At 32.6% G+C, this 57,671-nt stretch carries 56 protein-coding genes (1 of these 56 running past the window's edge); 17 read left to right on the top strand and 39 right to left on the bottom strand.

Features of this window, described 5'->3' with window-relative positions; translation table 11 throughout:
• The 4 genes in view from AAEO58_RS12580 to AAEO58_RS12565 are tightly spaced (at most 19 nt apart) and all read right to left on the bottom strand, a layout consistent with a single transcriptional unit that may run on beyond the window.
• A protein-coding gene (locus tag AAEO58_RS12580; protein WP_290820005.1) for a hypothetical protein crosses the window boundary here: on the bottom strand, positions 1–329 show its 5' portion. The gene continues 1 nt to the left of window position 1, outside the view; 329 of the gene's 330 nt are visible here — the first part of the coding sequence; it begins with the start codon at positions 327–329; its stop codon straddles the left edge of the window (only 2 of its three bases are visible, at positions 1–2).
• Positions 330–331: 2 nt separating this feature from the next.
• Positions 332–715, bottom strand: coding sequence for a hypothetical protein (locus AAEO58_RS12575; protein WP_341683751.1), 384 nt, complete (start codon positions 713–715; stop codon positions 332–334).
• Positions 716–724: 9 nt separating this feature from the next.
• Positions 725–994: a YtxH domain-containing protein gene (locus AAEO58_RS12570; RefSeq protein WP_341683750.1), complete on the bottom strand. Its 270-nt coding sequence runs from the start codon at positions 992–994 to the stop codon at positions 725–727.
• A 19-nt stretch (positions 995–1,013) separates the two neighbouring features.
• Positions 1,014–1,166 carry a lmo0937 family membrane protein gene (locus tag AAEO58_RS12565; protein ID WP_133606109.1) on the bottom strand — a complete coding sequence of 51 codons (153 nt, stop codon included), beginning with the start codon at positions 1,164–1,166 and terminating at the stop codon, positions 1,014–1,016.
• Between the two features lie 212 nt (positions 1,167–1,378).
• On the opposite strand from AAEO58_RS12565, the gene pyrF reads away from it, so the two are divergent.
• The 3 genes from pyrF to AAEO58_RS12550 are packed head-to-tail and all read left to right on the top strand — an operon-like array spanning position 1,379 to position 3,837.
• Positions 1,379–2,191, top strand: a complete 813-nt coding sequence (gene pyrF / locus AAEO58_RS12560) for an orotidine-5'-phosphate decarboxylase (RefSeq protein ID WP_341683749.1) — start codon at positions 1,379–1,381, stop codon at positions 2,189–2,191.
• An 11-nt stretch (positions 2,192–2,202) separates the two neighbouring features.
• Positions 2,203–2,997: an ABC transporter substrate-binding protein gene (locus AAEO58_RS12555; RefSeq protein WP_341683747.1), complete on the top strand. Its 795-nt coding sequence runs from the start codon at positions 2,203–2,205 to the stop codon at positions 2,995–2,997.
• A gap of 57 nt (positions 2,998–3,054) precedes the next feature.
• Positions 3,055–3,837: an alpha/beta fold hydrolase gene (locus tag AAEO58_RS12550; protein WP_341683777.1), complete on the top strand. Its 783-nt coding sequence runs from the start codon at positions 3,055–3,057 to the stop codon at positions 3,835–3,837.
• Positions 3,838–3,931: 94 nt separating this feature from the next.
• Here the strand turns inward: AAEO58_RS12550 and AAEO58_RS12545 are convergent, their stop codons facing one another.
• From AAEO58_RS12545 to AAEO58_RS12510, 8 genes are all read right to left on the bottom strand, one after another.
• The gene (locus tag AAEO58_RS12545) at positions 3,932–4,522 is read right to left on the bottom strand and encodes a hypothetical protein (RefSeq protein ID WP_341683746.1); all 591 of its coding nucleotides are present in this window, start codon (positions 4,520–4,522) and stop codon (positions 3,932–3,934) included.
• 158 nt (positions 4,523–4,680) lie between these two features.
• A complete protein-coding gene (locus AAEO58_RS12540) occupies positions 4,681–5,253 on the bottom strand; it encodes a hypothetical protein (protein WP_341683745.1) in 573 nt (190 codons plus the stop codon).
• Positions 5,254–5,471: 218 nt separating this feature from the next.
• Positions 5,472–5,906 (bottom strand): response regulator, encoded by a 435-nt coding sequence (locus AAEO58_RS12535; RefSeq protein WP_341683744.1) that lies wholly within the window; start codon positions 5,904–5,906, stop codon positions 5,472–5,474.
• A gap of 7 nt (positions 5,907–5,913) precedes the next feature.
• Positions 5,914–8,520 (bottom strand): PAS domain S-box protein, encoded by a 2,607-nt coding sequence (locus tag AAEO58_RS12530; RefSeq protein ID WP_341683743.1) that lies wholly within the window; start codon positions 8,518–8,520, stop codon positions 5,914–5,916.
• Between the two features lie 844 nt (positions 8,521–9,364).
• A complete protein-coding gene (locus AAEO58_RS12525; protein ID WP_341683742.1) occupies positions 9,365–9,832 on the bottom strand; it encodes a hypothetical protein in 468 nt (155 codons plus the stop codon).
• Between the two features lie 48 nt (positions 9,833–9,880).
• Positions 9,881–10,243, bottom strand: coding sequence for a hypothetical protein (locus AAEO58_RS12520; RefSeq protein WP_341683741.1), 363 nt, complete (start codon positions 10,241–10,243; stop codon positions 9,881–9,883).
• Positions 10,244–10,264: 21 nt separating this feature from the next.
• Positions 10,265–10,753: a hypothetical protein gene (locus AAEO58_RS12515; RefSeq protein ID WP_341683740.1), complete on the bottom strand. Its 489-nt coding sequence runs from the start codon at positions 10,751–10,753 to the stop codon at positions 10,265–10,267.
• A gap of 116 nt (positions 10,754–10,869) precedes the next feature.
• On the bottom strand, positions 10,870–11,319 hold the full coding sequence (locus tag AAEO58_RS12510) for a DUF1456 family protein (RefSeq protein WP_341683739.1): 450 nt from the start codon (positions 11,317–11,319) through the stop codon (positions 10,870–10,872).
• Positions 11,320–11,391: 72 nt separating this feature from the next.
• On the opposite strand from AAEO58_RS12510, the gene AAEO58_RS12505 reads away from it, so the two are divergent.
• Complete coding sequence (locus AAEO58_RS12505) at positions 11,392–11,793, top strand: excinuclease ABC subunit B (protein ID WP_341683738.1); 402 nt, start codon at positions 11,392–11,394, stop codon at positions 11,791–11,793.
• Here the strand turns inward: AAEO58_RS12505 and AAEO58_RS12500 are convergent.
• Both AAEO58_RS12500 and uvrB read right to left on the bottom strand, forming a co-directional pair.
• Complete coding sequence (locus AAEO58_RS12500) at positions 11,790–12,263, bottom strand: DMP19 family protein (RefSeq protein WP_341683736.1); 474 nt, start codon at positions 12,261–12,263, stop codon at positions 11,790–11,792. The two genes, AAEO58_RS12505 and AAEO58_RS12500, sit on opposite strands and share 4 nt — an antisense overlap.
• Positions 12,264–12,382: 119 nt before the next feature.
• The gene (gene uvrB, locus AAEO58_RS12495; RefSeq protein WP_341683734.1) at positions 12,383–14,371 is read right to left on the bottom strand and encodes an excinuclease ABC subunit UvrB; all 1,989 of its coding nucleotides are present in this window, start codon (positions 14,369–14,371) and stop codon (positions 12,383–12,385) included.
• Between the two features lie 124 nt (positions 14,372–14,495).
• On the opposite strand from uvrB, the gene AAEO58_RS12490 reads away from it, so the two are divergent.
• Both AAEO58_RS12490 and AAEO58_RS12485 read left to right on the top strand, forming a co-directional pair.
• Positions 14,496–15,671, top strand: a complete 1,176-nt coding sequence (locus AAEO58_RS12490; RefSeq protein WP_341683733.1) for a M28 family peptidase — start codon at positions 14,496–14,498, stop codon at positions 15,669–15,671.
• 81 nt (positions 15,672–15,752) lie between these two features.
• Positions 15,753–16,142 (top strand): hypothetical protein, encoded by a 390-nt coding sequence (locus AAEO58_RS12485; RefSeq protein ID WP_341683731.1) that lies wholly within the window; start codon positions 15,753–15,755, stop codon positions 16,140–16,142.
• Here the strand turns inward: AAEO58_RS12485 and AAEO58_RS12480 are convergent.
• The 3 genes from AAEO58_RS12480 to AAEO58_RS12470 form a co-directional block, all read right to left on the bottom strand.
• Positions 16,139–16,801: a thiamine diphosphokinase gene (locus AAEO58_RS12480; RefSeq protein ID WP_133606134.1), complete on the bottom strand. Its 663-nt coding sequence runs from the start codon at positions 16,799–16,801 to the stop codon at positions 16,139–16,141. The genes AAEO58_RS12485 and AAEO58_RS12480 overlap by 4 nt on opposite strands.
• A gap of 113 nt (positions 16,802–16,914) precedes the next feature.
• Positions 16,915–17,742: a DUF4249 domain-containing protein gene (locus tag AAEO58_RS12475; RefSeq protein ID WP_341683729.1), complete on the bottom strand. Its 828-nt coding sequence runs from the start codon at positions 17,740–17,742 to the stop codon at positions 16,915–16,917.
• 4 nt (positions 17,743–17,746) lie between these two features.
• Complete coding sequence (locus AAEO58_RS12470) at positions 17,747–20,116, bottom strand: TonB-dependent receptor (protein ID WP_341683728.1); 2,370 nt, start codon at positions 20,114–20,116, stop codon at positions 17,747–17,749.
• A 124-nt stretch (positions 20,117–20,240) separates the two neighbouring features.
• Between AAEO58_RS12470 and AAEO58_RS12465 the strand changes: the two genes are divergently transcribed.
• On the top strand, positions 20,241–20,912 hold the full coding sequence (locus AAEO58_RS12465) for a hypothetical protein (protein ID WP_341683726.1): 672 nt from the start codon (positions 20,241–20,243) through the stop codon (positions 20,910–20,912).
• Between the two features lie 48 nt (positions 20,913–20,960).
• Here AAEO58_RS12465 and AAEO58_RS12460 read toward each other — a convergent pair whose 3' ends face one another.
• The 4 genes from AAEO58_RS12460 to AAEO58_RS12445 all read right to left on the bottom strand — a co-directional run bounded on the left by AAEO58_RS12460 (position 20,961) and on the right by AAEO58_RS12445 (position 25,326).
• Positions 20,961–23,183, bottom strand: a complete 2,223-nt coding sequence (locus tag AAEO58_RS12460) for an NADP-dependent isocitrate dehydrogenase (RefSeq protein WP_341683725.1) — start codon at positions 23,181–23,183, stop codon at positions 20,961–20,963.
• Positions 23,184–23,338: 155 nt separating this feature from the next.
• A complete protein-coding gene (gene rplS / locus AAEO58_RS12455; protein WP_133606146.1) occupies positions 23,339–23,695 on the bottom strand; it encodes a 50S ribosomal protein L19 in 357 nt (118 codons plus the stop codon).
• A 138-nt stretch (positions 23,696–23,833) separates the two neighbouring features.
• Positions 23,834–24,511: a tRNA (guanosine(37)-N1)-methyltransferase TrmD gene (gene trmD / locus AAEO58_RS12450; protein WP_341683723.1), complete on the bottom strand. Its 678-nt coding sequence runs from the start codon at positions 24,509–24,511 to the stop codon at positions 23,834–23,836.
• Between the two features lie 17 nt (positions 24,512–24,528).
• The gene (locus tag AAEO58_RS12445; protein ID WP_341683722.1) at positions 24,529–25,326 is read right to left on the bottom strand and encodes a class I SAM-dependent methyltransferase; all 798 of its coding nucleotides are present in this window, start codon (positions 25,324–25,326) and stop codon (positions 24,529–24,531) included.
• 72 nt (positions 25,327–25,398) lie between these two features.
• Here AAEO58_RS12445 and AAEO58_RS12440 point away from each other — a divergent pair, with 72 nt between their 5' ends.
• From AAEO58_RS12440 to AAEO58_RS12430, 3 genes are all read left to right on the top strand, one after another.
• Positions 25,399–26,331: a peptidylprolyl isomerase gene (locus AAEO58_RS12440; protein WP_341683721.1), complete on the top strand. Its 933-nt coding sequence runs from the start codon at positions 25,399–25,401 to the stop codon at positions 26,329–26,331.
• An 85-nt stretch (positions 26,332–26,416) separates the two neighbouring features.
• Positions 26,417–26,719 (top strand): cytochrome c, encoded by a 303-nt coding sequence (locus AAEO58_RS12435; RefSeq protein ID WP_341683720.1) that lies wholly within the window; start codon positions 26,417–26,419, stop codon positions 26,717–26,719.
• A 72-nt stretch (positions 26,720–26,791) separates the two neighbouring features.
• Positions 26,792–27,295: a hypothetical protein gene (locus AAEO58_RS12430; protein ID WP_341683718.1), complete on the top strand. Its 504-nt coding sequence runs from the start codon at positions 26,792–26,794 to the stop codon at positions 27,293–27,295.
• A gap of 33 nt (positions 27,296–27,328) precedes the next feature.
• Here AAEO58_RS12430 and AAEO58_RS12425 read toward each other — a convergent pair whose 3' ends face one another.
• The 3 genes from AAEO58_RS12425 to AAEO58_RS12415 form a co-directional block, all read right to left on the bottom strand.
• On the bottom strand, positions 27,329–27,712 hold the full coding sequence (locus tag AAEO58_RS12425; RefSeq protein ID WP_341683717.1) for a GreA/GreB family elongation factor: 384 nt from the start codon (positions 27,710–27,712) through the stop codon (positions 27,329–27,331).
• 6 nt (positions 27,713–27,718) lie between these two features.
• Entirely contained in the window at positions 27,719–29,284 is a 1,566-nt protein-coding gene (locus AAEO58_RS12420; RefSeq protein WP_341683716.1) for an FMN-binding glutamate synthase family protein, read from the bottom strand.
• A 261-nt stretch (positions 29,285–29,545) separates the two neighbouring features.
• Positions 29,546–30,100: a thioredoxin family protein gene (locus tag AAEO58_RS12415; protein ID WP_341683715.1), complete on the bottom strand. Its 555-nt coding sequence runs from the start codon at positions 30,098–30,100 to the stop codon at positions 29,546–29,548.
• A 170-nt stretch (positions 30,101–30,270) separates the two neighbouring features.
• On the opposite strand from AAEO58_RS12415, the gene AAEO58_RS12410 reads away from it, so the two are divergent.
• Together AAEO58_RS12410 and AAEO58_RS12405 are read left to right on the top strand one after the other, a co-directional pair.
• Positions 30,271–31,290 (top strand): quinone-dependent dihydroorotate dehydrogenase, encoded by a 1,020-nt coding sequence (locus tag AAEO58_RS12410; RefSeq protein ID WP_341683714.1) that lies wholly within the window; start codon positions 30,271–30,273, stop codon positions 31,288–31,290.
• Positions 31,291–31,309: 19 nt separating this feature from the next.
• Complete coding sequence (locus AAEO58_RS12405) at positions 31,310–32,173, top strand: hydroxymethylglutaryl-CoA lyase (RefSeq protein ID WP_262317514.1); 864 nt, start codon at positions 31,310–31,312, stop codon at positions 32,171–32,173.
• On the opposite strand, the gene AAEO58_RS12400 is transcribed toward AAEO58_RS12405, so the two are convergent.
• Positions 32,170–34,671, bottom strand: coding sequence for a cation-translocating P-type ATPase (locus tag AAEO58_RS12400; RefSeq protein ID WP_341683712.1), 2,502 nt, complete (start codon positions 34,669–34,671; stop codon positions 32,170–32,172). The two genes, AAEO58_RS12405 and AAEO58_RS12400, sit on opposite strands and share 4 nt — an antisense overlap.
• A 114-nt stretch (positions 34,672–34,785) precedes the next feature.
• Here AAEO58_RS12400 and guaB point away from each other — a divergent pair, with 114 nt between their 5' ends.
• Complete coding sequence (guaB, locus tag AAEO58_RS12395; RefSeq protein ID WP_341683711.1) at positions 34,786–36,258, top strand: IMP dehydrogenase; 1,473 nt, start codon at positions 34,786–34,788, stop codon at positions 36,256–36,258.
• Between the two features lie 74 nt (positions 36,259–36,332).
• Here guaB and AAEO58_RS12390 read toward each other — a convergent pair whose 3' ends face one another.
• The 9 genes from AAEO58_RS12390 to AAEO58_RS12350 all read right to left on the bottom strand — a co-directional run bounded on the left by AAEO58_RS12390 (position 36,333) and on the right by AAEO58_RS12350 (position 45,061).
• The gene (locus AAEO58_RS12390) at positions 36,333–36,842 is read right to left on the bottom strand and encodes a CAP domain-containing protein (protein ID WP_341683710.1); all 510 of its coding nucleotides are present in this window, start codon (positions 36,840–36,842) and stop codon (positions 36,333–36,335) included.
• A 1-nt stretch (position 36,843) separates the two neighbouring features.
• Positions 36,844–37,992, bottom strand: a complete 1,149-nt coding sequence (locus AAEO58_RS12385) for a hypothetical protein (RefSeq protein WP_341683709.1) — start codon at positions 37,990–37,992, stop codon at positions 36,844–36,846.
• Positions 37,993–38,099: 107 nt separating this feature from the next.
• A complete protein-coding gene (locus AAEO58_RS12380) occupies positions 38,100–38,405 on the bottom strand; it encodes a GIY-YIG nuclease family protein (RefSeq protein WP_341683708.1) in 306 nt (101 codons plus the stop codon).
• A gap of 80 nt (positions 38,406–38,485) precedes the next feature.
• Positions 38,486–40,723, bottom strand: a complete 2,238-nt coding sequence (locus AAEO58_RS12375) for a monovalent cation:proton antiporter family protein (protein ID WP_341683707.1) — start codon at positions 40,721–40,723, stop codon at positions 38,486–38,488.
• Positions 40,724–40,794: 71 nt separating this feature from the next.
• A complete protein-coding gene (locus AAEO58_RS12370) occupies positions 40,795–41,574 on the bottom strand; it encodes a polysaccharide deacetylase family protein (protein WP_341683705.1) in 780 nt (259 codons plus the stop codon).
• Between the two features lie 13 nt (positions 41,575–41,587).
• Positions 41,588–42,931 carry an adenylosuccinate lyase gene (purB, locus tag AAEO58_RS12365; RefSeq protein ID WP_341683704.1) on the bottom strand — a complete coding sequence of 448 codons (1,344 nt, stop codon included), beginning with the start codon at positions 42,929–42,931 and terminating at the stop codon, positions 41,588–41,590.
• A gap of 74 nt (positions 42,932–43,005) precedes the next feature.
• Positions 43,006–43,695, bottom strand: a complete 690-nt coding sequence (locus AAEO58_RS12360) for an SIR2 family NAD-dependent protein deacylase (protein WP_341683703.1) — start codon at positions 43,693–43,695, stop codon at positions 43,006–43,008.
• Positions 43,696–43,752: 57 nt separating this feature from the next.
• Positions 43,753–44,538: an anti-sigma factor gene (locus AAEO58_RS12355; RefSeq protein ID WP_341683701.1), complete on the bottom strand. Its 786-nt coding sequence runs from the start codon at positions 44,536–44,538 to the stop codon at positions 43,753–43,755.
• Positions 44,531–45,061 carry an RNA polymerase sigma factor gene (locus AAEO58_RS12350; protein WP_133606187.1) on the bottom strand — a complete coding sequence of 177 codons (531 nt, stop codon included), beginning with the start codon at positions 45,059–45,061 and terminating at the stop codon, positions 44,531–44,533. Before AAEO58_RS12350 ends, AAEO58_RS12355 begins: the two co-directional genes overlap by 8 nt.
• 56 nt (positions 45,062–45,117) lie before the next feature.
• Between AAEO58_RS12350 and AAEO58_RS12345 the strand changes: the two genes are divergently transcribed.
• Positions 45,118–45,789 carry a TrmH family RNA methyltransferase gene (locus AAEO58_RS12345; RefSeq protein ID WP_341683698.1) on the top strand — a complete coding sequence of 224 codons (672 nt, stop codon included), beginning with the start codon at positions 45,118–45,120 and terminating at the stop codon, positions 45,787–45,789.
• A gap of 1 nt (position 45,790) precedes the next feature.
• Here AAEO58_RS12345 and nhaA read toward each other — a convergent pair whose 3' ends face one another.
• The 3 genes from nhaA to AAEO58_RS12330 form a co-directional block, all read right to left on the bottom strand.
• Positions 45,791–46,939, bottom strand: coding sequence for a Na+/H+ antiporter NhaA (nhaA, locus tag AAEO58_RS12340; RefSeq protein ID WP_341683697.1), 1,149 nt, complete (start codon positions 46,937–46,939; stop codon positions 45,791–45,793).
• A 67-nt stretch (positions 46,940–47,006) separates the two neighbouring features.
• Positions 47,007–47,780 carry a carboxypeptidase-like regulatory domain-containing protein gene (locus AAEO58_RS12335; protein ID WP_341683696.1) on the bottom strand — a complete coding sequence of 258 codons (774 nt, stop codon included), beginning with the start codon at positions 47,778–47,780 and terminating at the stop codon, positions 47,007–47,009.
• 85 nt (positions 47,781–47,865) lie between these two features.
• Positions 47,866–49,767: a DEAD/DEAH box helicase gene (locus tag AAEO58_RS12330; protein WP_341683695.1), complete on the bottom strand. Its 1,902-nt coding sequence runs from the start codon at positions 49,765–49,767 to the stop codon at positions 47,866–47,868.
• Positions 49,768–49,949: 182 nt separating this feature from the next.
• On the opposite strand from AAEO58_RS12330, the gene AAEO58_RS12325 reads away from it, so the two are divergent.
• Positions 49,950–50,564 (top strand): trimeric intracellular cation channel family protein, encoded by a 615-nt coding sequence (locus AAEO58_RS12325; RefSeq protein ID WP_341683694.1) that lies wholly within the window; start codon positions 49,950–49,952, stop codon positions 50,562–50,564.
• On the opposite strand, the gene AAEO58_RS12320 is transcribed toward AAEO58_RS12325, so the two are convergent.
• Complete coding sequence (locus AAEO58_RS12320; protein ID WP_341683693.1) at positions 50,533–51,114, bottom strand: non-canonical purine NTP diphosphatase; 582 nt, start codon at positions 51,112–51,114, stop codon at positions 50,533–50,535. The genes AAEO58_RS12325 and AAEO58_RS12320 overlap by 32 nt on opposite strands.
• A 75-nt stretch (positions 51,115–51,189) precedes the next feature.
• Here AAEO58_RS12320 and AAEO58_RS12315 point away from each other — a divergent pair, with 75 nt between their 5' ends.
• A complete protein-coding gene (locus tag AAEO58_RS12315) occupies positions 51,190–51,798 on the top strand; it encodes a response regulator (RefSeq protein WP_341683692.1) in 609 nt (202 codons plus the stop codon).
• Here AAEO58_RS12315 and AAEO58_RS12310 read toward each other — a convergent pair.
• Positions 51,788–54,790 carry a sensor histidine kinase gene (locus AAEO58_RS12310; RefSeq protein WP_341683690.1) on the bottom strand — a complete coding sequence of 1,001 codons (3,003 nt, stop codon included), beginning with the start codon at positions 54,788–54,790 and terminating at the stop codon, positions 51,788–51,790. The genes AAEO58_RS12315 and AAEO58_RS12310 overlap by 11 nt on opposite strands.
• Before the next feature lie 196 nt (positions 54,791–54,986).
• Here AAEO58_RS12310 and AAEO58_RS12305 point away from each other — a divergent pair.
• A partial coding sequence (locus tag AAEO58_RS12305) for a beta strand repeat-containing protein (RefSeq protein WP_341683688.1) occupies positions 54,987–57,671 on the top strand: 2,685 nt, incomplete at its 3' end.

Below are 57,671 nucleotides of genomic sequence, written 5' to 3'. Positions count from 1 at the left end.
TATTTGTTAGAAATTTTTGAAATTAGTTTGGTTACTGCAAATTGAACTCCGTAACCTAAAATTTGTTTAAATGGATTTTTGGATTCGCCAACTACCATTCTTTTAGATAAATAACCGCCTAATACGCTGGTAATGGTTGAAAATAGATTGTCTTTGTTGGTAGCGGTTTTGTAAAATTCGGAAATACCTTGATTAACAATATTGGAAACAGTAAATGAATTATGAACAGTAAAATATTGTTCTTTTAATTCGACGAATTCATTAGCTCGTTTTATTTTTAATGCTGCAATTTTGTTGTCAAGAATATCGGTTTGTTTGAGCGCTTTCATCCTTATAAATGGTTTGGATTACTTTCATCTTCAGAGATAATCTTATCTTTTAATAGCTTAGAAACAATTAAATTATCAATTGGTATTTTAATTAGTGTTTTTCTAAAAATGAATACAATAATGGCAACTATAAAATAAAATCCAGAAACTAGGAAAAATCCCATGGCATAATCATTTAAGAGTTTGCCTATAAAAAGACTAATTCCAATGTTAATAAACAAGGTAAACATAGCCACAATAATAGAGATGGAAATAACAACCGATAAAGATGAGATTACATCTGATGTTTTATCTATGGTATTTAATTGTAGTAATTCAAAACTGGTTTTGGAATACTGTTCTGCTTTTTTGTAAAGTAGCTCTATATCGGTGGCTATATTTTCCATTGCTATTTCTTATCTGGTAATGTCGTTACTCATTCGTTCTAATTTCGATTTTCCATCTTCAATAACTTCTTCTGCATTAGAAGTAAAGTTTGAATATTGATCTTCAACCGAAGCAATAAAATCAGTAAAACTTCCTTTTAAGTTATCTTTTAAATCGGTTCCTTTTTGTGCAATTTTTCTTCTGGTGTTGCTTCCTTTATCTGGAGCAAACAATACGCCTAATAAGGCACCAACTGCTAATCCACCTAACACTCCTACAATAACGTCTGTATTTTTCATACTATTATTTTTTAATGATTTATATTTCTCTTCCTTTGATTAATCTGAATAAAATCGCAATTACAGCGATTACCAACAAAATGTGAATAATATTACCCGCACTGTAAACAAAAAATCCTAATGCCCAAAGAATAACAAGCACTATGGCAATGGTGTATAATAAATTTGACATATCTTTATGTTTTAAAGTTTATAATTGACTAAGACAAGCTTTTGACTTATCTTTTTGAACTCTAACAAAGGTGTAACTTATTGAATCAATTTGTGTTACATACCAAAGGCTAAATGTTACAGATTTCCCACATTTATTGAATTCTCGTTACTTTGAGTTTCCAAAACTTTGAACTAACTTTGCCAAACAACTAACATAAACACCACAACGTTTTGACAACACAACAACTTCAAGACCAAATCCAAGCTAAGAAATCTTTTCTATGTATTGGTTTGGATGTCGATTTGAATAAAATTCCCGAGCATTTACTACAAACCGAAGATCCTATTTTCGAATTCAACAAAGCGATTATTGATGCAACTCACGATTTGTGTGTTTCTTATAAACCAAACACCGCTTTTTATGAAGCTTACGGAATAAAAGGTTGGCAATCGTTAGAAAAAACCATCAATTATATCAACGAAAAGTATCCTGAAATTTTCACCATTGCCGATGCAAAACGTGGCGATATTGGCAACACGTCATCCATGTATGCTAGAGCCTTTTTCAACGACTTAGATTTCGATTCGGTAACTGTGGCTCCTTATATGGGAAAAGATTCAGTAGAACCTTTCTTAGCATTTGAAGACAAACACACGATTATGTTGGCATTAACTTCAAACGAAGGCGCTTTTGATTTTCAAACGAAAAATGTAGAAGGAACAGAATTGTACAAAGTAGTTTTGGAAACCTCAAAATCATGGAAAAATGCTCATAATTTGATGTATGTAGTAGGCGCAACTAAAGCTGAATATTTCACTGAAATCAGAAAAATTGTTCCTGATAGTTTCTTACTAGTTCCAGGTGTTGGCGCTCAAGGCGGAAGTTTAGCTGAGGTTTGTAAATACGGAATGAGCAAGAATGTAGGTTTGTTAATCAATTCTTCAAGAGGAATTATTTACGCTTCAAACGGAACTGATTTCGCTGAAAAGGCTAGGGAAGAAGCGTTGAAATTGCAACAAGAGATGAAAGAGATTTTGGGATAAATTTTGAACAAATGCAATTCACAGACCAATTAGGAACCCAACACACTTTTGCTTCAACTCCATTGCGAATTGTTTCATTAGTGCCTTCGCAAACCGAATTACTTTACGATTTAGGTTTGGAAGATAACATCGTTGGAATAACTAAATTCTGTGTGCATCCTGTTCATTTTAAAGCAACGAAAACGATTGTTGGCGGAACAAAAAACATCAAATTCGATAAAATAAAAGCACTTCAGCCTGATATTATCATTTGTAATAAAGAGGAAAATACCAAAGAAATTGTCGAAGAATTAAGTGCTATTTGTCCAGTTTGGGTAACCGATATTCTCACGATTGAAGATAATTTACAAATGATTCACGATTTTGGTCAACTTTTCAATAAACGAACTGATGCTCAAAAATGGATAGACAAAATTAACTTTGCTTACCAAGACTTTCAGCAATTCATCAAAGATAAACCTATTAAAAAAGCAGCTTATTTTATTTGGGCAAAACCTCATATGGTAGCTGGAAATCATACGTTTATCAATGAATTATTGAAATTAAATCATTTCGAGAATATTTACGAAGTAAAAGAAGGTCGTTATCCAGAAGTCGAATTAAAGAAAATTCGTTTAGAAGGCGATCCTGATTATGTTTTTTTGTCTTCCGAACCTTTTCCATTTACCGATGAACATGCTTTTGAAATAGGACGTTTTACACATCATGCCAAAACTGTTTTTGTCGATGGCGAAATGTTTTCTTGGTACGGAAGTCGATTGCTGAAAGCATTTGATTACTTCAAAAAACTACATACTAAAATTTAAAATTTGTTCAATCGTTAATTTTGTTGAAAAGCAGTACATTTGGGCAAAATTAAAATTTTGATTTCCTACACAATTTATAAAAACGAAACGAGTACAGAATGGGTTACTTTTGTTCATGGAGCAGGAGGAAGTTCGTCTGTGTGGTTCAAGCAAATTCGCGATTTTCAGAAGCATTTTAATGTATTGTTATTGGATTTGCGTGGTCATGGAGATTCAAAAGAACAATTAAAATCAGCATTCAAACAAAAATATACGTTTAAAGCCATTGCCGAAGACATTGTTGAGGTTATTAATTTTTTAAAAATTGAAACCTCTCATTTTGTTGGAATTTCGTTAGGTTCAATTGTTATTCGTCAATTAGCAGAAATGCATCCCAATCGTGTCAAAAGCATGATTTTAGGTGGTGCGATTTTAAAAATGAATTTCCGTTCGCAAGTATTAATGCGATTGGGAAATACGTTTAAATATGTGTTGCCGTATTTGGTGTTGTATAAGTTTTTTGCTTTTGTGATAATGCCGAAAAAGAACCACAAACAATCGCGTTTACTTTTTATCAACGAAGCCAAGAAATTGTATCAAAAAGAATTCATTAAATGGTTCAAACTTACCGCCGAAATTAACCCAGTATTACGCTGGTTCCGTCAAAAAGAACTAAATATCCCAACACTTTACGTTATGGGCGAAGAAGATTATATGTTTTTACCTTCGGTAAAGCAAGTCGTAGCTAACCACGTTAAAACCGCCGAACTTTTCATCATCCAAAACTGCGGACATGTAGTAAATGTAGAACAACCGGTTATTTTTAATGAAGCGGTGATTGGATATTTGAAGAAAAGGTAGGTTGATAGGTTGATTATACTTTTCAATTGCGGATTTTATATAGGGAAATTAGGAAGTAGTAATTGAAGTAAACTGTGGTTAGTAAAAGTATTTTTTATAATTCTTCATTTAAATATTTTTGGATTTCGTTTTCATTTTTTAAATCTATGACTGCAGATAAATCCCAATCATTTAATATTAAATCCATTTCATTACCAATTGTCAATAAAATATTTTTTAATATGGATTTAGTTTCAATGTCTTTGTGAAATCTAAAGCCATTAATCCAAAAATCGTGAACTACATTATCTTTTAAAGTGATTATTATGTCAGCACTTTTGTAAGAATAAGCAAAAGTATTTTCACATTTCCATTTTGTTGCTCCATAACCTTCGTAAACCTCAGTGTTTTTTTTTAAGTCCAGGTTTAAAAGTAATTTATCAAGTTTCTCAAAAGTAAATTTCTTATTAGCTATAATAATTGGATTTTCATTTCTAAGATAAATATTTGTAAAGCCATTTCCATCAAAATTTTCTTCAGCAAAATTCTCAATTTTCTCATTCTCTTTTTTCAGATGAAATAGATTTTCTCGTGGAAGAATTTCAACTTGATTGAAAAAATCCTCATGAAAATAAGCACCATTTTCATTTGCTTCAGTTCCATAAAACTTACTGAATTTTTGTAGTAAAATGTTGATTATGTTCATCGTTTTTCAATATTGCTACTAACGTCCCGCTAGCTTTGCAAGGTCGCGAACTTCTGAACCGATTGTTTTCTGTTAAAGATAAAATTTCTTGCAAAATGTAAATGTGAATTTACTACAAAATTCGCAATCTTGCCAGAAACCTGTTAGTAGAAGTTTTTTTAATATCTTTTTTTTATTTCAAAATAAACAATTAATAGTAACCCAAAAGGAAAGAATAGTGTTAAAATAAAGTAGCCTTTGATTTGTTTTATAATACTCGTTCCAAATTTAAGTTCTGTTTGATAATTAATATGATTACTAAAACCACTTTTTTTATCAACAATTCCAATTTTTTCTGTCCTTTCATCTCTAAAGTTTACACCAATAGGAACTTCACCATTACTATAATAAAATATATTTGGGTTTGTTAATCTTTCATCCGTTTTTATAAAATAGAAGTATTTGTTATTATAGTAATCAAAGGTATAATTAAAGAAGCATATGGAATTTGTTTTCAAATTAATGTCGGAATCATTATCAATTAACTTTCTAAACTCATTTTGAAGACTAATGTATTGATTAGCATCTAAAAAATCAACATCAAAAATATTTGACTTTTTCCCCGCATTTTCTAAGTAATTTATAAAAACCTCATTTTGAATGTTTAGTTCTTTAATTAAAATATTGATTTCATTTTCAGAAAAACCAATATTTTTTTCTTTTGGATTGTTATTAAATTTTAGCTTTCTCAAGTTTATTTAGTAATAGCGTTTATTTTGCAATGCCTTCATGAATTTCTGCTGACGTGCTGCATGTATGAGAAGTAGCGGATTAAAAAGCACTTTGCTTACAGTTTGGTACTGATTTTCAATAAAAGTAGTGATCTTTTATTTATCACTGAGACTGCTATTTATAATACACGCTGTTAGCAAACGTTCATTTCTTTTGTTTAATATAATTAGCCTGTCATTTACTGATTTTTATTAGGCAACCTTACGGTATTTATCCAATAATTTTTTAAGGAATCAGCGAGCTTATCTAATTCAAAAATATTATCAGGTTTTACAATGTATGAGCTGCTTTGCTCTTTATATGCTTTTAGAATGTCTTCTTTCCTGGATGAGGTAGTAAGTATTAATACCGGTATTTGCTTGAAATCCTCTAAAGATTTGATTTCCCGTAAGGCTTCGTGACCATCCATTATGGGCATGTTGATGTCCATCAAGATCAGGTCAGGCAAGTTCGAATTTTCGAAAGGTGCTTCTTTTCTTAAAAATTTCATCGCTTCTGCACCATTAACAACATGATGCAGTTCATGCAAGAATGATTGATCGTCCAAGGCTTCTCTAATCAGAAAAGCATCTTGTTCGTTATCTTCAACTAAAAGAATGGTTAATTTTTTCATTTTTGAATTATTTTGGTATGGTAAATTTAAAAATAGTTCCTCTAGAGGCAACAGGTTCGAACCAGATCTTGCCACCATAGGCAGCAACTATTTTTTTACAGGTAGCCAGGCCAATTCCTGTACCTGTGTATTCAGATTCTGTGTGAAGGCGTTTGAAAATTTCAAATACTCTGTTTTGATGTTCTGGGGCTATTCCAATTCCATTATCGGCAACGGTAAAGGCCCACCATTTTTCGCTTTCGGCAACTTCTATTTTAATTTCCGGTGTTTGTCCTTTGGGCTGATACTTGATGCCATTATTAATAAGGTTGGTAAATAGCTGAATAAATGAACTCGCATCACCCTTTAAGATCGGCATCTTTGATCTGCTAATAATTGCATTTGTATTAACATCAGCTTGGTAATTATAGATGATTGAATCCAGCAAGTTGTTCAAATTGACCGGTTGGTCACCGACTACACCTGTTTTTGAGAAATCAAGGATATCGGTAATCAGGGTTTTCATTCTATTTGCATTGTCATATGCATTGTTGATGTATAGATTGGCTTTTTCATCCAAACGGTCACTGTATTTTTTTTGCAGCATGGAAAGATAGGTAGTTATACCCCTCAGTGGCTCTTTCATGTCATGAGCCGCGATATAAGCAAACTGTTCGAGCTCTTCATTTTTTTGTTTTAGCTGTGCCTGAATGAATTTAATGTGGCTGATATTGGTGGCAGCAACCAGATACTTTGTCGGTTTCCCCTCGAAAAAGATTACTGTAACCGACACCAAGCCATCCATTATTGATCCATCGGCTTTTTTAAATGTCCATTCCCTGTTTTTGTATTTACTTTCATTAGCCAAAGCATAGAGTAATTCTCTGGTTTCTAATTTTCCGGAACGGTTTTTTACCAAAGCATTTGAAGTTTCCTCCCATTCTTTATGCAAAAACAGCAAATCTATCATGGATTGGCCATTGACTTGATCGCTGGTATATCCCAATAATTTTTCGACTCCAATATTTATATCTTCGATTATTCCCTCCTCGTTGGTTGATATAAATGCCACTTCTGTAGTAGCGTCCATCAAGGCTCTGTTTTCTTCCAAGAGGGTTTTTAATCGCATTTCAGTAAGCTTAAGCGGTGTGATATCAACTATCTGAGAGATAAAGTTGAGTATATTTCCATTTTCATCTTTAACCATAGAAACCGCAAGAATGATATAGACGATATGCCCTGCCTTATGAAAATATCTTTTTTCCATTTCATAGTGATCCCGCTTACCCTCAATTAATTCGTTAAGTAAGCCTAAATCAATATCTAAATCTTCAGGATGTGTAATATCCTGAAAGGCAAGTTGCATCAACTCTTCATCGGAGTATCCTACGATTTCACAAATTTTCTTGTTTACCTTTAGCCATTGACCTTTCGGGCTGATGATAGCCATACCCACAGCTGCATTTTCAAAGTTTCCTCTAAAAGCTTCTTCACTTACTCTAAGTGCTTCTTCACTATGTTTATACTCGGTAATATCCTCATGTGTTCCGTACATCCACAAGGGCTTGCCATCATCAGTCCATTCAAATACTTTTCCACGATCATATACCCACACCCAATGCCCCTCCTTATGTTTTATCCGGGCTTCAAACTCATAGAACTCAGATTTCTTCTCAAAACAAGCAGTTAATCTTTTGCCGGATTCTTCCAAGTCATCAGGATGTGCCAGCTTTATCCAGGTTTCAATGCTAATGGGAGCAAGTTCTTCAAGGGTGTAGCCCACTATGCTAGCCCATCTTTCATTAAATATGGTCTCACCTGTTTGTACATTCCACTCCCATGTGCCCACATTAGTGCCTTCCAATACGGATTTGAATCTACGTCTTGCATCCACAAGTTCTTGCACAGGGCGACCTTCCGGAAGTATGTAAATCACTTTTCCGTTGTCATCAAAAATTGGCTTTAGTGTAAAAAGAATAGTGATTGGCGTTTTGTTGGCAATCCACACAACCACTTCATATTCCAAAGCTTCACCTGAGAGTGCTTTCTGAAAATTCACTTTAAGCTCTTCCTGTGTATGTTTAGAAATCTGCCACCAATAACAGTCCCAAAAGTATTTACCGATTACATCGCTATGCTTAATACCTGCCAGATTGACTGCTGTATCATTAGCTTCCAGCAAAATGCCGGTTGTATCTAAAAAACCGATAAAGGTGAAAGTGGAATTAAATATCCCTTTAAATTTAAGTTCTTGGTTTTTTAAATCGGTTATATCTTGAAAACTTCCAATCAATCTATTACCTTTTTTTCTACCTTTTGATCTAACCCACTTTTCGTTATTTTTATCTGTAATAAGTATGCATTCGATATTAAATGGTTCGGCATTAATTATACAGTTTTCAACTGCTTTTGAAACTAATTCCTGATAATCGGGGTGGTAAAAACTGATCCCTTGGGTTTTATCTAAGTCTGTGTTATGAGGTAGTTCATGAATATCATAAACCATCTCACTCCATTTAACTTTATTATTATCTAAATAAAGTTCCCAATGTCCAATTTGGTTGATATTTTGAATCTCTTCCAGCAGTGCTATCTTCTCATTTAATTCGTCTATGAGGCTATTGTTTTGCTCCATAATTTTTTGTTATTAGTAATATTTTAACCTATCTGTGATTGGCTTTTGCTGACTGATTTCTGATATTCACGTGTTACATAAAATGTTTGCTAACGTCAGACTGTGAAAAAACCTCACAATCTTTCTAACAAATATAGTGAAATACTTGTAAGAAAAATACAGATTTTGTATTTTTATGTGTGCAACATATTCAAGGAATTTCACGTCATCAGCTCCAAATGAGTAGCTTAGAAGATAAGATAACATTTGATAATCTAGTTCGTTTATTGAGGCATTTGTTACTCATATCAACGCAATTAAAATAGGTTTTGAGCCTAAAGTTTTAAAAACCGAAGGACGGCCTAATTTTAGGTTAGAAGTCTTTTTAAAATTGTATTTATATGGTTATCTCAACGGAGATTAGAAAAAGTAAACATTGAACATAGTTTAATCATGCAGGTCTATAACATCAAGCGTAGCATCAATATCCTTGGAGTTCCCGATCTAATAGCTAAACTCCAAGCTTGGAACACACCCTATAAGAGAAAGGGTTTGTTTTTTACAAAAATGACCAATTTAAAGCTGTTTTTAGCCTCGATTATTTTTGGAACCGACCAAATAAATTCAAAATTAGCTTGTCATAAAGCGAAGATATATGCGATTTTAAAAATGAAATTGTAGAAAAAAGAGGTTTTTTTTAGAGCCTGACGTTCTGTGGCTTCAAGAAGTGGCGATTATTCAATAACCAAGCCATTACAAATATAACAAAACATCTCATTATGCTGCCGATTTTCATAAAAAAATCAGGATATAAATATTAAATCAGAACGCTTTTAGCAACTATTTTTTTAGTCCACTTTTTAAGTTATTGTTTTTTTTGACTTTTCTTCAAACTAATAATTGGTTTGAATTCGACTTTTTCACAAGCGTAACAATTTTCTTTTCTGTATTGTTCAAATTCGCCATACTTTGTTTTATAAAGTTCATAGCCACTTTTCTCTATTTCAAAATCTGCATAGCAATATGCAATTGGTAAATCCAAAGGAGTATGAAACCAATCTATTCTTGATTTTTCTTGAAAATTGAAATTTCCATTTTTGTCAGTTTTAACACTTTCTGTTCTTAATTCTCTAGACTCATTAGAACCGATTTTTTCATCTATGTAATATTCTTCTTCAATTCTATAGGCTGTTGCATTGAAAACAGGTTTTTTGTTTTCGTCAACTACTTTTCCAGTAATTTTTGGTTCGTAGATAACTTTTTGAGGACGTATGAAAAGTAAAGTAATAAAAACTGTAATTATTGCTATATTTATTTTAATGATTTTCTTCATTTTTGGTTGTTTTTATCATAGAATGCGACAGTGATATAATAGAAATATTTAAAATCCAATTAATTTAATTCTTTTACGTTTAAAGATTTTATCATTATTATAATACTCAATTCTTTTTTTATCAATATTGATTATTATCTTTTGTGTTTTTTTAGGAATTTTGAATCTTACGTGTGGGCCAGTAAATGAAAGTTCGAATTCTGAATTAAAATCTGCTAAAATCAGTTGAGCTTTTCCATTAAAATCAGTGGTAGTTTCATTTATTTTTTTTGCTTCTCTTTCTACTATATTCCCTCCAGCAATTGGATAATCTTTTTCATAATAAATTTCAAAATATATGGTCTTTGATTTTAATTGTGAAAATGAATTTATGCAAATGAATATCAGAATAAGGGTAAAGCAGTTTTTCATTTTTTAGTTACTTTAGTCTAATTAATTTAATGCAGTAATTCTTTTAAGTGCAGCTATAAAGTTATTTTGTTCATTTTTATCACACCAATTATATAAGTAAATAACAAAATAATCTGAATTTTCTGTTTCTTCAATTCCATTTTCAGAATATTTTATAACAGATTTGTTATCAATTCCTTTTATTTTTAGTTCCCTTAATAATGTTTTTGAATTTTTATTATCAACTTCAACTTCAACTTCAACTTCAATTTCAATATCTCTTAAGGGTATATTCCATTTTTGATAATAATCAGAAATAGAGTTTCCAATATAAAAAGTTATTGTGGAATTTTCTAGATTATATTTAGCTTTAGTATGAACTTTTAAATCATTTGAATCCGTACAATTAAGCATATAGTTTTCAATAGTTTTTGCTAAAAATAACCTATCATTACTTTTTTCAATTATGCTTTTTTTTGAAGAGCATGAATGAAACAATAAAAAGCATAATATTCCGATGATTTTTTTCATTTCTTCTATAGGTTAGTATACGTTAATTAGTAAATTCAATTTTCTTTTCTCAAATATAAATAATAATTATAAAATACCTACTAACAAAAAAATCCCCAATTGCTTGAGGATTCTGTTTATTTTTTAGTTTTACCTGAGTTGAACTTAAAGCGTTCTATTGGGCTTTCGGGTTTTTGTTTTTTGTCGGAAGGTTTGCCTTGTCCAAATGGTTTTTTAGCAGGAGCGCCTTTTGGTTTAAAAGGTTTTTTCTCGCCTTCTTTTTTAAAATCGGGCTTTTTGTCTTCTCTTGATATAGCGGTTTTGTTTTTTGCTATTTGGTCTAAAACTTCTTTTGGGTTTTTAGGTTCTTCTTTAGTTCCACGCAAATGAATGACTAATCCGTTTAAGAAATTACGCAATAATTGGTCGCCACATTCCATAAAATTTGGATGGTCTTCGCTTCTAAATACATTCGCTAATTCACCTTTTGAAACTCTAAAATTAACCAAGTTTAAAATTTCAATAATTTGGTCATCACGTAATTGCAACGCTACGCGTAACTTTTTAAAAATATCGTTGTTATTCATTTGTATAAAATATTAGGTCAAAGATATCCATTTAAATTAAGATTTCTTATTTTTACCGCAAAGAAATAATGTATGGATACGTTACAAGAAAAATTAAGTCTATTACAAGAAATGATTGCTTTTGCTTTAATCGATGGCGAATTGCACGATAGAGAGTACGATTTTTTGGAAATGGTAGCCATGGAATTAGAAATAGAAAAGCCTGTTTTTCATAAATTATTTGAAAATAGAGCTTCTGTTTCTGTAATTAAAGATGAGTTTCATAGAATTTGTCAGTTTTACCGTTTGGCTTTATTAATGCATTGCGATGGCGTTATGCACGAAGCCGAACAAATTAAAATCAACGAAATCGGAATCAACATGGGATTGAATCCGTATGCAATGAAACGCGTATTGAATTTAATGAAAAACTCCCCAAACCGAATGGTCGAGGGAGATGTTTTGTTGTCAGTTTTTACTGAACAGCATAATTAAGTCCCAAACTGATTTTCGTTAGCCTTAATGTAATCTACGATTAAAGTTACAATGTCTTCTTCAGTTTCGTCTTCAAAGAATAATTCGTCTAAGTCTTCCCAACCAGAAATGATGTTTTCGTCTGCTTTTTCGATGAATTCCATTCTTTTTTCAACGTCAGATGAATAGGCTTTAACTGGAAATAAACTCAATGCTTTTGAAATTAATTCAGCCGTTTTAAATGCTTTTATTTCTTTATAAGATGTAATGACTTCTTCTGCAAAATCACCTGCTTCTGAACTGAAAAAGAATTGAAAACCGCCTTCTCCCATAGCACCTTCAAATAAATCTACAAAAACGAATACTTTTTCTTCATCGGTTAACGAAGAGAAATCTTCTGTTTCTTCTTTTTTCTGCCAAATGATTTCTCCAATCGCTTCAATGATTTTGATTTCGTCTTCTAATTTTAGAATGTTTTCAATTTTGCTCATAATTTCTTGATTAACGTTTTATATTCTTGTCATTCTGAACTTGTTTCAGAATCTAAACTCCTAATTTATTAACTGAGAAGCTGAAACGAGTTCAGCTTGACAAATTTTTAGAGAAAAAATTACAACTTTTCTTGTAATGCTTTTATATCGTCACGTAATTTGGCAGCTTGCATAAAATCTAATTCTTTAGCGGCTTTTTCCATCATTTTACGCATGTCTCTGATTTTCTTTTCTATTTCTGGTTTTGATAAATACAAACTTTCTGGCTCAGCGGCTTTTAAAGCTTGATTTTCATAATATTGTGTCGATACAGAATTGTTTCCTAAAGCGCTTCCTAAACTCTTATTCAAAGCTTTCGGCGCTAATCCGTGTTTGGTATTGTAATCGATTTGTTTTTGTCTTCTGTAATTGGTTTCGTCAATCGTTTTTTGCATCGAATTCGTAATTTTATCCGCATACATAATGGCTTTTCCATTTACGTTACGCGCAGCACGCCCCACAGTTTGCGTTAACGAACGATGACTTCTCAAAAAACCTTCTTTATCAGCATCTAAAATCGCAACTAGCGAAACTTCGGGTAAATCTAAACCTTCACGTAATAAGTTGACTCCAATTAAAACATCAAAAATCCCTTTACGTAAATCTTGCATGATTTCCACACGTTCCAAAGTATCTACATCCGAGTGAATGTAACGACAACGAATCGAAACTTTGGTTAAATATTTGGCTAATTCTTCCGCCATACGTTTGGTTAAAGTAGTGACCAAAACACGCTCATCAGCTTCGCAACGCAATTGAATTTCTTCAATTAAATCATCAATTTGATTCGCACTTGGACGAATTTCAATAATTGGGTCTAATAATCCTGTCGGACGAATGACTTGTTCCACATAAACGCCTTCTGTTTTCTGTAATTCATAATCAGCAGGTGTTGCCGAAACATAAATGACCTGATTTTGTAAGGCTTCAAATTCTTCAAATTTTAGTGGGCGATTGTCCATGGCAGCTGGTAATCTGAAACCGTATTCTACTAAGTTTTCTTTACGACTTCTATCGCCACCGTACATAGCGTGTACTTGCGAAATCGTAACGTGACTTTCATCCACAACCATTAAGAAATCATCTGGAAAATAATCTAATAAACAGAAGGGTCTGGTTCCGGGTTCTCTTCCGTCTAAATAACGAGAATAGTTTTCGATTCCAGAACAGTAGCCTAATTCGCGAATCATTTCTAAATCGAAATTGGTACGTTCTTCTAGTCGTTTTGCTTCTAAATGTTTACCTATTTCTTTAAAATAATCGACTTGTTTTACCAAATCTTGTTGGATAGCCCAAATCGCATTTTGCAACACATCTGGCGAAGTCACAAACATGTTCGCAGGATAAATGGTTAGTTTTTCATACTTTTCAATGACTTGCGATGTTTTTGGATCATAGGCTTCAATTTCTTCGATTTCGTCTCCAAAAAAGTGAATTCGGAACGGTTCATCGCCATAACTTGGAAATATTTCCACAATATCGCCTTTGATTCTGAAATTTCCAGCGGCAAAATCAGCTTCGGTTCTTGAATATAAACTTTGGACTAATTGATGTAGTAACTTGGTACGAGAAATTTGTTGACCTGCTTCTAAATTGATTACGTTTTTTTGAAACTCAACCGGATTTCCAATTCCGTACAAACAAGAAACAGAAGAAATCACAATAATGTCTCTACGTCCTGAAAGTAGCGCGGAAGTTGTACTTAAACGTAGTTTTTCTAATTCTTCGTTAATGGATAAATCTTTTTCAATGTACGTTCCGGTAACTGGAATAAAGGCTTCGGGTTGGTAATAGTCATAATACGAAACAAAATACTGCACCGAATTATTGGGAAAGAACTGCTTGAATTCGGAATACAACTGTGCCGCTAAGGTTTTGTTATGTGCTAATACTAAAGTTGGACGCTGTACTTCTTGCACCACATTAGCCACCGTAAATGTTTTTCCAGAACCGGTTACACCTAATAATGTTTGGTACTTTTCACCATTTAAAATACCTTTTGAAAGTTTTTCAATGGCTTGTGGTTGGTCACCAGTAGGTTTATATTCGGATACGACTTGGAATTTCATTAACTAAAGCTAAAGAGTTTAATAGGTGTAAAGTTACAAAGTTAAGCTAAGATTTTTTCATTACAGAATAAATTATATATTTGTTCGAAGAGTTTCCCCAAAGCTCTAAACAAAACTTAACTACATGAAAACAAAAAACGCACTACTTTTATTAGTACTTGTTGCTAATTTATCATTTTCTCAAACGTTTATTCAGCAATATCAAAATATTGTGAATCAAACTTCCCAAACGAATATTACGAATTATTTAACTGAATTTGAAGCTTTTGGCGTTAAAAGAAGAGGAACTCCCGCCTTAGAAAATACATATAATTGGTTGCGAAATAAATACTTAAGTTATGGTTATGCGGCGGGTCAATTACAAGAAGATACGTTTACAAATTCAGGCTTTACTTGTAAGAATTTAATTTTAACAAAAGTAGGTACGGTTTATCCAAATACCTATGTTATTGTTTGTGGACATTATGATTCAGTTTCAGGAACAGGAACAAATGATAATGGAAGTGGAATTGCTACGATTCTTGAAGTTGCACGTTTATTACAAAATGTTCCCACCGAATATTCTATAAAATTCATCAATTTTAGTGGTGAAGAAGATGGTTTGCTAGGAAGTCAGCATTATGTAAATACGATTGTAAATGGCACATCTCCAAAAATGAATATAAAATTGGTTTTCAATATTGATGAAGTAGGTGGAATTGCAGGAATGACAAATAATTCGATTACTTGCGAACGTGACACCGGTAATCCAAGTTCAAATAATGCTGCATCGAATACGATTACAAATGAATTGATTAATTGTGTTGAATTATATTCGCCGCTAAATGGTGTTTTATCGTATGCTTATGCATCAGATTATATGCCTTTTGAAGAAAATAATGAGATAATAACTGGTTTTTTTGAGACCAACGAATCAACTCATCCACATTCTCCAACGGATTTATTGGTTAATATGGATCCAGTTTATAATTTTAATGTGGCAAAAGCGGCAACAGGAGCTGTACTTCATTTTGCAATTGCATCTACCACTTTAGGAACAAATACATTTGACAATGACTTGCAGATGAGTTTTTTCCCAAATCCTACAAAAGAGATTTTAAATATCAATTTTGGAAAATTAACGAATCAAAAAAGCGCGATTAAGATTGTTGATATTAATGGGAAAGTAGTTTTTACTTCAACTTTTGAAAATCCTAACATTATTGAAAGAATCAATCTTCCTAATTTATCAAAAGGAATGTATTTGGTGAACGTTACTTCAGAAAATGCGGAAATAAATAAGAAGATAATTATCGATTAATCCCAATATTTAATAAGATTAACTGTTTTTTTACTAAAATTTGGCATATTAATTGCTTTCAAAAGTGTAAACTTTTACACTATGAAAATATTTTATTTTTTTACATTTTTCTTCTTTACAATTGTTGGTTTTTCCCAAGAATATGTTGGTCAATACTCTAAAAAGAAGATTGCTAAGAACGGAGAATTATTCGAATTTAGTTTGACTTTGAATAATGACAATTCTTACACTATTGAAATTCATCGTAATTTGAATCAATGTAATAGTGTTGATGAATTTTTTAGAGGTAAAGGGAAATGGCAAAAAGAAAATAAAAAGATTCGTTTTTTTCCAGATTTAAGTAACGAAAAGAATGAAATTGATTTATCTGGAGCAACAGCAAGATTTGATAGTAAAAATAAAAAGGTGCTAGTTTTTTTTAATCTGATATCCTCTTGGGATTTAAGTGTCGGAATGCAAAAAAATGATTAATCCCAACATTCCATTAACAATAAATCGCCTTTTTCGTGAGAAATGGAAACAATTCCGTCCTCGGTAACATGATTGCTGCTTCCGGTTTTATATCCAATTGTTAGCGAATGATTTTCTAAAGGATAAAAAAGATTAGTAGAATGAATTCCCGTTACTTCTCCAATTGGAATTAATGATATTGGCGTGTTTTTAGTATACCATTTTTCAAAAGTGTTTGGCAATAAAAAAATCTTAGAATGATCATCTAACAATACAATTTTTAGTTGGTTTCTAAATTTAACGATGCTTGTAATGTTTGTTATGGTATGATCGGCGCGTTTTCCGGTTGCCCAAATAACATTTACCGCTTTATGTCCTTTTTCAATAAGATAATCAAAGGCTTTTTCTAAATCGGTTTTATCTTGATTTGGCGTATGAACAATTTCTAACGGATATTGTTTTTCTAAATAATATTCTGGATTAAAACCTCTGTCAAAATCGCCTAATAATACGTCAACTTTGATTCCTAGTTCTAAAACACGTTCAATTGCCGAGTCTAAAACAATCACCAGTGGCGACCATTCTAATAACTGACCTAATAATTCTTCACTACAGGAAGCTCCGTTAGCAATAATTAAAGCAGGTTCTTGGTCGTCGCGAACAATGTGATGTGAAGACATTTTTTAGATTTAAAGTAGTAAAGATATTGTTAAAAAAAATCAATTACAAAATCAAGTTCAAGTGCAAAATTCAAAATTGATTTTGTAATTGAACTTGATTTTGTATTTTAAATTTATTGCACTAAGTAATTAACAGTATCAATTTCAGATAAATGAAAATAACCTAACGGATAATTATTGTTGTTTGTTGTATTTGTAATATTTCCTCTAATGGTTGCAGGTGGAGTTGCAAATGGATTTCCAGAACCACTTCCCGCAATGGTAATCAATTTATTCATGTAATTATGATAGCTTTTAGAAATGCCTTGAACGCTTAAATCTAATGTTATTCCGGGTTGAGTTTCGCTACTTCCGTAAAATCCAAACATTACGTTTCCTTGGAAAAATTCATCGCTAACCACACCAAATTCAGGTATTTGTTTGTTTGGATTTTTGACGCCTAGTAAATAATAATTTTCTTCAGCTCCATTGTCTTGGTAAAAATATTTGATTTGAATTTCATCTTCACCACCAAATCCAGGAACGGTTTCTTGAGTAACATTTATAATATCTGGAGTTGCAAATAAAGCACTAGAAGCAGTATAAACAGCTCCTTCATAAAGAATTTCTAATCGATATATTTCTCCAATTACTGGCTGAAAATTGTTGCAAACATAATCTCCTGTAGTTGGTACTTCAACAAAGTTGAATACCACGTTAGAACTATTTGTAACAGTAACAGTAGCACCATTTGCAGGAAGAATATCATTAGTGTAAAAATCATTCGTCAAACTTAATTTTATAGTTTGATTTTCGCCTGAGGTTCCTTTTTGCCATTTAATTATGGCATCAATAACCAATTTAGGTTCTGAATTGTTCAAATCAATATCTACAACTTCTTCACAACTTATTGATAAAATTGTTGTGAAAAATAAAACGCTATATAAAAGAATCTTTTTCATGGTTTTAAAATTTAAAATTATAAGAAACTGAAGGCACAATTCCGAAAATAGAAAGCTTGACCGCTTCATTTGCTCCAGTTTCAGCATTTTGTCTAAAAGTTATTGAAGCAGCGTTATAGCGGCTGTATATGTTGTAAATTCCAAAAACCCATTCGCCTTTGAATTTTTTATTTTCATATTTTTTAGGAGTTAAAGTTGCTGAAACATCCATTCGGTGATAAGCCGGTAATCGGTCTTCGTTTCTTGAATTATAACTAGGAACCGTTACACCTTGAAAAACATATTTTCCTGTAGGATAAGTTACAGGTTGTCCTGATTGAAGTGTGAAATTAGCTCCAAAACTCCATTTTTTATTTAATTTATAACTTCCGGTAACTGCTAAATTATGTGTTTTGTCATACGCAGAACGATACCAATCGCCATTGTTAATTCCTATTTCTGTAGGTGTTCTTCCAGGAGTTTTTTGTTCTGAACGTGATAACGTGTAAGAAATCCATCCGTTTAAGCGTCCTTCATTTTTTCTAAGCATCATTTCTAAACCATACGAACGCATTCTACCATTTAAAATTACTTGTTCAATTGCTTCATTGGCAATTAAATCGGCACCATCAATGTAGTCGATTCTATTTTGAACTTTTTTGTAATACGTTTCTAATTCTAAAGTGTAATCGCCATCTTTAAAGTTTTTAAAATAACCTACAGCAATTTGATCTGCAATTTGTGGTTTAATGTAATTATCACTTGGTGTCCAAACGTCTAATGGTGTGGGTGATTGCGTATTTGAAATCAATTGCATGTATTGCACCATTCTATTATATCCCGCTTTTACAGATTGATCTTTATCAATTTCATAGGAAACCGTAAGTCGAGGCTCAAAATTAGAATAATCAGCTATTTTTTCATTCGAACCAAAATATTTGGTGCTAGTTGGAGTTGCTTTTTCATAAATTTTCAATTCTTCATCATACAAAACCGGCTGATTGTTGTCGTAATAGTTGATAGTAGAAGCTCCAACTCGATAAAATGAACTAAAACGAATTCCGTACATGACGGAAAGTTTATCGGTTAAATTTTGCTCAACTTCGGCATATAATGCGTTTTCAAAAGCGTATTTTTTATCCAATTGTCTGAAGTTGATTGATGAATTTTCATCTAAAGGTTCAATGGTTCCGGGATTAATATCGAATTTCGTCACATTGACTCCAAAATTAAATTTTACTTTATCGGATGCATAGTATTTAAAATCGTATTTTAAATTATAGTTTTGAATGGTTGATTCCCAATTGAATCCAATGAAATCCAACTCTAATCCATAAAAATAGTTACTATAAATTAACGATAAATTGGAAAATAGTTTATCTGAGAATAAGTGATTCCAACGCATGTTAAGTGTTGAGTTTCCATAAATATTTCGAAACGATTCATTTAAGTTGAAAATATCACGACCAAAATAACCAGATAAATATAAGTTGTTGTTTTCGTTGAGTTTGTAATTCAGCTTGGTGTTTAAATCATAAAAGTAAGCCGAGTTTTTATTATCAGTTAATTTTAAGAATAAGTGAGCATATGAACCTCTTCCTGCAATAAGAAAAGAACCTTTGTCTTTTACAATTGGACCTTCAGCCAATAAACGACTCGAAATCAAGCCAATTCCACCATTCATACTGAATTTATTACTATTTCCGTCTTTTTGATAAACATCCAAAACCGAAGCGGCTCTTCCTCCAAAACGAGACGGAATTCCACCTTTATACAATTTCAAATCTTTAATCGCATCTGCATTAAAAACTGAAAATAATCCAAAAACGTGAGAAGTATTATAAAGCGTAGCTTCATCTAAAAGAACTAAATTTTGATCCGCACCACCACCACGTACATTAAAGCCTGATTGACCTTCCCCAGCATTAGTAACACCTGGCAAAAACAAAAGCGATTTAATAATATCAACTTCGCCCATTAAAACTGGCATCTGCTTAATGGTGCTAATTGCTAGTTTATTAACACTCATTTCTGGTTTTTTGATATTGGTCTTATAAGCGTTTTCTGTAATGACAACTTCTTTAAGTTCTTGTTTGCTTTCTTTTAAGCTAAAGTTTTTCTTTACGTTTTGATCGATTTCTAATTTTTCAGAAAAGGTTTCAAAGCCAATATAGCTAATTTGAAGCGTATAATTTCCTTTTGGTAAAGTAATAGAATAGAAGCCGTATTCATTTGTATATGTTCCGATATTTAAATCAGAAACATATACCGAAACACCAATTAAAGTTTCATTGTTGTTAGCATCAGAAACGATTCCACTTAGGGTTACCTTTTCTTGTCCGAATCCCAAAAGTGAAAAAAAGAATAAAAACAAATAAAGTTTTTGTTGTAGCATGATTTCGGTATAGATTTTGTACTACAAATTTCACGAAAAAAATATGCAATAGTTTAAAACAAATGTTAATTTGTAATCAAAAATCAATTATTGTTTTAATTTTACAAAATTCAATGTTATCTCAATGAAGACTAAAATCTTTACGTTACTTTTTATCCTTCAATTTGTGCTGGTTTCAGCGCAAAAAGATTCTCCATTTAAAGCCTCTAAATTAAAGTTAAATTGGGACGAACCTGCAAAAGTTGAAACTCCTTCTAATACCAAATCGTTACCTTATAAAAGTATTTTTGATAAAAATGATGATTATTTGAAAAAGTATTCGATTTTGAATCAGAAAAAGGGAGAAGAAAGTGTAATGGTTCAGAAAAGTGAATTTAAGAATCCAGGTGATGAAATTAAAAGAAAATTAAATAATCAAGATAAAGAAATCAAACCTGAATATCGCTCTAATCAATTTTTAGGAGAATTTCGTGTAATGACTAAGTATGTTAAGGTAGTTTGTCGTGATCATGAATACCCAGATGGTGACAGAGTTCGGCTATTAGTAAACGATAAAACTTTAGTTTATGAAATATTGCTTGAAGCAGCTCCAAAAGAATATTATATTGATATTTCGGAAGGTTTTAATAAATTAGACTTTGTTGCTTTAAACCAAGGTTCTTCAGGTCCAAATACTGCTGCATTTAGTGTTTTTGATGATGCAGGAAACCTAATTACTTCAAATGAATGGAATTTAACAACTGGAATTAAAGCTTCGATTGTAGTTATTAAAGAAGAAAATAAGAAAACAAAATAAAAAAAGCGACCCAATCAGGTCGCTTTTTTGTTGTATAATGTTTGAGTCTTAACTCAATTTTGCTAAAATCGTATTCAAAGTTTCACTCGGACGCATTGCTTTTTCAGTTAACTCAAAACTTGGATGATAATAACCACCAATTTTTTGTTCTTTACCTTGAGCAGCAATTAATTCAGCATCGATTTTCGCTTCGTTAGTAGTCATTGCTTCAGCAATTGGAGTAAAAGTTGCTTTCAATTCAGCATCTTTAGTTTGGTTTGCTAAAGCTTGTGCCCAGTAAAAAGCTAAGTAGAAATGTGAACCTCTGTTGTCAATTCCACCCACTTTTCTTGCCGGAGATTTGTCTTCTGCTAAGAATTTTGCGTTTGCTTCATCTAAAGTGTCTGCTAAAACTTGCGCTTTTGCATTGTTTTGTGTTTGTGCTAAATGTTCTAAAGAAGCTTGTAATGCTAAGAATTCACCTAATGAATCCCAACGTAAATAACCTTCTTCGATAAATTGCTCAACGTGTTTTGGAGCTGATCCACCTGCACCTGTTTCAAACAATCCACCACCATTCATTAATGGAACGATTGATAACATTTTTGCCGAAGTTCCTAATTCTAAAATTGGGAATAAGTCAGTTAAGTAATCACGTAATACGTTTCCAGAAACTGAAATCACATCTTTTCCTTGACGGATGATTCTCAACGTTTCTTTCATAGCATCTTTTACATCCAAAATGCGAATGTCTAAGCCCGTTGTATCGTAATCTTTTAAATATTTCTCAACTTTTTTGATGATTTCTCTATCGTGTGCTCTGTCTTTGTCTAACCAAAAAATAGCTGGAGTATCAGATAAGCGTGCTCTGTTAACTGCTAATTTTACCCAATCCTGAATTGGAGCATCTTTCACTTGACACATTCTAAAAATGTCACCAGCTTCTACTTTTTGAGATAGTAAAACGTTTCCATTTTCATCTTCCACGTTTACAATTCCGTTTTCTTTTAATTGGAATGTTTTATCATGAGAACCATATTCTTCTGCTTTTTGAGCCATTAATCCAACGTTTGGAACAGAACCAATTGTTTTTGGGTCTAAAGCACCATTTTGTTTCATTTCATCAATACAAGCGGAATAGAAACCAGCATAAGAACGGTCTGGAATAATAGCGATGGTATCTTCTTCTTTACCTTCTGTATTCCACATTTTTCCACCACTACGAGCTAAAGCAGCCATAGAAGCATCTACAATTACGTCAGAAGAAACGTGAAAGTTAGTAATTCCTTTTTCTGAATTTACCATAGCCACACGTGGGCCATTAGCTAAAGCATCAGCAATAGCTTGTTTGATTTCAGCTTCTTGAGGAATTCCAGCAATTTTATTATATAAATCTTGTAATCCGTTATTTGGATTGATATCTAATGAATTGAATAAGTCAGTATACTTAGTGTAAACATCAGCAAAGAAAGTTTCAACGATAGCTCCAAAGATAATTGGATCAGAAACCTTCATCATCGTTGCTTTTAAATGCGCAGAAAGCATTACGTTTTTCGCTTTAGCATCAGCAATAGTTGTTTTAGCGAATTGTTTTAAAGCATTTAAGTTCATCACTGAACTATCAATAACTTCACCTGCTTTTAAATTAGAGAAATCTTTTAAAACAGAAGTTGTTCCATTTTCTGCATTGAAGACGATTCTGAATTTCCCGTCTTTTTCAATAGTTGTTGAATTTTCGGTTCCGTAGAAATCACCTGAATTCATGTGAGCTACTTCGGTTTTACTATCTGAAGCCCAAGTTCCCATTTTGTGAGGATTTGCTTTAGCATAGTTTTTAACCGCTTTTGGCGCTCTTCTGTCAGAGTTTCCTTCACGTAATACTGGATTTACAGCCGAACCTAATACTTTACTATATTTTGCTTTAATTTCTTTTTCAGCATCATTTTGAGGCTCTTCAGGGAAATTAGGAATATTAAATCCTTGCGATTGTAATTCGGCAATCGCTTCTTTTAATTGAAGAACTGAAGCAGAAATATTTGGTAATTTGATAATGTTAGCTTCTGGAGTATTTGCTAGTTGTCCTAATTCGGTAAGTGCATCACCAATTTTTTGATCTTCTTTTAAAAACTCCGGAAAGTTTGATAAAATTCTGCCTGCTAAAGAGATATCTCTGGTTTCTATAGCAATGTTTGCAGTTTTTGTAAAGGCTTTTACAATAGGTAAAAACGAATGTGTAGCCAACATTGGCGCCTCATCCGTAATGGTATACATTATTTTAGATTGATTGGACATGAATGTTATGTGTTTGTTTGAATATAATTTGTAAAATCTGCCAAATATAGGAAATTTGAAAGAAATAATTTAGGATAAAGGCTTAAATCTTGCATAAAATTCAATAAAAAAAGCCACAACAATGTTGCGGCTTTTTATACTTGAGAAAGTACAAATTAGTTTTTGTATCTTCTTTCTTTGATTTTTGCTTTTTTACCAGTAAGATCTCTAAAGTAGTAGATACGAGCTCTACGAACTTTACCTCTTTGGTTCACTTCAACTTTTTGTAAAGCTGGCATGTTTACTGGGAAGATACGCTCTACACCAACAGCTCCAGACATTTTACGGATTGTAAAAGTTTCAGTTGCTCCAGCACCTCTTCTTTGGATTACAACTCCTTTGAAGAACTGAGTTCTAGTTTTTTCACCCTCTTTAATTTCGTAGTACACAGTGATAGTATCACCAGCTCCGAATACAGGGAAATCTTTTTTTGTTACAAATTCGCTATTAACGAAATCAACTAAATTTGACATAATCGTAATTATAAATGTTTGATTCAAAGCAACATACACGGTTATCGTCAGAGGTTGGTTCAAAGTGGGTGCAAAATTAAGAAAATAAATTAAATAATTAACAATTAATAATTGATAATTTTATCCAAAACATCAATTTTACTCTTCTAATAAATCAGGTCTTCTGTTTTTGGTATGTTCATACGCCATGTCTTCACGCCATTTTTCAATTTTGGCGAAATTCCCACTCAATAAGACTTCAGGAACTTTCAATCCTTTGTATTCGGCTGGACGCGTGTATATTGGTGGTGATAATAGATTATCTTGAAAACTATCTGTTAAAGCCGAAGTTTCATCACTTAAAACTCCAGGAATTAATCGAATAATCGCATCGCAAAATACGATTGCTCCAATTTCGCCACCACTTAATACGTAATCGCCAATCGAAATTTCGCGTGTAATATGCATATCACGAACACGTTGGTCTACACCTTTGTAATGACCGCATAAAATCAATATATTTTCATACATCGAAATCGAATTTGCCATTTTTTGGTTCAAGGTTTCCCCATCAGGTGTCATGTATATGATTTCGTCGTATGTTCTTTCGCTTTTTAGTTTCGAAATACAATCGTCAATTGGCTGAACTGACATAACCATTCCAGCTCCGCCACCAAACTGATAATCGTCCACACTTCTTTGTTTATTGGTAGTGTAGTCTCTTAAGTTGTGAAAATGGACTTCGACCAATCCTTTTTGAATGGCGCGTTTCATTATCGAAGCCTCAAAAGGACTTCGCATTAATTCGGGTAAAACGGTAATAATATCAATTCGCATGCTGCAAAGATAGTAGATTATTTTTTAGTTGCCGAAAGTGAATACACCATTGGAATTTTGTTTTCCAAGTGCTTGATTCGGAATTTATTCGGCTGAAATTCTTCGGTTTGATTGAAGCAATTGTAAGGCGAATAATCAAATTCGTTGAAAGAATTAATTTCTAATCCGTTTGAAATCAATGCATTTAAAACTTCTGAAATAGGATGGTTCCAAGTGATAGTAGTTGTATTGAGAGAAGCTTCTTTATCCGCATATGTTCCAGATTCTTCCTCTAAAATAGGTTCTACATTGAAATAATTATAAAAAACTTCCTTGAAATCGTTATCAAACATCCAAACCACAGGATGAAATTCGGCAAAAACAAATTTACCATCTGGTTTTAAGAAATGTGAAACTATTTTTGCCCATTTGCCCAAATCTGGAAACCAACCAATAGTACCATAACTGGTAAAAACAATATCAAATTTTTCGTCTAAATGGTTTGGAGCATCATAAATATCACAGCAAACGAAAGTGGTATCTAAATTTAATTTTTCATTGATTTCTCTTGCTCTTTCAATGGCTTTGTCTGATAAATCAACACCTGTAGCTTTAGCGCCCATTCTCGAAAAAGTCATGGTATCTTGACCAAAATGACATTGCAAGTGCAATACTTTTTTTCCTTTTACATCGCCAAGTAAATCTAATTCGATACTGTTTAATGTTGATTTTCCTTTCAGAAAACCTTCCATATCGTAAAAATCAGAGTCAATGTGAACATCAACTTTGTTGTTCCAAGTTTCTTTGTTTATGTTGATGTAATCTTTTGCTTCCATAGTATTCAAATAAGTATATCAAATCTACTATTTATTTTGTAATTTTGCACTTTCAAATTAAAAATCAAAACAATGGAAAACGGAATATACGCTAAATTTAACACGGCAAAAGGTGCTATTTTAGTAAAATTAACGCACGATTTAACACCAGGAACGGTAGGTAACTTCGTAGGATTAGCAGAAGGTCAATTAGAAAATTCGGCTCGTCCAATGGGAAAACCTTATTATGATGGATTAAAATTTCATCGTGTAATTCCTGATTTTATGATACAAGGTGGTTGTCCTCAAGGGCAAGGAACAGGTGGTCCTGGTTACAACTTCGACGATGAGTTTCACCCAAGTTTAAAACACGACAAGCCAGGCGTTTTGTCTATGGCAAATGCTGGACCTGGAACTAATGGTTCTCAATTTTTTATTACACACGTTCCAACAAATTGGTTAGATGGAAAACACACTGTTTTTGGTCACGTAATTGAAGGACAAGATGTTGTTGATGCTGTTGCAGGTGACGATGCTTTAGAAAGTATTGAAATTATTAGAGTAGGAGAAGAGGCTCAAAAATGGAATGCAGTGGAAGCTTTCAGAACATTTGAAGGTTCAAGAGAGAAAAGAATTGCTGAGCAAAAAAAAATGGCAGAGGAAGCTTTGGAAAAATTAGCCGCTGGTTTTCAAAAGACTGAAAGTGGTTTACGTTACCAAATCATCCAAAAAGGGAATGGTGCACAAGCTGAAAAGGGTAAAAAAGTATCAGTTCACTACCAAGGAGCATTAGAAAACGGACAAGTATTTGATTCTTCATACAAAAGAAAACAACCAATTGATTTCCAATTAGGAGTTGGACAAGTTATTGAAGGATGGGACGAAGGTATTGCTTTATTAAAAGTGGGAGACAAAGCACGTTTTGTGATTCCTTCTTACTTAGGATACGGTTCTAGAGGTGCAGGAGGAGTAATTCCACCAGATGCAACTTTAGTATTTGATGTAGAATTAATGGATGTGAAGTAATTAGTATTCATAATCAATATAAAATCTCAAAAACATTGTTTTTGGGATTTTTTTTTATATTTACCCATCAAACAAATCTTGAAATATGAAAATTAAAATTATTACAATAGTTCTTTTAGGAACATTTATTTATTCTTGTTCGTCAAAAGTTATTCAACCAGAAGCACCAAAAGTTGAAGATGCTCCTATTGTTATTGAAGCACCACTAACAGCTGAATTAGCCGAAGGTAGAGCTCTTTTTGTAAATAATTGTGCTAAATGTCACGATTTATATAGTCCTAAAGATTTTAATGCAGAACAATGGAAGCCAATTATGTTAAGTATGCAGAAAAAAGCTAAAATTTCAGATGAAGAAAGAGAAATAATTTACGCTTATCTAACAAAATAATAAAAAGTAATCCGTCAATTGGCGGATATTTTTTTGGTATCATTTTTGTATTTTTACCACCAATTATAATCTATGAAAACCAAAATATCTTTTTTCTTTCTTCTTTTCTCTTTGTTCTCTTTCGGACAAGTGCCGCATTGTGGCTTTGATTTTACGTCGTATTTAGTAGTAAAAGCCCATGAAGAAGGAAAATCTGATAATATTCCCGATTTAAAAATTACGTTGGTCAACGAAAAAGGAGAAGAAGTCATCAACGAGAATAACAAATACAGTTGGAAATACGGTAACCAAGCTTTAGTTTTTACTCGAAATCATTTAATAAGTAAACCAAACGAAGCTGAGAAATGGTTTTTTCCTTACGCTGGTGATACGTATTTACTTTCAGTAACGAATACATTTCCTGCGGAAGAATTCTTTATTAAAATTCAAGATACAAAAGGAAAATACAAAGAACAATTAGTGCAATTACAAGCTTTTAATATGTACATATTATGTTCGAGTGAAAACGAACGCCAAGCCAGAACTTTCGGACCTAGAAGCAATAATCCGATTGAAGTGATTTTGGAGAGAAAATAAAAAAAAAACACCTCAAAAAAGGTGTTTACTAAATTAATTACCGTTGTTAACAGCAATAACTTTTAGTGTTTTGTTACCAGCAGGCAATTCCCAATCTACTTGATCGTTTACTTTAAACCCAATAATCGCCACACTAAGCGGAACTAAAACGGAATATTTACTTTCTTTTATATTCGCCTGAGAAGGCAAAACAATTTGAAATTTCATTTGTTTTTGAGTGCTCATGTCTTCAATGATTACCTCAGAATTAATTCGAATAATATCATTTTCGATAGCATTATCTTCTATAATATTGCCTCTATCTAATTCTTCCATTAGTAATTTTATTTCTCTTGCGCTAGTTGCCGAAAGATTCGTTTTGGTAATCTTTTTTAGCAGTTTATGATCGCTTGATGTAAATGTTGGTATTGGTTTCATATTATTTTAATTTAAATTCATGAATTCTTCTCGGTTGTACTTTATAGAATCTTTATAGTAAATCTCAGTGAAATTTTGATTGGAATTGTGTTCCACTCTTTTATACAAGAAATCGGGCGTTATTTCTTTCGGATTTTCAAATCCACAAGCACCAATAAATTCACCAAAAGCTTTTAATGTATTTTTGTGAAAATTAGCGACTCGAACCCTTTTATCAGTAACATCTAATCCTTTGTATAACGATTTATCTTGCGTTGCAATTCCCACCGGACATTTTCCGCTATCGCATTGTAAAGCTTGAATGCATCCAAGAGCAAACATCATTCCTCGGGCACTATAACAAGCGTCAGCACCTAAAGCCAACGTTTTTGCAATATCAAAAGCAGAAATAATTTTTCCAGAGGCTAAAATTTTAATTTCGTCACGCAAACCATATTCTTTTAGAGTTTGGTTCACAAATACAATTGCATCTGAAAGCGCCATTCCCATATAGTCAATAAATTCAAGAGGTGCCGCACCTGTTCCTCCTTCAGCACCGTCAATGGTAATAAAATCAGGATAAATTTTAGTATGTAACATAGCTTTTACGATATCTATAAATTCATCTTTTCGACCAATACAAATTTTGAAACCTACTGGTTTAAAGTTGGAAAGTTCTTTCAATTGTCCAATAAAATATAGCAATTCGGTAGCATTTGAAAAGGCGGTATGACCAGATGGCGAATGTACCGTTGTAAAAGGTTTTATACTTCTAATTTTTGCTATTTCAGGTGTATTTTTTTCTGCTGGAAGTAATCCACCATGTCCTGGTTTTGCTCCTTGCGATAATTTTAATTCAATCATCTTTACTTGTTCGTAATTCGCTTTTTCTGCAAATAATTCACTAGAAAAGTTTCCTTTTTCATCTCTACAACCAAAATAGCCTGTTCCAATTTGCCAAATCAAATCGCCTCCCATCAAATGGTAATCACTAATTCCACCTTCGCCTGTATTATGCGCAAAATTCCCAAGTTTAGCTCCTTCGTTTAATGAAGTAATGGCAGTTTTACTCAAGGCGCCATAACTCATAGCGCTAATATTATAAATACTAGCATTGTAAGGTTGTAAACAATTTAAGCCACCAATTAGTGTTCTAAACTTTTTCTCATCTGCTTTTTTAGGATAAACCGAATGTGCAGCCCATTCATAACCAATACGATTAGGGTCATCTTGCATTCCAAAGGAAATGGTTTGTTTTTCGTTTTTTGCTCTTTGATATACGATAGAACGTTGTCTTCTGTTAAAAGGTTTTCCATCTAATTCGCCTTCAAAAAAGTATTGACGAAATTCAGGACGAATCGATTCAAATAAGTAGCGTAAACGTCCTACCAATGGGTAATTTTTTCGAACAGAATGTTTTGTTTGTGTACTATCGATTAATACGAGAAGCAAAGCTATTAATGGAGCACTTAAAAAAATGGAATGTACTTTATAATAAAAAACCAAGAAAAGAGTTCCTGTAAAAAAAGAAAGTGTAATTAACCAAATAATATGGCGTGCGTTTAGCTTCCCAAAAAGTTTTTTTTGTGACATGTTTTTTAGTTTTTAGATAAAAAAAATTATTCCAGAAGTTATTTCTGAAATGTTATTGAATGTAGTTTTGTAAAAGAAAATCCTCCGCCTGAAGAATATGTATAGAAAGACGGAGGCCTAATTGATGAAGGCCTTGCTGTGGGTAAATGCTACTACTTTTGTAATAGTATTTGAAATTAAAAGTGTATTTGAAACTAGGTATTTCAAAATGAAAGGGTTTAATTTGAGTACAAAGTTAAGTAAACTAATCAGATAAAAAAATTACTTCCATTTAATATTGCACCCAATACTCGGTTTCTGTTCCGAATTAATTAATCGATTCATAACCACACCATCAATTGCACTACGTAAATCAGAGCCACTTAACGGAATACCATTCGCTGGTCGGCTGTCGTCTAACTGTCCTCTATAAACCAATTTATTCTGATTGTCGAAAAGATAAAAATCAGGTGTACAAGCCGCATCGTAGGCTTTGGCAACTTCTTGTGTTTCGTCGAATAAATATGGAAATTCAAATCCGTTTTCAAATGCAAATTCGGTCATTAATTCTGGTGCATCTTGCGGATATTTTACCACATCATTACTAGAAATCGCAACAAAACCAATTCCCTGCACACGATAATCATTCACCACTTTTAGTACTTCTTCAATCACATGATGCACAAACGGACAGTGATTGCAAATGAACATTACGACCGTTCCTTTTTCTCCTTTACAATCAGCAAAAGTTTTATATTCATTTGAATTGGTGTCTCTCAAATGAAAATCTGGAGCAATTGTGCCTAATGGTAACATGTTAGAAGGAGTTTGAGCCATTTTGAAATTAGAATTAGAGGTTAGAATTTGGAAGTTTTAATCTTTCTACTTTTTACTTTTCACTTTTTACTTCGTTAATTATACGCACCAAATCTTTTATTGTTACAAAATGCGTCAATACTTTTTTTTAGGATTCCATTTTCTTACTTTTGCATCACAACACAACAACTATGTACAAAATCTTCATTCGTCCGTTACTTTTCTGTTTCGATCCAGAAAAAGTGCATTATTTTACTTTTTCATTAATTCGTTTTCTGAATAAAATTCCAGGTTTTTCAGGCTTATTTCAATCGCTTTACGAAGTAAAAGATGCTCGTTTAGAGCGAGAAGTTTTCGGAATTAAATTCAAAAATCCAGTAGGATTAGCAGCAGGTTTTGATAAAGATGCGAAGTTATATCAAGAATTATCGAATTTTGGTTTCGGATTTATTGAAATTGGAACATTGACTCCTGTTGGACAAGAAGGAAATCCTAAAAAACGTTTGTTTCGCTTAAAAGAAGACAATGCCATTATCAACCGAATGGGTTTCAATAATGGTGGCGTTAAAGAAGCAGTAGAACGTTTGAAACAAAATAAAGGCGTTTTAATCGGTGGAAACATTGGAAAAAATAAAGTTACGCCAAACGAAGAAGCGGTTAAGGATTACGAAATCTGTTTTGAAGCTTTGTTTCCGTATGTAGATTATTTTGTGGTGAATGTGAGTTCACCAAACACACCAAATCTTCGCGAATTACAAGATAAAAAGCCTTTGACTGAGTTATTACAAACGCTTCAAAATCAAAACAACGCAAAACCAAAACAAAAACCAATTTTACTAAAAATCGCTCCCGATTTAACTGATGAACAACTTTTAGACATCATTGATATCGTAAACGAAACCAAAATTGCCGGTGTAATTGCTACAAATACTACGATTTCTCGCGAAGGTTTACAATCAGAAAACAAATCAGAAATGGGCGGTTTGTCTGGAAAACCATTAACGAAACGTTCAACAGAAGTGATTCGTTTTCTTTCGGAAAAAAGTAATAAATCGTTTCCAATCATTGGAGTAGGAGGAATTCACACAGCTGAAGATGCGATGGAAAAATTAAATGCTGGTGCTAGTTTAGTTCAGCTATATACAGGATTTATTTACGAAGGTCCAGCTTTAGTGAAAGCAATCAACAAAAAGATTTTGGAAAACAGCTAAAATTTCTATCTTTGAAGCTATGAACGAAATCAAAATTATCGAATGTCCACGCGATGCCATGCAAGGCATTAAACCTTTTATTCCTACTGAAAAAAAGGTAAAATACATCCAATCGTTATTGCGTGTAGGCTTTGATACTATTGATTTTGGAAGTTTTGTTTCGCCAAAAGCGATTCCGCAAATGCAAGATACAGTTGAGGTTTTGGCTCAATTGGATTTATCGGCAACGAATAGCAAATTATTAGCCATTATCGCCAATACACAAGGCGCTCAGAATGCTTCAATCCATAAAGAAATTCAATATTTAGGATTTCCATTTTCGATTTCGGAAAACTTTCAAATGCGAAATACGCATAAAACCATTGCGGAAAGTTTGGTGACATTACAAGAGATTTTAGAAATCGCTGATAAATCGAATAAAGAAGTGGTTACCTACATTTCAATGGGCTTTGGAAATCCGTATGGAGATGCTTGGAACGTGGAAATAGTAGGCGAGTGGACTGAAAAATTAGCGAATATGGGTGTGAAAATTCTATCGCTTTCTGATACCGTTGGAAGTTCGACTCCAGAAGTTATTGATTATTTGTTTTCTAATTTGATTCCGAAATATCCCAACATTGAATTTGGAGCACATTTACACACTACACCAGACAAATGGTTTGAAAAAATTGATGCAGCTTACAATGCAGGTTGCCGTCGTTATGATGGTGCCATTCAAGGTTTTGGTGGCTGTCCAATGGCAAAAGACGATTTAACAGGAAACATGCCTACAGAAAAATTATTGTCGTATTTCACTACCAAAAGAGAAAATACGAATACCAGTCCAATGAGTTTTGAAAGTGCTTATAACGAAGCAACTAAACTATTTGGCGAGTTTCATTAAGCTGATTTTCTTCGCTTAAAAACTTTATAAATTTCTACCCAAAGTACAGAAATACTTCCCACTAAAACACAAATTCCTATTTGGGTTACACTTACCATTTCAAACAAGAAGAACTTTGAAAAAGCAGGAATAAACAATAGTAATCCTGTTAGTAAAATGGTGATTCCAATGATTAATCCCACCAAATTATTTTTGTACTGAATTGTTTTAAAAATCGAATAATAAAACGAACGATTCGCTAATGTTAATACGATATTAGAAGTGATTAATGTTAAGAAAATCAAAGTTCTAGTTCCGTTTTCTGACATGCTTTCTCCAATAGCATATTGATACATAAATAACAATCCTAACGTAATTACTAAGCCTTGAATGATGCTAATCAATACTTCTTTTAAGTTGAAAAAAGTCGTGGTTAGCGGTCTTGGTTTTTGCAGCATCAGATTGTCTTCCATGGGTTCATTTTCGTAAATGATAGAACATGTTGGGCCCATAATAATCTCCAAGAAAATAATATGAACTGGCGTAAAAATATTCGGATAGATCCAACCCAATGCCAACGGAATAAATACAATTAAGATAATTGGAATGTGAATCGAAATAATGTATTGAATTGCTTTTTTGAGGTTGATGTAGATTTTTCTTCCCATAGCGATAGCATCCGTCATTTTTTCGAAATTATCGTCTACGAGAATTAAATTGGCGGCTTGTTTGGCAATTTCGGTTCCTTTTTTACCCATAGCAATGCCTATGTGTGCCGATTTCAATGCAGGTCCGTCATTTACGCCATCACCTGTCATCGCTACAATCTGGTTGTTAGCTTTTAACGCTTGAATAATTTTAAGTTTGGCTTCAGGAAACATTCGTGTGAAAATAGAGGTTTCCATTACTTTTTCTTTCAAAGTCGCTTCATCCATTGCCATTAATTCGTCGCCATTCAAGACTTTATTTGCATTTTTAAATCCGACTTGTTTTGCGATGGTTGAAGTAGTTTCAGCATTGTCTCCTGTTACGATTTTTACTTGAATTCCTGCTTTGTAAAATGTTTCAAAAACGGCTTGGATATTGTGTTTTGGCGGGTCGTAAAACGCTACTAATCCTTTAAAGTTGAATTTTAATGCTTGTTGAGTTTCCGGATAATCGGTTCCAGAAAAGTCAGAAACTCCCACGCCTAAAACTCGAAATCCTTTTTGCGTCATGGCTTTCATCGCAGTTAAAATCTGATTTTTTTCAGCTTCATTCAAATGACTGACTTCGATTAAAGCTTCTGGTGCACCTTTTGCAGCGATGATTTTTTTACCTGATTCGTTTTCGAAAACGTGAGTCATCATTGGAGGTTTTCCACTTAACGGATATTCGTGAACCAATTTAAAATTTGGTCTTTCGTCGTCGCTTTCAAAATTGGAATACGCTTCATGAATCGCAATTTCCATCGCATCAAACGGAATAGGTTCGCTTGACCACATGGCGTAATTCAGTACTTCTTCGGCTTCTGTTGTTAATTTATCTTTTGTATCAATAATCGTATCAGAATCAAAAAGATACAATTCGGCCAAACTCATTTTATTTTCGGTAATGGTTCCGGTTTTATCGGTACAAATTACGGTCGCGCTTCCTAAGGTTTCAACCGTTTTGGTTTGTTTGGTAATGATTCCCATTTTCATCAAACGCCAAGCGCCTAAAGCCATAAATGTAGTAAACGCAACTGGAATTTCCTCTGGAATAACGCTCATTGCTAAGGTTAGCGCTTTTAATAAACTATCTAAAACAATTCTTGAATTGTAATAATTAATGCCCCAAACGATTCCGAAAATCACCAAACCAATAATCGACATTTTAGTAACGAAATTGTTGATCTGAATTTGCAAAGGCGTTTTTTCGTCTTCAATTGCATTCAAACTAGAGCCAATTTTCCCTAGTTGAGTGTTTTTTCCAATAGCAGTTATTTCGCAAATTGCAAGTCCTGAAGCTACAATCGTGCCTTGAAAAACTTGCTTGTTTTCGGATTCATTAGATTTAAAAACCGATAAAGATTCACCTGTTAAAATAGATTCGTTAACTGAAAAATCGTTGGATGAAAGAATAATTCCGTCTGCAGGAATAAAAGCGCCTTCTTCCAGCTGAACACAGTCTCCAATTACAATTTCTTCTGTGGGAATTTCGATTATTGTACTATTTCTAATGACTTTACATTTCGGTTGCGATAATTTTTTCAAAGCTTCAATCGCATTCCGACTTCTTGATTCTTGAAAAACTGAAATTGCAATTACAAATACAATTGCAATAGCCATAAAAATACCATCACCATAATCTCCAGTTATGAAATATATACTTGTTGCAGTAAACAATAAAAGAAACATAGGTTCCTTAACAATGTCTAATAACGAATTTAAGAAGTGGTTTTTTTTAGTATGTTCTACGGAGTTAGTTCCGTGAATTTTTGCGGATTCTAAAACTTCTAAATCGGTTAAACCTGTACTTGTTTTTTTAGAATCGGTCATTGTAGATGGATTATTATTTATGCAAGTTACATAATTTATTCTTAAAAGAAATAGATTATTTGTCTAAGTTTTACTATATTTGCACGCAATTTAACAACAACTACAAATTGCACCATGAAAGCACACACAACTAAAATCGTTGGCGAAGGCCTTACTTACGACGATGTTTTGCTTATTCCAAATTATTCAGAAATTTTACCACGCGAAGTTAGTATTCAATCGAAGTTTTCGAGAAATATTACTTTGAATGTTCCTATCGTTTCCGCAGCAATGGATACAGTTACCGAAAGTTCTATGGCAATTGCTATGGCTCAAGAAGGTGGAATTGGCGTGTTGCACAAAAACATGACGATTGAGCAACAAGCAGCGAAAGTAAAGAAAGTAAAACGTGCAGAAAGCGGTATGATTATCGACCCAGTAACGTTACCTTTAACAGCAACTGTGGGTGATGCAAAAATGGCGATGAAAGAATTTAGTATTGGCGGAATTCCAGTAGTAGATGATAACGGAATTTTAAAAGGAATTGTTACCAATAGAGATTTACGTTTCGAAAAAATAAATACACGTTCCATTTTAGAAGTAATGACTTCCGAAAATTTAGTAACGGCAGCTCAAGGCACTACTTTGCAAGAGGCTGAAGGAATTCTTCAAGAAAATAAAATTGAAAAATTACCAGTAGTTGACAACAACAATAAATTAGTAGGTTTAATTACCTTTAGAGATATTACCAAATTAACGCAAAAACCAATTGCTAATAAAGATAGATTTGGTCGTTTACGCGTGGCTGCCGCTTTAGGTGTAACAGCTGATGCAGTAGATAGAGCAACGGCTTTAGTAAATGCTGGTGTTGATGCTGTTATTATTGATACCGCTCACGGACATACAAAAGGTGTAGTGGATGTGTTAAAAGCAGTAAAAGCAAAATTCCCAGATTTAGATGTAGTAGTTGGAAACATTGCTACTCCAGAAGCGGCTTTATATTTAGCACAAAACGGAGCTGATGCAGTGAAAGTAGGAATAGGACCAGGTTCTATTTGTACGACGAGAGTTGTTGCAGGTGTTGGATTTCCTCAATTTTCAGCAGTTTTAGAAGTAGCTGCGGCGTTAAAAGGAACAGGTGTTCCAGTTATAGCAGATGGTGGAATTCGTTATACAGGAGATATTCCAAAAGCGATTGCTGCGGGAGCTGATTGTGTGATGTTAGGTTCACTTTTAGCAGGAACAAAAGAATCGCCAGGTGAAACGATTATTTTTGAAGGAAGAAAATTCAAGTCGTACCGTGGAATGGGTTCTGTGGAAGCGATGCAAGAAGGTTCTAAAGACCGTTATTTCCAAGATGTTGAAGATGATGTGAAGAAATTAGTTCCAGAAGGAATTGTAGGTCGTGTGCCTTACAAAGGAGAATTAAATGAAAGCATGCAACAATTCATAGGTGGTTTAAGAGCCGGAATGGGTTATTGTGGTGCAAAAGATATCACTACACTACAAGAAAACAGCCGTTTCATTAGAATTACAGCAAGTGGTATTGGTGAAAGTCACCCACACAATGTAACGATTACGAAAGAAGCTCCGAATTATTCGAGATAATTTTTTAGTATTAAGTGATCATTCACAGTAATCAGTAAAATAGAAACCTGATAGTCGAAAGCTATCAGGTTTTTTTATTTGGCGCCAAACATTTGCACCGCATAAATTTTCTTATTTTCCCAATCGATACTAAAACCGATTTCGGTATATAAATATTGATGGTCTAAGATATTTTTCAAATGATTGGGTGATTTCTTCCACAGATTGAACATTTTTAAAGCCAAAGCGTCTATATCGGTTTCAGAATAGATTTGGTCTTTAATTCCAGTGAATAATAGATTTTCGCCTACTAAAACAAATGAATTTCCGCCATAGAAATAGACACGTTCTTTCGGGCTTTGTTTTTTAGCATCGGTTTGTTCGTGTGATAAAGTTTGATTTTTTGCAATGTAATTTACATGATCATCTGCAGCTTTTTTCAAATAAAAATCCAAACCAAGTAATTTTGTGTCATTATTAGAACGTTCTTCGTTTACCAATTGATATACTTTTGTTTTCAGTTTTTCTACATCAATTTTGTTTTGATTTTGACTGAAAATCAATACAGAAAAAAGAAGTAGGAATAGGGTGATTTGGGTTTTCATGTTAGTTGGAGATTAGTTCTTGCTTTAATTTATCCAAAGTGGTTTCTTTAAAATTTAAATCAAATTCACTTTTGGAATTTTTATCAATATAAAACGAATCAAACATGATTTTATTTCCTGAATTAGCATAAATAACAACTTTGATTTTTCCAATAATTTTAACACTGTCTGAATGGGTTTTAAACTCGTTTAAATTGTAGTTTAAAAGTGATTTATTGTTTAAATATATTAGGTTTATGGAGTAGTCATTATATTTTTTTGTATTTTTTAAAATTATATTTTTTTCAACTTCATATTCTAAAACTTCATCAATATTTATCCAACCTAATTTATTATCAGTAAATGAATATATTTCTGAAAAGTTATAGTGAAATTGTTTTCTGTTTTTTAATTTATAACTCTTTTCTGCTTCTGATAAAGTTTTATCATTATTAATATCACTATCTGATTCATCTGTTTCAGAAAGAAAAATGCGAGCTAATTCACTTAAAGCTTCATCTTTGCTTAATTCTTTATTTATAATTTCTATAATTTTCAAAGAATCAATTTTTTGAGCAATTTTTAAACTATCTAAAGTTGTTACTTTGAAAAAACCACCTATACCATCTTTACCAACGCTAATTCTAAATGCATGATTTCTTAAAATATCTGGATATAAAACTTTTAATTTGGATTTTCCCAATTCCCATTTAAAAATAGAATCATTATCGTTATAATAAATATTACTGTCGGTTAATGGTTTATTCGGAATTTCTACTTTATATGATTTTCCTTTTTTGATTTTCAATTGTTTATCGTCTTCTTTAAAATTAATGTAAAACATTCCCGAAGATTCTAATAACTCATCTTTATCAGTTACAGTTGATAAACCATTTAAAATCATATCTTCTTTTGAATAAAACTCTTTTAATTCAAAAATGATTTTTCCATTCGAATAATTTTCAAATAAATCTCTTGGAATCCAAATATCTGTTCCTTCTTTCCCTGAAATTAAAGTATCATTTTTAAGAACGAATTCAAAAGTTTGTAATTTATCCGTTTTTAATTGAGAAGAAATTGCAATCGAATTTTCTTCAATTGGTAAAGACGTTTTTTCTTTTTGACAAGAAAATATTGTAATGGATAATATAAGGATATAAAATACTTTCATAAAGTTTGTTTTGAAAGAAAAATCAAGTTTCGTGCCAAAATCTTAATAAAATCTTAAAATTTAAACACAAACTTTAAACTCAAAGTCATTGCGAGGAACGAAGCAATCTAAATACTCATAATGTCGATTATTTCGTCATACAAGTCATTCCAAGTTGGATTTATACTATTTATTAATTTTTCTTTTGTAGCTCGATTACCAGCTTTTAATTGTTTTTCTCGTCCAATAGCATCACCAATCATTTGAAACTGTTCATAATAAACTAACTTATTTAAGTTGTAACGAGCAGAAAATGAATTTTCATAACGTTTTTGTTTATGTTCTTCAATCCGTTGTGGTAAATTAGAAGTAACACCAATATAAAGCACTGTATTGTTTTTGTTCGTAATGATATAAATAAATCCTGGTTTCATTGCTTACAATTAAGATTGAGTAGAGATTGCTTCGAGATTGCTTCGTTCCTCGCAAAGACTTTGCGTTGAGGTTTACGTTATTATTGTTTCAAAAACTCATTAATTTTTTTTCTATCACCGGCAATCCATAAAATATCATCTGATTCTAAAATCCAGTGTGATTCTGGATTTAGAATACGTTTTCCGTTACGTTCGATGCCTACGATGATGCCGTGTGTTTTCTCTCTAATTTGCGATTCTCGAATACTTTTTCCTATGCAAACGCGGTTTTTAAGTTCTAATTGTTGTAGAATAATATCTTCTTTAATGAAAGCTTCTGGTTCGTCTATTTCGTGTTTGTCTAAGAAGTTTTTGAATAATTTTACTTGTTCATCCGTACCAATTATGTTGATTTCGTCACCTGGAAATAAGCGTTCGGTTCTTATTGGAATATTAATCGTGACATCACCACGTTTGATAGACGCAATATTAATTCCGAATTGCTCTCTAATTTTTAATTCTTCCAACGTTTTACCTGCTAAATTCGATTCTTTTGCAATAATTAAATCGGCCATATGACCATCCCAAGGCGACAATACATTCTGACGTTTGTTGGCTTGTTTCGTGATTTCTCTATCGTTGAAGTTTTTCAAGAAATGACCTTCGATTTTGTTGTAAAAAGCATGCAATCGTTTCGGGAATAAAATGTACGATACAATTCCAATAACTAAAGCAATGATGGCGATAACTGGTGAGAAAAACTCATTCAATACAAATCCGAAATAGAATAAGGTTAGCGCAATTCTAAAGAATACCAACACAATAATCGGACCTTGATATTTTCTGACTTGCATTAATTCCTGTACTTGTTCCACAGCCACTCTTCGCAACGATAATGCCCATAAAAAGGGTGATAAAATAACAACCGTTATTAAAGCTGCGATAGCATTTCCAAAACGGGAATCTTCAACCAAAGGCAAAATATATTTGGATGAAAGTAGAATAATCGCCACAATAATAATCGAGTGAATGATTACCTGAATTAAATACGCTTTTAATACAATTTGCCATGTGCTAACCGATTTAATAGCTTCGGTATTGGCGCTGTAACGTTCTATTTTTTTAACCCAACGTCTTGGTAATTTTTTCTCCAAAAAGATAGATAAAGGCGTTGAAAATTTCACCATGAATGGCGTTGTAAAGGTTGTAATAGCTGAAACCGCAACCACAATTGGGTATAAGAAATCGCTCGTTACATTTAAAGTCATTCCTAAAGTTGCGATGATGAACGAAAACTCTCCAATTTGCGATAAACTCATACCAGTTTGTATGGATTGTTTCAGCGGTTGACCCGAAAGTAAAGCGCCAATGGTTGAAGAAAGCGATTGCCCAAGAATAACTACTAAAGTTAGAATTCCAACCGGAAATGCATATTTCATCAACATTTCAGGATCAATCAACATTCCGACAGATACGAAGAAAACCGCGCCAAATAAATCTTTTACGGGTTTTACCAAATGTTCAATGTGTTCGGCTTGTGTAGTTTCGGCAATAATTGAACCCATAATAAACGCACCAAGAGCAGGAGAGAAGCCCACATTTGCTGCAAAAAGTACCATTAATAAGCACAATGCCAATGAAACAATAAGCAACATTTCATCAGTTAAAAGGTGTTTGGCTTTTTTAAGTAATGTTGGGATAAAGAAAATTCCCGCTACAAACCAAATCGTTAAAAAGAATACTAATTTTAAAACGGATTGAAATAATTCGGTACCCGAAAATTGCTGACTCACCGCAACGGTAGACAATAAAACCATCATTAAAATGGCTAAAATATCTTGCACGATTAAGGCTCCGATTACATTTCCTGCGAATTTTTGTGTTTTTACACCTAATTCATCAAAGGTTTTTAAGATAATTGTGGTAGAAGAAATGGATAAAATTACACCTAAAAATAAACTATTCATTTTGCCCCAATCCATCATTTGCCCTACGAAATAGCCCAAAGCTACCATTGTGATGATTTGGGTTAACGCTGTGATGGAAGCTGTTCCGCCGACTTTCATTAGTTTTTTGAAACTAAATTCGAGTCCTAAACTGAACAAAAGAAATATAACGCCAATTTCTGCCCATACCTTTACACTATTCATGTCTTTTACCGTCGGGAAAAAATCAAACTCGCTTCCAGCTAAAAAACCTGCGACCAAATATCCTAAAACTAACGGTTGTTTTAAGATTCTAAAAATGAGTACTGCAATGGCAGCAGTGACTAAAATTAGTCCTAAATCGCTAATTAAATTGGGTAAATGAACAGTGGAAGCAGTGAGTAGTATTGGCATAAATTTGAATTTTTACTAAAATAGTGAAAAGTGGTCGGTTTTCAAAATTTCAATTCTTTATGCGCTCAATTTTATTGTTTTTTTAACGAATTAAGTTCTTGAAGCGTGTAAAATTTCATTTGGTTTGAAACCACAAATTGACAAATCATTTCTAATGTTTTCAGATCTACTTCATACTCATTTGTAGCTTTTTCAACGGGTTTGTGTCCGTAGAAAACGACTATTTTATTGTGTTTTTTTGCGTAATTTAAAACTTTAGTTAAGTAGTTTAAACTAAAATGCTCGTAATTACTGTCGATTCCAATTCCGTTTGCAAGTCGAGTTCCGTTATAGAAATTAGCGTTATCGGCTACTTTTTTGCCGCCTTTTGCAGTTCCTCTGATGATTTCGAAATGTTTTTGTAATTCGTAGTCTAATGTTTGTGTTTTGGCTCCAAAAGGATAAGCAAACGATTTAATTTCGATGCCTTCTTTTTTGAATGCTTCGATTAAAGGAAAAATTTCAACAATTAAGTATTGCTGTTTATTATTTTTCTTAGCAAATTCTTTTGCATTGAGATGACGAAATCCGTGACCAGCAATTTCGTGCCCTTTGTTTTGAAGTTCTTTTAAATTTGAGATATCTGAAACAGAGAGTTTTTCAAAATTACTTACGCAAAAAGTAGCTTTCCAATTGTATTTTGCGAGTTGAACATCCGCTTCTTTCCATTCGTTTACGAAGTAATCATCAAATGTGATAACAACTCCAGCTTTGGAATTTGTGGTTGTGGTTTTGGTAGACGAACAAGAATAAAAGAAAAAACCTATCAGTAAACTAATGAGAATGAGTTTTATACTGATAGGTTTTGGCATATTTTAGAAGGAATTAAATCCCCAAATAATTGCTAGGTGTAATTTGCATTAATTCCGCTCTTACTTCTTCAGAAACTTTTAAAGTTCCAATGAAATTATGAATGGCTCCTTTGTTAATTACAGTATTTGTTCTAGTTAAGTCTTTCAAAGCTTCGTATGGATTTGGATAACCTTCACGACGTAAAATTGTTTGAATTGCTTCAGCAACCACCGCCCAGTTTTTCTCTAAATCTTCTGCGAATTTTTCTTCGTTTAATAACAGTTTATTCAATCCTTTTAAAGTAGCTTCAAATGCGATTAAAGTGTGTCCCATTGGTACACCGATGTTACGTAAAACCGTACTGTCTGTTAAATCGCGTTGTAATCTTGAAAGAGGTAATTTTGCTGAAAGATGTTCGAAAATCGCATTCGCAATTCCTAAATTTCCTTCCGAATTTTCAAAATCAATTGGATTAACTTTATGTGGCATCGCCGAAGAACCAATTTCTCCTGCTTTGATTTTTTGTTTGAAATAATCCATAGAAACATACGTCCAAATATCTCTATCTAAATCGATTAAAATCGTATTGATACGTTTTAAAGCATCGAAAAAGGCTGCAAAATGATCGTAATGTTCAATTTGTGTTGTTGGGAACGAATGGTGTAATCCTAAACTGTTTTCTACGAAATCGGTTCCGAATTTTTTCCAATCTGTGTTTGGATATGCTACTTTGTGTGCGTTGTAATTTCCAGTTGCGCCACCAAATTTAGCTGCAAACGGAACATTGAATAACAAACGCATTTGCTCTTCTAAACGCTCTACGAAAACTAAAATTTCTTTTCCTAAACGAGTAGGAGAGGCTGGTTGACCGTGAGTTCTAGCTAACATTGGAACGTCTTTCCATTCCATTGCTAATTCTTTTAATTTTGCAATTACACTTACTAAACCTGGTAAATATACATTTTCAAATGCTTCTTTTGTAGAAAGTGGAATCGCTGTATTGTTGATATCTTGAGAAGTCAATCCGAAATGGATGAACTCTTTATATTCTTGTAATCCTAAACCATCAAACTTAGATTTGATGAAATATTCCACCGCTTTAACATCGTGATTTGTTGTTTTTTCGGTTTCTTTAATCCAAAGTGCATCTTCAGTAGAAAAGTTGATGTAAATCGCTCTTAAAGAATCGTAAATCGATTTGTCAATTTTGGCTAATTGAGGTAAATCAGCTTCGCGCAAAGCAATAAAATATTCAACCTCTACCAAAACGCGGTATTTAATTAAGGCTTCTTCAGAAAAATAAGGAGATAATGAAATAGTTTTGCTTCTATAACGACCATCAATTGGCGAAATAGCATTTAATTCTGTTAATTGCATTTTGTTGTGTGTTGTTTAAAGAAGTGCAAATTTAGTAATTAGTGATTAGTTATGAGTAATTAGTTTAGAGTTTTTTACTTTAAATTTAAAAGTTCTTCTTTAACAATTTTCATTCCTTCAACGGCGGTTAGTGGTAATACTTTCAACTCATTTGGTAAATCATAAATCGTGGCTGGATTTGGATCAATGTAATACACGGGAACATTTTGATTCACATAATTCATCAATCCTGCTGCAGGATATACTTGTAAAGAAGTTCCGATAATAATTAAAATATCAGCTGTTTCTACAATATCAATAGCGTGTTCAATCATAGGAACATCCTCGCCAAACCAAACAATATGTGGTCGTAATTGGTTACCTTCCAAATCAAAATCGCCTAAATTTAAATCGTGTTTCCAATCAATTACAAAATCTTCGTTTAAAATGCTTCGTACTTTTAATAATTCGCCATGCAAGTGAATAACTTTATTACTTCCTGCTCTTTCATGTAAATCGTCAACGTTTTGGGTAATAATATGAATATCGAAATGTTCTTCTAATTCGGCTAAAATTTCGTGTGCTTTATTAGGTTTTACGGTTAAGAGTTGGGCTCTTCGTTTGTTATAAAAGTCCAAAACTAATTCAGCATTTTTTTTCCAACCGATGGGCGAAGCTACTTCCATAATGTCATGACCTTCCCACAAACCATCAGCATCACGGAACGTTTTGATTCCGCTTTCGGCACTAATTCCAGCACCTGTTAGTACTACAATTTTTTTCATTTTTCTTTTCTTTTGCAATTTTAAAAAACAAATGCGCCTTAAAGACGCATTTGAGTATTATACTTTTCCTAAGGTATAGAGTTGTTCCATTGTTGGTCCAGCACTTCCTCCCGCAGGTTCTAATGTAATTCCGAAAGCTTGTGCTTCATTTGCGTTTTCTACTTTAATTACTTTTGTAGTACTTGTAGCATATGAATCAAGCAATCCAATACTTGTAGGTGTTAAAACAGGTTCTAATTTTAATGCCCATACTTGGTATACCATTCCTTTTGGAGGAGTTGGTAAACCAGAAGCATCAATGTATACTTCTTTCGTGTTTTTGTTGTAATATGCTTTTGCATAAGCGTTTGGAGCTACTTGTTGTCCAGCTAAAGCAACGGCAATATTACTTGTATCTCTTAAAATGGCTAAAACTTCTTCAGATTCTTTTTTCTTCAATTCTAAATCCACAACTGATTCTTGTAATAAGTCTTTTTGTGTAGAAACGTTATTCAAGGTTTCATTCGTTTGGTTTAATTTATAAAATTGAAGTCCAAAACCAACAACTAATACAGCTGCAGCAATCCAACCCGTATATTGTGACCAATTGGAACGCGGTTTCATTGTTACGACTTTGCTTCTTCCTAATAATTCGGCTCTGATTTTTTCGAAATTAGTTGCCGATAAATGAGGTGCTACACTATGTGATAAATTAATGACTGCTGCTTCAATAGCCTTAATTTCCTCTCTCACTTCAGGATATTGTGCTGCCATTTGGTTGACTTCCGCAATTTCTTCATCGGAAAGTTTTCCAAATACATACAGTTCTAAAATACCTGATTCTATATATTCTCTACTATTCATTGATCATTAGTCTTAATTCATTCATACAATTTCTGTTCTGCGTTTTCACGGTTCCTAAAGGAATCTCTAATTCATCAGATGCTTCTTGTTGGGTATACCCTTTAAAAAACAACAAATCAATTAGTTGGATGCACTTTGGCTTCAGTTTTTTGATAAACTCTTTAATTCCAATCGCATCTATTTTGTTGATGGCCTTCGAGTTATCGTCCAATATATGTACGAAATTATCGGTAGATAGGTTTTTCTGATTGTTGTTAAATCCTTTTGAGCGCAATTTGTCAATAGAAGTATTACGTGCAATATTTAACATCCAGGTGTACAATCGGCCTTTTGAGGTATTGTAAGTATCAATATTTTTCCAAATTTTAACAAAAACTTCCTGAAGCACATCTTCAGCTTCTTCTTTGTCTTTAATTAAATTGAAAATAATTCCGTACAAACTCTTCGAGTAATTATCGTAGAGTAGAGTAAACGACCTATCGTCTTTTTTAAGTAATAGGGGTAAAAGTTCTTCTTGTGTCATGCAATTTTCTTTTTTTTTGTCTAAAATAATAAAAAAAGTAGTATTATTTTTGCCTTATGGAGAAATTTAATCAAGACTTGTTAACATACTTAGAAGGCTTTATTACCGAAAATAGAAAAGAAGGCTTTTTAAGAGTATTGAAAAACCGAACAAAACATTTTACTATTGCGATGGAAGATGTGTTTCAATTGCACAATACAAGTGCTGTGATGCGTAGTTGCGAAGTATTTGGTATTCAAGAATTGAATGTGATTGAGCAAAAATTTGGTAAAAGTATCGATAAAGAAATTGCAATGGGAGCTGAAAAATGGGTCGATATTAATCGATTTTCTTCCATTCAGGATTGTATTACTAATTTAAAAGGAAAAGGCTATCAAATAATAGCGACTACACCGCATAACGATTCTTGTTTATTGCATGAATTTGATATTACAAAACCATCTGCTTTATTTTTTGGAACGGAGCGCGATGGTTTATCAGAAGAAGTAATGCAACAAGCGGATGGATTTTTGAAAATACCAATGGTAGGTTATACTGAAAGTTTGAATATTTCAGTTTCTGCAGCAATTATTATTCAAGATGTGACAAATCGTTTACGTCAATCGGATATTAATTGGCAATTATCGGAAGAAGAAGTTTTAGAAAAGCGTTTGGATTGGACGCGAAAATCTATAAAAGACATTGATTTTATAGAAAAAAAGTTCAATGAAGTTAATTCAAATTACTAATTTATTCTTCGAGATGCACTTCTTTTAAGGTCAGTTTTAAAGCTATAAATCCGATTATTCCAGCAATTAAGGAAGAAAGCAAGATTATAAATTTAGAATTATTAATGATGGTTTCATCTTCAAAAGCCAAAAGCGTGATGAAAATAGACATCGTGAAACCAATTCCTGCTAAGAAACCTACACCAAGTATGGATTTCCAGTTGAGTTCATTCGGAAGTTGACAGAATTTTAGTTTAATCGCTAAAAACAAGATGGTAATTATTCCTAAAGGTTTTCCAATAATAAGTCCTAAAGCAATTCCAATGCTATAATTTTGGGATATAATACTATTAAAATCAGAACCAATTATAATTGCAGTATTTGCTAATGCAAAAATGGGCATGATAATAAACGCTACTGGTTTATGTAAAAAGTGTTGCAATAAATAGGAAGGTGTTTTTTCGCCACCATCTCCAAAAGGAATCGCAAATGCCAATAAAACGCCAGTAATTGTAGCATGTACGCCAGAATGAAGCATAAAATACCAGATAATAACCCCGCCAATTAAATATGGAATAAGATTGTTGACTTTTAATCTGTTTAAAATCAGTAAGCAAGCAAAAATCCCTAGTGCAATTAATAAATTAGCCCACAATAGTGTTTTGGTATAAAAAATAGCAATAATTATTATAGCACCTAAGTCATCAATTACTGCTAAGGCGGTCAAAAAAATTTTTAATGAGGTAGGAACTCTATTTCCTAATAAGGATAAAATTCCCAAGGCAAATGCAATATCGGTTGCCATTGGTATTCCAGCTCCAGATTGTGTGTTTGTTCCAAAATTAAATAGTAAAAAAATCAATGCAGGAACAAGCATTCCGCCTAAAGCGCCAAAAATCGGAAGTAAAGCATCTTTTATGTGCGATAATTCGCCTTTGTAGATTTCTCTTTCTAATTCTAAACCAATTAGTAAAAAGAAAATTGTCATTAATCCATCGTTAATCCAATGTTCAATACTATGACCTGCAAATTGCGTTTCCCACAAATGAATGTATGAATTTCCGAAGTCAGAATTAGCAATGAACAAGGAAATGAGGGTAAAGGCAATTAAGACTAATCCTCCTGATTTTTCGCTTTCAAAAAAATCTTTATATAATTGAGTTGCTTTCATTCTATTTTTATTAAGCGTCGCTATTTTAAAGCAACTGAATTGTCAAATAGTGAAGAGGAATTTGAAATTATTTATTCTTCTTTAAGATTTTATAATCTTCATAGCACGCACTAATGGCATCCATGATTTGTAAGTCGTTTGCGGTTTGAATAAAATATTCTGAATAATTACAGTTTTGAAGAATTAATGGAATATCATCTTTATTTATTTCCAACAAAGCAGCAAGCGTTTCTCGGTCAAACTTAGTAGCTAAAAGATTTCTAACGGTATCATCCTTTTTCATTTCTTTTAGTTTCTTCATTTCCTTAGGTCGTTTACCAAAAACATTATAGAGTAAATCTGCTGGATTAGAAATAGAACCTAAAACTTTTGCAATCGCACCTGGTTTATATTCACCACCTTCATAACCTGCTTTTAGCCCTGAAATGCTATAGCGATAAGAATCATTTGCAACCGGAATTAATCGTGTGTCTACTTCAACAAATCCAGTTAAGTTGTATTTAGCAACAATTACTTCGTCTAAAACATATGCTTTTTCAGTCAAATAAATTTTAGTTGGATTTTGTTTTATCCAGTCGTTGGTTACTTTTACTTTTACGGTTTCGTAGCCTAGATAGGTAAATAATATAGTGTCATTTACTTTGGCTCCAATTTCAAACGTACCACTTGGGCTGGTTACTGTTCCTTTTACACGCGAAGCATTTATAACGTGTACATTGCCCATAGGAAGTTTTGTTTCGTTATGAATAACAGTACCTTTTAAGTTAGTCACAAGCGAATCACTTTGTGAAAAACAAAAATTTGAAATTAGGGCAAAAAGAAAAACTACAAAATATCTCATTCTTTATTTATTGATTCAAAAATACGAATCTAAAGATGATATTTTGTAGTTTTCTATAAATTTATAAGAAAATTAACGAAAATCGTTAGCTTCTTCTTGGTCTTCTTGGTCTTGAAGAATCTCCAGCACTTTCAGCACGTCTTGGCGCTCTATCTGAAAATCCGCCTTCTCTTTTAGGAGCAGAACTGCTTCTTTCGCCTCTGAAGCCACCTTCTCTTTTAGGAGCTGAACCTCTATCGCTACGGAAACCGCTATCTCTACCACCTTCTCTTCTTGGAGCAGAACCACTTCTTTCACGGTTAAAGCCACCTTCGCGTCTTCCACCACCAAAGCCTCCGCCAGAGTTTCTTCCATTATGGTCACGTCTTCCGCCACCATCATTTTTAGAAATTTCAACGTTGATTCTTCTACCGTTCATATCATATCCGTTAAGAACAGACATTACTTTGTCAGTATGTTCTCCATCAGTGTTAAAGAAAGAGAAACCTTCTTTTACATCCACTTTAAATACGTCATCTCTGCCTAAATCTAAAGTTTCTTTGATAAAGTCTTTTAATTGCATCCAATCGAAATCGTCTCTTGCTCCAATGTTAATGAAATAACGAACAGGATCACCTGCTCTAATTTCTCTTGGTTCAGAACTTCTTTCTCTATCATTTCCTCTTTCACCTGATAAATCACGTTTCGATTTGTAATAGTTGATGAATCTATTAAATTCAACAGATACCATTTTCTTAATTAACTCTTCTTTAGATAAACCATCTAAAACTTCATTAATAGCAGGTAAATAGTTGTCAATTTCGTGATCAACTTCTGTATCTTTAATTTTGTTTGCTAAGTGTAACAACTGAATTTCGCAGATTTCAATTCCAGATGGGATTGTTTTTTCTTCGAATTTTTGTTGGATAATACGCTCAATTGAGTGTATTTTTCTGATTTCACTTTTCGTAATAATTACAATAGAAGTTCCTAATTTTCCAGCTCTACCAGTTCTTCCTGAACGGTGATTGTAGGTTTCAATTTCGTCTGGTAATTGATAATTTACTACGTGAGTAATGTTGTCAACGTCAATTCCACGAGCCGCAACGTCTGTTGCAACCAACATTTGAATTTGACGACCTCTAAACGATTTCATTACGCCATCACGTTGTGCTTGCGATAAATCTCCGTGTAATGCCGCTGCGTTGTAACCATCTTCGATAAGTTTTTCAGCAACCGCTTGTGTGTCTCTTTTTGTTCTACAAAATACAACCGAGAAAATATCTGGGTTAGCATCTGCTAAACGTTTTAAAGCTTCGTAACGGTCACGAGCATTCACACAGTAATATTCGTGTGATACTGTAGCCGAACCTGAGTTTTTGCTTCCCACAGTAATTTCTACTGGAGACGACATGAATTGTTTTGCAATACGCGCTACTTCAGCAGGCATAGTTGCAGAGAATAACCAAGTGTTTTTCTCATCTGGTGTGTCCGATAAAATGGAACAAATGTCTTCGTAGAATCCCATGTTTAACATCTCATCTGCCTCATCTAAGATACAAAAATCGATGTTTTTAATGTTTACAAGACCTCTGTTAATCATGTCTTGCATTCTACCTGGTGTTGCCACAATAATTTGTGCACCACGTTTAACTTCTCTAGCTTGTTCTGTAATGCTTGCACCACCATAAACAGCCACTGTATGTAACCCCTTTATGTACTTTGAGTATAATTTAATCTCGTTGGTGATTTGTAAGCATAATTCACGTGTTGGCGATAAAATTAATGCCTGTGTATTTCTATTCTCAGCATCAATTTTTTGAATTAGCGGGAAACCAAAAGCTGCGGTTTTCCCTGTACCTGTTTGCGCTAGGGCAACTAAATCTGTGTTTTGTTCCAATAGTACTGGAATCGCTTTTTCTTGCACTTCTGACGGATTCTCAAATCCTAGATCTTTAATCGCCAGCAGTAGCGACTCATTCAATCCTAATTGTTCAAATTTATTCATATAATATTTTAAATTGGGTGCAAAGGTACGGTTTATAAATCACATAAACTAATTTGTTAGATATTGATTTTCAATTTGTTACGATTTTTTTCTTTTTCACATATTTTATAAAATATGTTTTATTGCTCAAATTACAATGGAAAAATTAGAAAGTAAGGTATTTTTGCATCAAAATAAGAGCCATGTTTGAACTGTTAGACATTATTGGAACATTAGTATTTGCTATTTCAGGAGCATTAACTGCTATTTATAAGAAATTGGATTTGTTTGGTGTGTATTGTATTGCTTTTGTAACAGCATTAGGTGGTGGAACAGTTCGCGATGTATTAATAGGAAGAACGCCGGTAGGGTGGATGTTAGATATCGATTATGTATATATTATTACAACAGGCTTTCTACTTTCTATAATATTCAATCGTTATTTAGAACGTTTGCGTATTTCGATGTTCTTATTCGATACCATTGGATTAGGTGTTTTTACCTTAATAGGTTTAGAAAAAGGATTAGAATTTGGCTTAAGTCCGGTTATTTGTGTGATTTTGGGAACTTTGACAGCTACTTTTGGCGGTGTAATTCGTGATATTCTCTGTAACGAAATTCCAGTTTTATTCCGAAAGGAAATTTATGCTACGCTTTGTATTGCGGGTGGAATTCTGTTTTTCCTTTTACAAGAATTACAAATGCAAAGCGATATTATTTCATTAATCGTAGCGGTTTTTATTATTTCATTCCGATTAATAGCTTTCAAATACAATTGGAGTTTGCCTATTGGGACAGTTTTTGTAAGAAAAGAATAAGTTCTTTTACCGCAATTCCTCTGTGACTGATGGTTGATTTTTCTTCCATGCTCAATTCGGCAAAAGTTATATCAAATCCGTCAGCTACAAAAATTGGGTCGTAGCCAAAACCATTGGTTCCAATTTTTTCTTCAATGATTTTTCCGTTGATTATTCCGGTAAATAAATTTTGTTTTCCGTTCAGATTTAACGCAATCACCGTTTTAAAATTGGCTTTTCTGTTCGATTTGTCATTTAATTCCGATAAAAGCTTATCCATATTATCATTTGCATCTTTTTGTTCGCCAGCATATCGAGCAGAATAAACTCCTGGAGCACCATTCAAAGCATCAACTTCTAAACCCGTATCATCTGCAAAACAATCGTAACCATATTTTTCAGTAACGTAATTGGCTTTTAGGATGGCATTCCCTTCAATCGTATCGGCTGTTTCTGGGATATCTTCAAAACAACCAATATCTTCCAAACTTACAATTTGAAAGGTATTTGGAACTAAAGCCTGAATTTCCTTAATTTTATTTTTATTGTTGGATGCGAATACGAGTTTCATCTTCATTTAATTATTTATCATGTAATATACTACAAATATATTTTCAAATTTATTAGATTAGCAAAAAAAAATCGAATGAATCAAAATGTTTTAATTGTTGATGATCATGCCATAGTAAGATCTGGCATTGAAATATTACTAACAGATAAGTTAGAATCCCCTTTTTTTTATGAAGCTGATTGTTTTGAAAAGTGTTTAGATATTCTTAGTAATTTTAAAATAGATTTAGTTATACTTGATATCAATCTTCCTGAAGGATTAAAAACAACAATGATTTCAAAAATCAGAAGTATTAACCCAATTCAAAAGATTTTGATTTTCTCTGCACATGAAGAAGAAGAGATTAAATTAAAATACATAAGAGCAGGTGTAAATGGGTTTGTGTCAAAACTAGAAGAGGAGAAAAATTTTATTGAAGCTGTAATTGAAATTTTAGCTAATGGAAGTTCAATTTCAAATGAGTTTATTTTTAAAGCAAATGCGAATAATTTAATTGATTCAAAAGATAAACTTTCTAATAGAGAAATGGAAGTTGCTAAACTTTTAATAAAAGGTTTTGGAAATTTAGAAATCGCAAATAAATTAAATTTAAAAATGTCTACAGTTAGTACCTATAAGAATAGAATTTTTGAAAAACTTAATGTTTCTAATGTAATTGAGTTAGTTACAATTTTTAATAATTAGATATTTTTGAATCTACGATAATTTCTATCCTACTTCCTTTTGGATTGTTTTTGTTAATTCTAAAATCACCGTTTAATAAGTTTATTAATTCTATTACTAAATATAATCCCAAGCCATTATTTTGAAAATTAAATTTTGTTTTTTCATAGTTGTTAAATAAAGTTGTGTAATAATTTATTTGTGCATCTGTAAATCCTTTTCCAGTGTCAGTTACATTAAGAAAAATTTTATTAGACTTAAGTTCAATAGTTATATCGATAGTTCCGTTTTCAGTATTTTTCAAAGCATTGTCGACTAGATTACCAATGATAATTTTAGAAATTTTATTAGTGATTAAGATTTTTTTGTTACTGAGGTTTTTGTAGTTGAGCTGATTGTTTTTTGATATAGCAATTTCTTTGTATAAGTTAATGATTTCACTTGATATTACATCGGCATCTACAAAATCATCTTCACTTATCGAATTATCAAGTACAATTTTTGAATACTCAATTAAATTATCAATAAAATTTAATAATGATTTTGATGAATTGTTAAGAGTATTACTTATTTTTTGAATTTCAATATTATCAATGTTTTTTGATTTTTCTTCAAGATTATTAATCCCAATATTTATGAATTTTAATGGAGATTTTATGTCATGGCTAATGGTGCCAATTAGTTTTTTTTGCTGATTTATTTCTTTTGTTAAATTATTTTTTGTTGAGTTTAATTCATTAATGGTTTTAATTAATGTTCTAGTTCTTTCCTCTATAGTACTCTCAAGTTCTATGTTTTTCTTTTGAATGTAATTGTAACGAAGACGAATTCCGATAACAAAAATAAAAGCAATTAATATAGAAGAAATTATTTTAAACCAAAGGGTTTCATAATATAAAAAAGGAACAACAATAGTAATTTGTTTTGTTTTATATATAGTTGAAAAATCGCCTAATTTTCTGATTAATAAATCATGATTTCCTGGAGGTAGATTGGTAAAAGTAATAGTTCTATCGTCTGCTAATTTAACCCATTTGTCATTTTTGTTAAGTTGTAATTTTGCTTCAAAATAGACGTTGTCTTCATTTCCAAAATAGGGAAAGTCTATTTTTATTCTGATGCGATTGTTTTTTCTATCAACTTTTAAAGTGTCTTTGAAGTATAATATCCTATTTGCTATTTCAACTTCATTGATGTAAAAGTCTCCAGAGGGTAAAATTTTGTTAACTTTTTCTGGATTAAAAGCAATTAAACCGTTCAAACTTGGGTAAACAAAATAACCATTTTTAAGCTTTGTATTGCATGGTTCACAACCACCATTAAATTCATTGGTTAAAAAGCCATTTTTTTTGTCATAATGATTGTAATAAACAGGTGATTTTTCCTTGATGTAATTCAGTAAATTTTTCTTATCAACCTCAATTAATCCCTTGTTAGTACTAATCCAAAAATGACCTTCATTGTCTTCCATTATACAATGTGCAGATGTTAAGTATGAACTTTTATCAATTGGTAATTTGTAAAATCTATTATTTTCAAATAGGCTAAAACCATTACTGTAAGTGCAAACCCAAATTTTATTATCATTACATATAAATATGCTTCTTATGTCATTTTTACCGCTTGATAATTTTGTTACTTTTTGAGTGATTTTATCATAATGAATAATTTTTTTATTCAAACTCGATAGTATCATTTTATCTTTTCTCAACTCAACAAAGAAATTTACAGGCTCATCTAATGATTTTATAAAGAGAGGTTTAGAGTTTAAATCATTAGCGTTTATTGTTGCTACAGATACTAGTGGAGCATCATCTTTCCTAAATCCTATCCAAATTTTATTTTCAGAATCACAATATATGGTAGATAAAATAGATTTGAACTTATATTTCTTAAATGTCTTGTAGTTTGTTTTGTGGAAATAACAAACAAGATTCGAGTTTTCAGGAATCCATATATTCTGATTTTTATCTATTGCAATTCCAAATTGATTTCCAGTTTGGTTTAGCTTTAAGTCATTAATTAAGCCATTTTTATTATAAATTTCGCCTTTAGAAGTCAAGAAAGTATTCTCTAAAAAAGGTGTTGTTGCATAATAATTATTGTTAGCGCTATTTATATTAGTTAAGATACCAAATTTGTTTAAGGTAATTATTCCTAAACCTTTTTCACCTGTTCCTAAAAATAATTTATTACACTTAATATCATAGTATAAACATTTAATGTCATAAGTAAAAGGTTTGTCTTGTTTGTGAAGTAATGATAAGTATAATTTATTGGTTGCTTTTTTTATAATATAAATTTCTTTGTTGGTGCAAATAAAATATTGTTGTGTAAGATGATTGTATATTTTTTTATTGATATTATTTAAATCTAGTTTATTGTTTTTTGAAATGAAATAATTAAAAATAATGTAATCGCCATTAGAACTAAGGCATACTAGTTCATCATTAAGTAAAAAGTAATCGTCATTTGGTTTGTGTTGGTGTTCAATAACTTTTTTCTTATTATTCTTATTGTCGAAAAGTATGATTCTATTTTTTTCGATTTTGTAATAATCGCCTTTTTTGGTTCTTATTTTACTTAAAAAAAAATCGGTTTGTAGATTATTAGTATTATTTAAATAAAAGCGATTATTTTCATACTCTTCAAAAGAATTCAAAAGATAATTTTGAGTTGTTTTAATTGCAGTTCTTTGGTTAATAATGATATTATCTGCATAGCTTTCGGTAAAAGTCTTCAAAGAGTCTTTTTCAATAGAACCACTTAAATAGAGAAAACGATTTGATGACAAGCCTCTATTGTTGTTATTGTAAGTTTTAAAATTTTTACCATCAAAACGTACCAATCCATTTTCAGTTGTCATCCAAATAAAACCAAATTTATCTGGAGAAATACTCTTAACAGAATTTTGTGGTAAATGCTCAGTATCGGCAGAATACCATGCTTCATGAAAATTCTGTTGCGAAAATCCAAATTGAAATAATAGAATAAAAAGTAAAAATCTGCTCAAATGCTTTCTTTTAGTTAATTTTATCGATGAAATGCGTAATAAATTCGACAAACAACATTGTAGTTTTTATTCTACAAATAATTGTAGTACTCATCTGCAAATATCTTAAAAAAATCTTAATATTTTTGCTTCCATTTTCTGTATTGTCTAAAATGACAATGCACTGTTATAAATGCTATTAAGTAAATATATAATTATGATGAAATCATTACCAATTGATTTTTTTAGTTTAAAAGGCGGTTTTAAAAAACAACTAGTGTCATTAATGATATTATTTGTTTTGTTGACGTCTGTTAATGTGTTTTCGCAAAATTTTGAGAATGTTACAATTACTGGAATTAATTCTGGTGCTGGAACAAATAATGTTTTGTTTAATGCTAATTCTGCAACAATACCTAATTTAGCAAGAGTTAGGGTGCAAAAATTATCAGGAGGACCAACAGTTCAAATTACATTTACAAATGATAACTTTAGTTATAGACATGTTAATCCAGGTATTACACCTGGAATCCCTAACAATGTGACTAGAATGAGAGTGTCGTTCCTTCAAGCAGATGGTATTACGCCAGTACCTGTAAATGACTTTAGGTTTATTATTAATGATATAGATGGACCAAATAATGAATCTTTAGGTACTAACTGCGGTGCAAATGTTCGATTTACGGCTACTGCTATTACAACAAATTTAATTATTGATAATGTGCCACCAGATCTTAATGCAACTGGTACTCAAACCGAATCTGACGGATTGCCAAGTAGGGTGATGTATGAATTTAATGATATTACATTCATTGAGTTTGATATTTATGCTAATAATAGTTTTGTTAAAGAATTTGACTTAAATCAAAATAACTTTGCTATTGCAACGCCATTGTATGCAGTATGTTTGAATGATACTGATGGTGATGGTGTTTCTGATGATACAGATTTAGACGATGATAATGATGGAATTTTAGATTCTGTTGAAGCTGGAGGTAATGATCCAAATGGCGATCATGATGGAGATGGATTACCTAATTTCCTAGATGTAACTGATAATACTGGTCAAGATCCATTTTATATTACAAATGCAGATGGATCTGTTACAAATTATACCGATGCAGATAGCGATGGTGTGCCAGATGTTTACGAGTCAAGTTCTGATTCAGATTCGTTGCCAAATCACTTAGATTTAGATTCGGACAATGATGGTTGTACAGATGCGAATGAATATTACAATTTAACAACAGCTGATGGTGGTGATGGTGGAGTTTATGGAGTAGGCATTCCTGCAGTAAATCCAAATGGAACCGTTGTAGCTGCAAGTTATACCGGATCATATACCAATGTGGTTGCACTTGGTACTGCAAGTACAATAAATACACAGCCAGCTAATCAAACTGTTTTTGCTGGTAATAACGCAACTTTTACAGTTGCAAACTCAGGTGGTTCAGGGATTACAACTTATCAATGGCAAGAAAGTACAAATGGTGGTGGTACATGGACTAATATTACAAATGGTGGTATCTATTCAGGTGCAACAACTAATACCTTATTATTAACTGGTGTTACACTTGCAAATAATGGATACGATTACAGAGTAATTATTAGAGAATCAAATTTTGTCTGTGCTAATGTACAATCAAATAGTGCAGATTTAATTGTAAATGCAGCTGTTGGAAATGTAACTGGCAATGTTTTTGAAGATATAGATGCCGATGGAATTTTTGATGTAGTTGAAAATGGTATTGCTGGAGTAACGGTTTATGCAGACTTAAATGGAAACGGCACTCAAGATGTTGGCGAGCCTAGCGCAGTTACTATTGCTGCAGGAGGAAGTTACACGATTACGGGTGTTCCAGCAGGTTCTCCAGTAAATATAGTAGTTAATACAGCAACTTTACCAGCAGGATCAGTTCAAACAGCGGGAACTAATCCAACAAGTGTAACTCCAGTAGCAGGATCAAGTGTATCTGCAGGAGTTGATGGATACCAAGCACAAGGAAGTGTAACAGGTACTATCTATGCCGATGTAAATGGTAATGGAACACAAGACGGAGCAGAAACAGGCATCTCAGGAGTAACGGTTTATGCAGACTTAAATGGAAACGGCACTCCAGATGTTGGCGAGCCAAGTGCTACAACAGCAGCAGATGGAAGTTATACGATTACGGGTGTTCCAGCAGGTTCTCCAGTAAATATAGTAGTTAATACAGCAACTTTACCAGCAGGATCAGTTCAAACAGAAGGAACTAATCCAACAAGTGTAACTCCAGTAGGAGGCGCAAGTGTATCTGCAGGAGTTGATGGATACCAAGCACAAGGAAGTGTAACAGGTACTATCTATGCTGACACAAATGGAAATGGTACACAAAATGGTGCAGAAACGGGTATTTTAGGAGTTACAGTTTTTGCAGATTTAAATGGAGATGGATTATTTACTGTTGGAGAGCCTACAGCTACTACAGCAGCAGATGGAAGTTATACAATTACAGGTGTTCCAGCAGGAAGTCCAGTTGCTATCGTAGTTGATACTACTACTTTACCAGCAGGATCAGTTCAAACAGAAGGAACGAGCCCAACCAATGTTACTCCAGTAGGAGGCGGAAGTGTTTCAGCAGGAACAGATGGTTACCAAGCACAAGGAAGTGTAACAGGAACAATCTACGCTGACACAAATGGAAATGGTACACAAAATGGTGCAGAAACGGGTATTTTAGGAGTTACAGTTTTTGCAGATTTAAATGGAGATGGATTATTTACTGTTGGAGAGCCTACAGCTACAACAGCAGCAGATGGAAGTTATACGATTACGGGTGTTCCAGCAGGTTCTCCAGTAAATATAGTAGTTAATACAGCAACTTTACCAGCAGGATCAGTTCAAACAGAAGGAACTAATCCA

The sequence above is a fragment of the Flavobacterium helocola genome, assembly GCF_038289885.1.
Lineage (GTDB): Bacteria > Bacteroidota > Bacteroidia > Flavobacteriales > Flavobacteriaceae > Flavobacterium > Flavobacterium cheniae.
This window is presented reverse-complemented; position numbering and strand designations above follow the sequence as displayed.

Coding starts and splice junctions, on each gene's coding strand:
- AAEO58_RS12575 (WP_341683751.1), bottom strand. CDS start 715: ATGGAAAATATAGCCACCGATATAGAGCTACTTTACAAAAAAGCAGAA.
- AAEO58_RS12570 (WP_341683750.1), bottom strand. CDS start 994: ATGAAAAATACAGACGTTATTGTAGGAGTGTTAGGTGGATTAGCAGTT.
- AAEO58_RS12565 (WP_133606109.1), bottom strand. CDS start 1,166: ATGTCAAATTTATTATACACCATTGCCATAGTGCTTGTTATTCTTTGG.
- AAEO58_RS12555 (WP_341683747.1), top strand. CDS start 2,203: ATGCAATTCACAGACCAATTAGGAACCCAACACACTTTTGCTTCAACT.
- AAEO58_RS12545 (WP_341683746.1), bottom strand. CDS start 4,522: ATGAACATAATCAACATTTTACTACAAAAATTCAGTAAGTTTTATGGA.
- AAEO58_RS12535 (WP_341683744.1), bottom strand. CDS start 5,906: ATGAAAAAATTAACCATTCTTTTAGTTGAAGATAACGAACAAGATGCT.
- AAEO58_RS12530 (WP_341683743.1), bottom strand. CDS start 8,520: ATGGAGCAAAACAATAGCCTCATAGACGAATTAAATGAGAAGATAGCA.
- AAEO58_RS12525 (WP_341683742.1), bottom strand. CDS start 9,832: ATGAAGAAAATCATTAAAATAAATATAGCAATAATTACAGTTTTTATT.
- AAEO58_RS12520 (WP_341683741.1), bottom strand. CDS start 10,243: ATGAAAAACTGCTTTACCCTTATTCTGATATTCATTTGCATAAATTCA.
- AAEO58_RS12515 (WP_341683740.1), bottom strand. CDS start 10,753: ATGAAAAAAATCATCGGAATATTATGCTTTTTATTGTTTCATTCATGC.
- AAEO58_RS12510 (WP_341683739.1), bottom strand. CDS start 11,319: ATGAATAACAACGATATTTTTAAAAAGTTACGCGTAGCGTTGCAATTA.
- AAEO58_RS12505 (WP_341683738.1), top strand. CDS start 11,392: ATGGATACGTTACAAGAAAAATTAAGTCTATTACAAGAAATGATTGCT.
- AAEO58_RS12500 (WP_341683736.1), bottom strand. CDS start 12,263: ATGAGCAAAATTGAAAACATTCTAAAATTAGAAGACGAAATCAAAATC.
- uvrB (WP_341683734.1), bottom strand. CDS start 14,371: ATGAAATTCCAAGTCGTATCCGAATATAAACCTACTGGTGACCAACCA.
- AAEO58_RS12490 (WP_341683733.1), top strand. CDS start 14,496: ATGAAAACAAAAAACGCACTACTTTTATTAGTACTTGTTGCTAATTTA.
- AAEO58_RS12485 (WP_341683731.1), top strand. CDS start 15,753: ATGAAAATATTTTATTTTTTTACATTTTTCTTCTTTACAATTGTTGGT.
- AAEO58_RS12480 (WP_133606134.1), bottom strand. CDS start 16,801: ATGTCTTCACATCACATTGTTCGCGACGACCAAGAACCTGCTTTAATT.
- AAEO58_RS12475 (WP_341683729.1), bottom strand. CDS start 17,742: ATGAAAAAGATTCTTTTATATAGCGTTTTATTTTTCACAACAATTTTA.
- AAEO58_RS12470 (WP_341683728.1), bottom strand. CDS start 20,116: ATGCTACAACAAAAACTTTATTTGTTTTTATTCTTTTTTTCACTTTTG.
- AAEO58_RS12465 (WP_341683726.1), top strand. CDS start 20,241: ATGAAGACTAAAATCTTTACGTTACTTTTTATCCTTCAATTTGTGCTG.
- AAEO58_RS12460 (WP_341683725.1), bottom strand. CDS start 23,183: ATGTCCAATCAATCTAAAATAATGTATACCATTACGGATGAGGCGCCA.
- rplS (WP_133606146.1), bottom strand. CDS start 23,695: ATGTCAAATTTAGTTGATTTCGTTAATAGCGAATTTGTAACAAAAAAA.
- trmD (WP_341683723.1), bottom strand. CDS start 24,511: ATGCGAATTGATATTATTACCGTTTTACCCGAATTAATGCGAAGTCCT.
- AAEO58_RS12445 (WP_341683722.1), bottom strand. CDS start 25,326: ATGGAAGCAAAAGATTACATCAACATAAACAAAGAAACTTGGAACAAC.
- AAEO58_RS12440 (WP_341683721.1), top strand. CDS start 25,399: ATGGAAAACGGAATATACGCTAAATTTAACACGGCAAAAGGTGCTATT.
- AAEO58_RS12435 (WP_341683720.1), top strand. CDS start 26,417: ATGAAAATTAAAATTATTACAATAGTTCTTTTAGGAACATTTATTTAT.
- AAEO58_RS12430 (WP_341683718.1), top strand. CDS start 26,792: ATGAAAACCAAAATATCTTTTTTCTTTCTTCTTTTCTCTTTGTTCTCT.
- AAEO58_RS12425 (WP_341683717.1), bottom strand. CDS start 27,712: ATGAAACCAATACCAACATTTACATCAAGCGATCATAAACTGCTAAAA.
- AAEO58_RS12420 (WP_341683716.1), bottom strand. CDS start 29,284: ATGTCACAAAAAAAACTTTTTGGGAAGCTAAACGCACGCCATATTATT.
- AAEO58_RS12415 (WP_341683715.1), bottom strand. CDS start 30,100: ATGGCTCAAACTCCTTCTAACATGTTACCATTAGGCACAATTGCTCCA.
- AAEO58_RS12410 (WP_341683714.1), top strand. CDS start 30,271: ATGTACAAAATCTTCATTCGTCCGTTACTTTTCTGTTTCGATCCAGAA.
- AAEO58_RS12405 (WP_262317514.1), top strand. CDS start 31,310: ATGAACGAAATCAAAATTATCGAATGTCCACGCGATGCCATGCAAGGC.
- AAEO58_RS12400 (WP_341683712.1), bottom strand. CDS start 34,671: ATGACCGATTCTAAAAAAACAAGTACAGGTTTAACCGATTTAGAAGTT.
- guaB (WP_341683711.1), top strand. CDS start 34,786: ATGAAAGCACACACAACTAAAATCGTTGGCGAAGGCCTTACTTACGAC.
- AAEO58_RS12390 (WP_341683710.1), bottom strand. CDS start 36,842: ATGAAAACCCAAATCACCCTATTCCTACTTCTTTTTTCTGTATTGATT.
- AAEO58_RS12385 (WP_341683709.1), bottom strand. CDS start 37,992: ATGAAAGTATTTTATATCCTTATATTATCCATTACAATATTTTCTTGT.
- AAEO58_RS12380 (WP_341683708.1), bottom strand. CDS start 38,405: ATGAAACCAGGATTTATTTATATCATTACGAACAAAAACAATACAGTG.
- AAEO58_RS12375 (WP_341683707.1), bottom strand. CDS start 40,723: ATGCCAATACTACTCACTGCTTCCACTGTTCATTTACCCAATTTAATT.
- AAEO58_RS12370 (WP_341683705.1), bottom strand. CDS start 41,574: ATGCCAAAACCTATCAGTATAAAACTCATTCTCATTAGTTTACTGATA.
- purB (WP_341683704.1), bottom strand. CDS start 42,931: ATGCAATTAACAGAATTAAATGCTATTTCGCCAATTGATGGTCGTTAT.
- AAEO58_RS12360 (WP_341683703.1), bottom strand. CDS start 43,695: ATGAAAAAAATTGTAGTACTAACAGGTGCTGGAATTAGTGCCGAAAGC.
- AAEO58_RS12355 (WP_341683701.1), bottom strand. CDS start 44,538: ATGAATAGTAGAGAATATATAGAATCAGGTATTTTAGAACTGTATGTA.
- AAEO58_RS12350 (WP_133606187.1), bottom strand. CDS start 45,061: ATGACACAAGAAGAACTTTTACCCCTATTACTTAAAAAAGACGATAGG.
- AAEO58_RS12345 (WP_341683698.1), top strand. CDS start 45,118: ATGGAGAAATTTAATCAAGACTTGTTAACATACTTAGAAGGCTTTATT.
- nhaA (WP_341683697.1), bottom strand. CDS start 46,939: ATGAAAGCAACTCAATTATATAAAGATTTTTTTGAAAGCGAAAAATCA.
- AAEO58_RS12335 (WP_341683696.1), bottom strand. CDS start 47,780: ATGAGATATTTTGTAGTTTTTCTTTTTGCCCTAATTTCAAATTTTTGT.
- AAEO58_RS12330 (WP_341683695.1), bottom strand. CDS start 49,767: ATGAATAAATTTGAACAATTAGGATTGAATGAGTCGCTACTGCTGGCG.
- AAEO58_RS12325 (WP_341683694.1), top strand. CDS start 49,950: ATGTTTGAACTGTTAGACATTATTGGAACATTAGTATTTGCTATTTCA.
- AAEO58_RS12320 (WP_341683693.1), bottom strand. CDS start 51,114: ATGAAACTCGTATTCGCATCCAACAATAAAAATAAAATTAAGGAAATT.
- AAEO58_RS12315 (WP_341683692.1), top strand. CDS start 51,190: ATGAATCAAAATGTTTTAATTGTTGATGATCATGCCATAGTAAGATCT.